Raw genomic sequence first — 57116 nt, 5'->3', positions numbered from 1 at the left:
CTCCGCCGCCGCCCGCGCGGTGCTGACCGACACCCGGATCCTGCTGCCGCCGGCCGCGCTGGCGGACGTCACCGGCGGCGCCGTCCACGACAGCGTGCTGCGGGCGATGCTCACGCTGGCGCGGACGTACACCTTCCAGGTGACCGTGCTGCGCTCCGGGCACCCGCTGGACGTCTTCGGCACCGACCGGCCCAGCGACCATCCGCAGGGGCGCGGTGTGGACGTCTGGCAGATCGACGGGCACACCGTCGCCGACCCGGCGACCGACCACGCCCTGGTCGACGGCTTCATGCGGGCCGCCGCCGCGGCGGGCTCCTACAACGTCGGCGGGCCGCGGCAGCTGAGCGGCGGCGTGACGGTCAACCAGTTCTTCTCCGACGACACCCACCACGACCACGTGCACGCCGGGTTCACCGACTGAGGACGGCGGCCGCCGGCCTGTGAGAGAGTGCGGCGCGAGAAGAAGGATCATCCGACCGCGGAGAACCGGGGGCAGTTCGTGGAGATGCCGGTGGAGCTGGAGGCGGCGCGCACCGCCCTGGTACTGGTCGACCTGATGGACCGGATCGTCGCACTGCCCCTCCGGCCGAGGAGCGGCGACCGGGTGCTGGAGACCTCGCTCGCCCTCGCCGGGCGGTTCCGGGCGGCCGGGGCGGCGGTGGCCGCGATCCGGGTGGAGCGGCCGGGCGTCGCGGAGCAGCCGCCGGGCAGCGGGCTGGCGGCGGGGGTCGCCGAGGCGGCCGACCTGGTGCTGGTCAAGCGGACCGTCGGCGGCTTCCACGGCACCGGCCTGGACGGGTGGCTGCGGGAGCGTGGTGCGGACACCCTGGTGTTCGCGGGCATCGCGACCAACCTGGGAGTGGAGTCGACCGCCCGGGCGGCCGCCGACCACGGCTACGAGCTGGTGTTCGCCGAGGACGCGATGACCGCCCTGACGGAGGAGGAGCACCGCGCGGCGGTGACCCTGAACCTGCCCCGGTTCGGCGCGGTGGTGCCCTCGGACGGCATCCGCCTCGGCTGAACCCCGGGCCCGGCCGGGCTGACCCTGGGCCGGGACCGGGCCGGGCTGAACCCCGGGCCCGGCCGGCCGTCGGGGCGGGACCGCGGGCACACGGTCCGTAAGCTGGGGCGATGCTCGCGCCCGCCGCCCTGCCGACCCCGTTGCACCAGCTGTCCGACCCGGTGCTGGAGCGGGCCGGCCTGGAGCTGCGGCTCAAGCGGGACGACCTGCTGCACCCGGCCGTGCCCGGCAACAAGTGGCGCAAGCTGGTGCCCAACCTGGAGCCGGCGCGGGAGCGGGGGCACACCCGGCTGCTCACCTTCGGCGGGGCCTACTCCACCCATCTGCGGGCGACCGCCGCCGCCGCGGCCGCGCTCGGCCTGTCCAGCGTCGGGCTGGTCCGGGGCGAGGAGCTGGCCGGGGCGCCGCGGAACTGGTCGCTGCGGGCGGCCGAGGCGTCCGGGATGGAGCTCGGGTTCCTCACCCGCGCCGAGTACCGGCGGACGGTGGCCGGGCTGGCGGACCCGGCCGTCGCGGCCGGGCTGGCCGAGCGCTGGGGCCGCTGCCTGGTCCTGCCCGAGGGCGGCTCCAACGGGCCGGCGGTGACCGGCGCGGCGGCGATCCCGGCCGAGATCCCGGATCTCGGCCCGCGCGACCTGCTCTGCTGCCCGGTCGGCACCGGTGCCACCCTGGCGGGCATCGCCGCCGGGCTCCCCCCGGGTGCGCGCGCCCTCGGGGTGGCGGTGCTGCGCGGCGGCGAGGGGTACCTGGAGGGCGAGCTGGCCCGGCTCCACCGGGAGGCGTACGGGCGGGAGTTCGCGAACTGGCGGATCGACCACGCCCACCACGGCGGCGGCTACGGAAAGGTCCCGGCGGAGCTGGAGGCCTTCGCCGCCGATTTCGAGGAGCGGCACGGGATCGCGCTGGAGCGGCGCTACGTCGCCAAGACGCTGCTGGCCGTCCACGAGCTGGCCGCGGCCGGCGCGCTGGCGCCGGGCACCCGGGTGACGGTGGTCGTCACGGGGCTGCCGGACCCGGTGCGGTAGCCCCGGGGGCGACCGCGAGCCCGTCCATGAAGACCGTGAACAGGCGGGCGCCGCGGCCGGCCTCCGAGGGTGCCTGGTCGGCGATCCATCCGAGGGCGTTGACCAGGGTGAACAGGTCGGTGCCGTCGATGTCCGGGCGGATCCGCCCGGCCTCCTGGGCCCGCCCGAGCAGGTCGCCGGCGGCCTGCCGCATGGCCACGCAGGACGCGTGCAGGGGTGAGTCCGGGTCGTTCAGGGTGGCCATCAGCGAGCCGGCCAGGCCGCGGTAGCCGCCGGTGCTGACGATGAAGCCGCTCAGCCACTCGGTCAGTGCCGCGGCGGGTTCCAGGGTGCGCCCGAGGTCGGCCGCGCGGGTGGCGAGCCCGTCGAAGCGTTCGCGCAGCAGCGTCTCCAGCAGGTCCTCGCGGGTCGGGAAGTGCCGGTAGAGGGTGCCCAGTCCGACGTCCGCGCGGCGGGCGACGTCCCGCAGGGAGGCCTGGGTGCCCTGCTCCCCGACCACCGTCCGGGCCGCATCGAGGATGCGTTCGCGGTTTCTCTCGGCGTCGGCGCGCCGGCCGCGGGGGGTGGCGGGGCTCTCTGCGGTCATGCGTTCTCTCCGGTCGGGGGCCGGTCGCCGGGGCGCCCGGGTGTTTCGCGGCGGGGGCCGGTCAGCGGCCCGGCGGGCCACTGCCGTTGACAAGTGGAGCACTGCTCCGGTTATATCCGGAGCATCGCTCCGCATTCTACGGGGCGCTCGTCCGACCAGGGGAGAGTCATGACCAGGGCAACGATGGGTGCGATTCGGGTGCACGAGTTCGGCGGCCCGGAGGTACTGCGGTACGAGCAGGTGCCGGTGCCCGAGCCGGCGCCGGGCGAGGTGCTGGTCGAGGTCCACGCGGCCGGGCTCAACCCGCCGGACTGGTACGCCCGGACCGGCTTCGCCAACATCCCCGCCGAACTGCGGGCCCGGCTGACGCTGCCCTTCGTCCCGGGGACGGACATCTCTGGCGTGGTGGTGGCCCTCGGGCCGGGGGACTCCGGCTGGGCCGTCGGGGACGAGGTGTTCGGGCTGGTGCGGTTCCCCTCCGCCGGTGACGCCGGCCGGGGCCACGCCCAGTACGCGACGGCGCCGGGTACGCACCTGGCGCGCAAGCCGGCCGGGCTGGACCACGTGGGCGCGGCAGGGATCCCGATGGCCGGGCTGACCGCCTACCAGTTCCTCTTCGACCACATCGGCCTGGAGCGCGGCCCGGGCAAGGGGGCGGGCCGGACGGTTCTGGTCAACGGCGCGGCGGGCGGGGTCGGCCACTTCACCGTGCAGCTCGCCAAGGCGATCGACGCCCAGGTGGTCGCGGTGGCCGACGGGCGGCACGAGGAGTTCCTGCGCGGCCTCGGCGCGGACCGCTTCGTCGACTACACGGCCACCCCCGTCGAGGAGGTGGTGCGGGACGTCGACCACCTCGTCGACACCGTCGGCGGCCCGGACGCGCACCGCCTCCTGCGGGTGGTCCGACGCGGCGGCACCCTCAGCCCGGTCTTCCTCGGCGAGTACCACCGCGAGCGGGCGGGGGAGCTTGGCATCACCTTCCCCTCCGGCCAGGTGCACTCGGACGGGGCGCAGCTGGGCGAACTGGCCCGGCTGGTCGAGCAGGGCTTGCTCACGGTGGGGGTGGACAGCGTCTTCCCGCTCGCGCGCGCGGCCGACGCGCACGAGCGGGCGGAGCGCGGACACCTCCAGGGCAAGATCGTCCTGCGGGTGGCGGAGGACGGCTGAGCCGCCGGCCGGGGCCGGCCCGCCACGGGGGTGCGGGCCGGCCGCGGCCGGGTCAGCCGAAGGTGAGGTTGGCGCAGGGGTCGGTGTCGGCCGTCCGCGCGTTGTCGGCGATGCCGGTGGGGATCGTCGACGGGATGGTGCTCGACGGGCTCGGGCCGCCGGAGGGGCTCACGGCGGCCGGCTCGTAGTCCCGGCCGAGGGTGATCACCACACTGTCGGCGCCGCTCTCGGCGACCAGCCGGGCCCCGGGGAAGAGCGCGGCCAGCTGCTCGACTCCGGCCCGCTGGGCCGCCGGGTAGGTGATGTCGGTGGTGAGCCGCCCGCCGCCGGTCGCGTCGAGGGTGACGTCCTGGTAGCCCTTGGCCCGGAGGGTGTCGGCGGCGCGGCCGGCCAGGCCGGCGGTCTTCGTCCCGTTGACGACCACGATCGGCACGGTGACGGTGACGGGGGCGGCCGTGGCAGGGCCGGTCGGGGCGGCGGGGGAGGCGACGGGCGCGGTGGCCGCCGCGGTGCCGTCGGACGGGGCCGTGCCGGTCGCGGCCGGGCCGGTCGGGACGGTGTCGGCCGAGGGGGCGGGCCCGGTCGGGGTGGTGGCCGGATCGCCCTGGCCGGTGGGTCGGCCGTCGAGGGTGCGGTCCTGGCGCAGCAGGGCCCAGAGGGTGTCCACGTCGGGGTGGACCAGGGCGACGCGGTCACCGGCGAAGCGCCAGGGGGTGGTGACGAAGGTGATGTCGGCGAGCTTGATGTTCTGCAGCGACTGCGCGAAGTCGACCAGCTTCATCGCGGTGCCCAGGCCCTCGTCCACGGTGAGCGAGCGGGTGGCGGCGTCGGCGAGCGGGAGCAGGGTCGGCAGCGAGAAGCCCTGGCCCTGGACCTTCTTGATCATCGATGACAGGAAGGCCTGCTGACGCTTCATCCGGCCGATGTCGGAGTTGTCGCCGAACCCGTACCGGGCCCGGAGGAAGTCGACGGCCGGCTGCCCGGATATCTTCTGCGGGCCCTTCTTCAGGTGGATGTCGTGCGAGTTCACATCGTTGGGGACGCATATGTCGACCCCGTTGATGGCCTCGGTCATCGCCGCCACGCCCCGGAAGTCCACCACGATGGTGTGGTCGATCCGAAGGCCCGTCAGCGCCTCGACGGTGTTCTGGGTGCAGGCCGGGTTGCCGTTCGGGAACTCGCCGACGGTGAAGGCCTCGTTGAACATCTGGTTGGTGCGCGGGGTCGTCCACGTCCCGTTCTGCAGTTTGCAGGACGGGATGGTGACCAGGGTGTCGCGGGGGATCGAGACGCCGACGGCGTGCTTGTGGTCCGCGTAGACGTGCAGCAGGATCGCGGTGTCGGAGTGGCCCACGCCGATGTCGCCGCCGCCGAGCGCGTCGTTGCCGCCCTCCCGGGTGTCGGACCCGAGGACCAGCACGTTCACCGGCAGCCTGGCCCCGGGCGTGACGGGAACGGGGGCCGGCGGCCGGCTGGTGGCGACGCCGCCCGGGTCGAAGGTGCTGATGTTGGTGTCGAGCCGGTGGTAGAACCAGGCTCCCGCACCCGCGACCGAGAGCACCAGGACGGCGGTGAGCCCGATGGCCGTACGGGCGAGCCGCCGGCGCCGGGGCGTGCCGCTGCGCCGGCCGTCGGTACGGCCGTTCGTGGGATCGGTCATCGCCCCTGTGCTCTCTCGTCGGCCACCGGCCGGGGCCGGCGGTCTGGTCTCATGGGTAAGACGCTTCGGGAGAACGTTCGGTTACACCCGCGGGCGATCCGGCCCGACGGTGTGACACGTCTCACGCCCGGCGGCCGGTTTCGCCCCGGTTCGCCCCGGGGGCGGCGGGCCGGGCGTGCGCGTACGGCGTGCGGTCCGGTCCGACGGCGGGTCAGGCGGCCGGGCCGGCGGGGTCGGTGGACGCGGCGGGTCCGGCCGGCGCGCCGGGGCCGACGCCGTCGAGCATCCGGCGCAGCAGGTCGCGCAGCGTCGCCCGCTCGTCGTCGCCCAGCGCGGCCAGCGGCTCGCGGGCGAAGTTCAGCGATTCGCGCAGTTCCTCGGAGGCGTCGGAGCCGGCTTCGGTGGCGGCGACCAGTTTGACCCGGCGGTCGTGCTGGTCGGCCTCCCGGGTGACGAAGCCGCGGGACTCCAGGCGGTCGACGATGCCGGTGATGTTGGACGGTTCGCAGCTGAGCGTCTGGGCGATGTGCCGCATCGGCATCGGGCCGCGGCGGAGCAGTGCGAGCACCTTGGCCTGGGCGCCGGTGAGCGAGCGGGCGGCGGCGGCCTCCTCGTACTCGCGGTGGAAGAGCGCGACCAGGTTCGCCATGAGGTCGACGACCTCGCGGGTGATCGCATCGGTCGGCTGCGGGGCGACGACCTCGGTCGGCTGGGTGTCCATACCGACCAGTCTACCTGAACATTTGACAACATGAACCTTTCATGCCCACGATTGCTTTACCGGCTCAACCTTTCAGGTGGGCCGGTAAACCCGGGGGAGGGCCCTCAGAACCGCCCCCGGGCGGACCCGCCGCTAATCGCAAGGAGAGATCGATGGCAGAGCAGGCAGTGCCCACCGTCGCCCGTGAGTGGCACCTCGCCGCCCGCCCCCAGGGCTGGCCGACCCCGGCGGACTTCGCGCTGGTCGAGGCGCCGGTCCGGCAGCCGGGCCCGGGCCAGATCCTGGTCCGCAACGAGTACCTCTCGGTCGACCCCTACATGCGGGGCCGGATGAACGACGTCAAGTCCTACGTGCCGCCGTTCGCGCTCGGCGAGGTGATGGACGGCGGCGCGGTCGGTCGGGTGGTCGCCTCGCAGGCCGAGGGCTTCGCGGTCGGCGACGCCGTGCTGCACGGGCTCGGCTGGCGCGAGTACGCCACCCTGGACGCCGGGCACGCCGTCAAGGTGGACGCCGAGGCGGCGCCGCTCTCCTACTACCTGGGCGTGCTCGGCATGCCCGGCCTCACCGCCTACGCCGGCCTGCTCGCGGTGGCCGGCCTCAAGGAGGGCGACCGGGTCTTCGTCTCCGGCGCGGCCGGCGCGGTCGGCTCGCTGGTCGGCCAGATCGCCCGGCTGAAGGGCGCCTCCCGGGTGGTCGGCTCGGCCGGTTCGGCCGAGAAGGTCGCCACGCTGGTGGACGACTACGGCTTCGACGCCGCCTTCAACTACAAGGACGGACCGGTCCGCGAACAGCTGGAGAAGGCCGCGCCCGAGGGGATCGACGTCTACTTCGACAACGTCGGCGGCGAGCACCTGGAGGCGGCGATCTGGGCGCTGAATGTGCACGGCCGGGCCGTGCTCTGCGGCGCCATCGCCCAGTACAACGACACCTCCGCGCCGGCCGGTCCGCGCAACCTGGCGCTCGCCATCGGCAAGCGGCTGCGGCTGGAGGGCCTGCTGGTGCGCGACCACGCCGAGCTTCAGCCCCGGTTCACCGCCGAGGTGGCGGGCTGGCTGCGCGACGGCAGCCTCCACTACGACGAGACGGTGGTGGACGGCGTGGAGCACGCCGCCGACGCCTTCATCGGCCTGCTGCGCGGTGGCAACACCGGCAAGATGGTCGTCCGGCTCGCCCCCTGAGCCTGTCCGCCCCGTGAGCCTTCCCCTTCCCGCCTCCTGACCCGGCCCGCTCCCGGCTCCGGCCCCCGGCCGGAGCCGGCCTGGTGCCGCGTCAACTGCTCCGCCCGCCGCCCCGCCGCCCCCTCCGGGCCGGCGGGGCGGTTTGCGTACGGGCGCTGGCCGGGGCCGCGCACTACCGCATCCCGGCCGGATCCGAAAGAGCGTCACCCGAGGTGGGGGGCAGCGCGGTACGGTGGTCCCGCCCCGTGATGGGGCCGTTCGGGGGAGAGATCCGAACGAGGGGTGGACCTCCTTGAGGATCCGACTAACATTGAGTGAAAGCCTGTCCGTTTTGCTCAATTTAGTGGCTTAATGTCGCCTAACTTGGGTAACTGTGGATCACTTGCAGGCACGAGGCAGCTGGGGAAGGCGACCCTCGTCCACAGCCTGGAGGTCCCGGTGACGACACGTGGAGTCCTGTACATCCACTCAGCGCCCCGCGCGCTGTGCCCGCACGTCGAGTGGGCGGTGGCGGGCGTGCTCGGTGTGCGGGTGAGCCTCGACTGGATCCGCCAGCCGGCCGCACCCGGCCACTGGCGTGCCGAGTTCTCCTGGCAGGGGGAGCCCGGCACCGCGTCGAAGCTCGCCTCCGCCCTGCGCGGCTGGCAGTTGATGCGGTACGAAGTGACCAGCGAGCCCTGCGCGACCGCCGAGGGCGAGCGCTACAGCAGTACGCCCGGCCTGGGCATCTTCCACGCCGTGACGGGCATCCACGGCGACATCCTGATCCCGGAGGACAGACTGCGCGCCGTCCTGCTGCGGGCCCGCAACGAGGGCAGCGACCTGGAGGCGGACATCTCCCGGCTGCTCGGCAAGCCCTGGGACGACGAGCTGGAGCCGTTCCGCTACGCGGGCGAGGGCGCACCGGTGCGCTGGCTGCACCAGGTGGTCTGAGCCCGGCCGTCCGGCTCGCGGCCGTCCTGCTCAGGGCCCAGCCGCTCACGGCCCTCGGGCGTTCCGGGGCCGGGCCGGGCCGTTTCCGAGCAGCCGAGCCCTGCCGAGCCTGCTGAGCCCTGCCGGGCCGCGCCGTGAGCTGAGCAGTCCAGAGCCGCCCGCGGCATGCGGCCAGGCGCGGGCCTGAGGTCACCGACCGCCCGCCGGACATGACAGTGGGGACGGTGTCCGCCCGGACACCGTCCCCACTGCCATGCCGGCGACGTCAGGACGCCCCCGCGGATCAGACGCTGCGGAAGGCCAGCACCACGTTGTGGCCGCCGAAGCCGAACGAGTTGTTCAGCGCCGCGATCGGGCCCTCGGGCAGCTTGCGCGGCTCGCCGGTCACCACGTCCGCGTCGACCTCGTCGTCCAGGTCGTCGAGGTTGATGGTAGGCGGGGCCAGCCGGTTGTACAGGGCCAGTACGGTCGCGACGGTCTCGATGCCGCCGGCGCCGCCCAGCAGGTGGCCGGTCATCGACTTGGTGGCCGAGACGGCGATGTGGTCCAGGTGCTCGCCGAGCTCCTTGCGCAGGGCCTTCAGCTCCGCGACGTCACCCTGCGGGGTCGAGGTGGCGTGCGCGTTGACGTGCACGATCTCGGCCTTGTCCAGCTGGTTGCGGTCGAACAGGTCGGCCAGCGCGCGGGCCACACCCGCACCGGTCGGCTCCGGCTGCGCGATGTGGTGCGCGTCCGAGGACAGGCCCTGGCCGATCGCCTCGGCGTAGACCCGGGCGCCGCGCGCGGCGGCGTGCTCGGCGGACTCCAGCACGACCACGCCCGCGCCCTCGCCCAGCACGAAGCCGTCACGGCCCTTGTCGTACGGGCGCGAGGCGCGCTGCGGCTCGTCGTTGTTCTTGGACATGGCCATCATGTTGGCGAAGGCCACGATCGGCAGCGGGTGGATCGCCGCCTCGGTGCCGCCGGCCACCACGACGTCGGCGCGGCCGCTGCGGATCATCTCGATCGCGTAGCCGATCGCCTCGGCGCCGGAGGCACAGGCGGAGACAGGGGTGTGCACGCCCGCGCGAGCGCCGACCTCCAGGCCGACGTTGGCCGCCGGGGAGTTGGGCATCAGCATCGGGACGGTGTGCGGGGAGACCTTGCGGACGCCCTTCTCCTTCAGCACGTCGTACTGGTCGAGAAGGGTGGTCACGCCGCCGATGCCGGAGGCGATCACGGCGCCCAGACGCTCGGGGGCGAGCTTGGAGGACACGTCGGTGGCGGGGGTCTCGTAGCCGGCGTCGGCCCAGGCCTCGCGGGCCGCGATCAGCGCGAACTGCGCCGAGCGGTCCAGCTTGCGGGCCAGCGGGCGGGGCAGGATCTCGCCCGGCTCGACGGCGGTGCGGGCGGCAATCCGTACGGGGAGGTCGGCCGCCCACTCCTCGGTCAGGACGTCGACACCGGAGCGGCCGGCGAGCAGGCCCTCCCAGGTGGAGGCCGCGTCGCGGCCCAGCGGCGTGAAGGCGCCGATACCCGTGACGACCACGGTGCGGTTTTCAGCGGTCACTGGTTTTTCTCTCTCACGTGTGGCGGGGGTTCGGCGGCGCCGGGGGTGGGGCCCGGCCGGGGCACTACGCGGGGCGCAGGGCCCCGGCCGGTCTTTCAGGCGGTCGCACCGGGCGATCCGGTCGGGTCGACCGGGCCGGAGGTGGTGACCAGTGCTCAGGCGTTGGCGAGGATGTAGTTCACGGCGTCGCCGACGGTCTTCAGGTTCTTGACCTCGTCGTCCGGGATCTTCACGTCGAACCGCTCCTCGGCGGCCACGACGACCTCGACCATGGACAGCGAGTCGACGTCCAGGTCGTCCGTGAAGGACTTGTCCAGCTCGACGTCCTCGGCCGGGATACCGGCGATCTCGTTGACGATCTCAGCGAGACCTTCCAGGACCTCGTCCTTGGTGGTAGCCATGGTGGCTGCTCCTCTTCGGTGTAGATGCGACGGCCCGGCGGGCGGCCGCAGGTTCAGTGGGTACAGCGGTACAGCGGTGTGCCTAGGGGAGCGTAACGACTGCCGCCGCGTAGACCAGACCCGCCCCGAACCCGATGATCAGGGCAAGGTCGCCGCTCCGGGCTTCACCGCTCTCCAGCATGCGTTCCATCGCCAGGGGGATGGAGGCCGCCGAGGTGTTGCCGGTCTCGGCGATGTCACGGGCCACCGGCACCGACGCAGGCAGCTTGAGCGCCTTGATCATGGCATCGGTGATCCGCATGTTGGCCTGGTGCGGGATGAACGCGCCGAGCTGGTCGGCGGTGATCCCGGCGGCGTCCAGCGCCTGCTGGGCCACCTTGGCCATCTCCCAGACGGCCCACCGGAAGACCGGCTGGCCGTCCATCCGCAGGGCCGGCCACTTCTGCTCCTCGCCGACGCCGTTGACGGCGTCCTGCTTGGCGAAGGCGGTGTCCCAGGCCTGGGTCTGCGAGATGACGTCCCGCTGGGAGCCGTCCGAGCCCCAGATGACCTTGCCGATCCCCGGCGTGTCGGACGGGCCGACGATGACCGCGCCCGCGCCGTCGCCGAAGATGAACGCCGTCGAGCGGTCCGAGGTGTCGGTCAGGTCGCTGAGCCGCTCGACACCGATCACCAGCACGTACTCGGCGCTGCCGCCGCGGATCATGCCGTCCGCCAGGCCCAGGCCGTAGCCGAAGCCGGCGCAGGCCGCGGAGATGTCGAAGGCCGGGGCCGTCCCGCAGCCGAGCCGCTGGGCGATCTCGGTGGCGATGGCCGGGGTCTGCTTGAGGTGCGAGACGGTCGCGACGATCACGCCGCCGATCTGCTCGGCCGTGATCCCGGACTGCGCGATCGCCTTGCCGGCGGCCTGCACCGACATCTCGGCGACGCTCTCCTCCGGGCCGGCCCAGCGGCGCTCGGCGATGCCGCTGCGGCTGCGGATCCACTCGTCCGAGGAGTCGATCCAGTTCAGCACCTCGGAGTTCGGGATCACCCGGACCGGGCGGTACCCGCCGACACCGAGGATGCGCGAGAACGCCGCGCCGGTGGCGGGCCGGATCTGTGGGGTGGTCATGCGTTCTGCTCCTGACCGCCGGACGCGTGGGCACCGTGCTCGGCCACCAGCGCACGAGCCTTGTCGAGATCGGCAGGGGTCTTGAGGGCCAGCGTCGCGACACCCTTGACGTTGCGCTTGACCAGGTTGGTGAGGGTGCCGGCCGGCGAGAGCTCGATCACGGCGGTCGCGCCCAGCTGCTGCAGGGTCTCCATGCAGAGGTCCCAGCGGACCGGGCTGGAGACCTGCGACACCAGTCGCTCCAGCACCTCGGCGCCGGACTGCACGACCTCGCCGTCCCGGTTCGAGACGTACGCCACGGCCGGGTCGGCGACCTTGAGGGTCGGCGCCAGCTCGGCGAGGCGTCGCACGCCCGGGGCCATGTGCTCGGTGTGGAACGCGCCCGCCACCTTCAGCGGGATCACCCGGGTGCCGGCCGGCGGGTCGGCCTTGAGGGCCTCCAACTGCTCCAGCGTGCCGGCCGCGACGATCTGTCCGCCGCCGTTGTTGTTGGCCGCGGTCAGGCCGTGCTCGGCCAGCTTGGCGGCCACGGCCTCCGGGTCCCCGCCGAGCAGGGCGGCCATGCCGGTCGCGGTGACCGCGGCGGCCTCCGCCATCCCGAGGCTCCGCTCGCGGACGAAGGTCAGCGCGTCGTGCGCGCTGAGCACACCGGCGCCGGCCGCGGCGGTGATCTCACCGACGCTGTGGCCGGCCACCGCGCCGACGGTCTCCCGGGCGAGGTTCTCGTCCGGGAACAGCGCGCGGGCGGTCACCAGGCCGGCGGCCACCAGCAGCGGCTGGGCGACGGCGGTGTCCTTGATCTCCTCCTCGGAGGCCTCGGTTCCGTAGCGCACCAGGTCGAGCCCGGCGACGTCGGACCAGCCGCGCAGGCGGTCGGCGACGCCGTCCACCTCCAGCCAGGGGCTGAGGAATCCGGGAGTCTGGGCACCCTGTCCAGGGGCGACGATTACGAGCACGGTTCAAGCCTCTCTTGCCAGGAGCCCGGGGGCGGGTAGGCGACGGTAACGAAGAAAAGCACGCGGGATTGTGGAGTCCCTACAGCGCTGTCAGTTCTGCTCCCCGACCGTGCCGAGCCGGCCCAGTGCGAGTGCGATGCGCAGCGTGAAGGCCGACCGTACGTCGGAGGGAGCATAGCCCGTGACGTCAGTCACACGTCGGAGCCGGTAGCGCACCGTGTTGGGGTGGACGAAGAGCATCCGGGCGGCGCCCTCCAGCGAGGAGGCCTGCTCCAGGTACACACTCAGCGTCTCCAGCAGGGCCGAGCCCGCCTCGTCGAGCGGTGTGTAGATCTCCTCCACCAGCTGGCGACGGGCGGCCTTGTCCCCGGCGAGCGCGCGTTCCGGCAGCAGGTCGTCCGCCAGGACGGGGCGCGGGGCGTCCGGCCAGGCCGCGCAGGCCCGCAGGCCGGCCGCGGCCGCGTGCGCCGACCTGGTCGCCGACAGCAGGTCGCCGACGGTCGGGCCGACCACCACCGGGCCGGGGGCGAACTGGCCGATCAGCGCCCGGGCCGCGTGCACCGGCTCCTTGTCGCCGCCGACCACCACCACCAGGCGCTTGCCCAGCACACCGGTCAGGACGTGCAGCTTGGCGTACCTGGCGGCCCGTCGGATCGCCTCCACCACCAGCTCGCTGTCCCCGTCGGGCGCGCTGCCCATCACCACCCGGACCTGGCTCGGCTGGCCCCAGCCGAGCGCGGCCGCCCGGGAGAGCACACCCTCGTCCGCGTCACCGGAGAGCAGCGAGTTGACGACCAGTGCCTCCAGCCGGGCGTCCCAGGCCCCGCGCGCCTCCGCCGCCTGGGCGTAGACCTGCGCGGTGGCGAAGGCGATCTCGCGGGCGTACACCAGCACCGACTCGCGCATGTCGGCCTCGTCGCCGGGGGCGGCCACCTCCTCGATGGCCTCCTCCATCACCTCGATGGTGGTGCGGATCAGCTCGACGGTCTGGCGCAGGGTGATGGCCCTGGTCAGCTCGCGCGGCGCGGTGCCGAAGACGTCGGTGGAGATGGCCTGCGGCGCGTCCGGGTGCCGGTACCACTCGGTGAAGGCGGCGATGCCCGCCTGCGCGACCAGGCCGATCCAGGAACGGTGCTCCGGCGGCATCCGCCGGTACCAGCCGAGCTGGTCGTCCATCCGGGCGATCGCGGCCGAGGCCAGCTTGCCCGAGGACTTCTCCAGCCGTTTCAGGGTCGCGACCCGCCGCTCGGCGCGGTCGGCCGCCAGTTTGCGCTCCTGCGCGGTCAGCCGGGGCGCGGCCCGGCCGGCGCGCGGCGCGGCGGCGGCCTTGCCGCCCTTCGCGGCCGCGCCGGACCTGGCCGCTGCGGATCTGGTTGCTCCGGCCCTGGCAGCGCCCGGCGCGGCGGGCTGCGCCACGCCGACGGTGTCGTCGGGCGGGTCGGACTGGTCGTTCTTGGCGTTCGCGGAGGCGGCTGGCACAGGACAAGACTGCCTCACCCGGGTGACCGCTCGTGCACAGCCCCTCCGATCCGGCCCGGTGGCAGCGATCACACCGGCTACCGTGGGGCCCGTGACCGACGCAGCCATCCGCCCCCGAACCGACCTGCGCCGCACCGCCGAGCGGTACCTCTCGACCCCGGCGACCGGCATCGAGACCAGGCACGCGTTCTCCTTCTCCGGGCACTACGACCCGAAGAACACCCACTTCGGCGCCCTGCTGGCCTGCAACGAGGAACGGCTCGCGCCCGGCGCGGGCTTCGACGAGCACCGCCACCGCGACACCGAGATCCTCACCGTCGTCCTGGAGGGCGCGCTCGCCCACCGCGACAGCGACGGCCACAGCGGCGTGGTCCGCCCGGGCATGGTGCAGCACCTCGGCGCGGGCTCCGGCGTCACCCACACCGAGCGCAACGTGGGCGGCGCCGAGGTGCCCGTCCGCTTCGTCCAGATGTGGCTCCAGCCGGACGTCTTCGACGCGCCCCCCGCGTACGGGCTCCGACGGGTGGAACCGGCCGCCGACGGGTTGACGCTGCTCGCCTCCGGGCTGCCCCGCGACGCGGACACGCCGGCCCTGCGGCTGCGCCGCTCGGACGCCGCGCTCTGGCTGGTCACGGCCGGCCCTTGGCTGCCGCTGCCCGAGCTGCCCGCCGCCGAGTACCGCTACGCGCACCTGACGGCGGGTTCGCTGGGCTTCCGCACCGTCCGGGGCCCGCAGGGCGGCGGCCGCTCGATGGAGCCCGGCGACAGCGCCCGGATCAGCGGCGACGCCTTCGCCGACCCGACGGCGGGCGAGCACGGCGCCGAGCTGCTGCTCTGGGAGATGCACTCGCCCGTCTCGTACGGCTGACCGCCGGGCCGCCGTGCCGCTCGCCGGGCCGGCGTCCGTCCGGGCCGGGGCTCAGCCGTCCAGCTCGTCCAGCACGGCGTCGGTGAAGGCCGGCCAGGCCTCGGCCGCCCACGGCCCGAAGTCGCGGTCGGTGAGGGCCACGCAGGCGACGCCCGCGGTCGGGTCCACCCACAGGAAGGTGCCGGACTGCCCGAAGTGGCCGAAGGTGGCCGGCGAGCTGGTGGTGCCCGTCCAGTGCGGGGCCTTCTCGCCGCGGATCTCGAAGCCCAGGCCCCAGTCGTTGGGCTTGCGGTGCCCGAAGCCGGGCAGCACGCCGCTCAGCCCGGGGAAGGCGACGAACCGGGTGGCGGCCTCGACGGTCGAACGGTCCAGCAGGCGCGGTGCCTGCAGCTCGGCGGCGAACCGGACCAGGTCGGCCACCGTGGAGACGCCGCCGGCGCCGGCCGGCGAGCGGTGCCCGGTGTCCAGCCGGGAGGCCGTCATGCCCAGCGGCTGGAACACCGCCTCCGCCAGGTACTGCGCGAACGGGATCCCGGACGCCTTCGCCAGGGTCTCGGCGAGCACGTCGAAGCCGGCGTTGGAGTAGAGCCGCCGGGTGCCCGGCGCCGCCATCGTCCGGTGCTCGTCGAAGGCCAGGCCGGAGGTGTGGGCCAGCAGGTGACGCACCGTGGAGCCGTCCGGGCCGGCCGGGTCGTCCAGCTCGAACACGCCCTCCTCGACCGCGACCAGCGCCGCGTACGCGCTGAGCAGCTTGGTCACCGACGCCAGCGGGAACGGGTGCTCCTGCGGCCCGTTCTCGCCCAGCAGCGCGCCGTCCGCGCCGCGCACCACGGCCGTCGCCGCGTTGGTAACCGGCCAGTCCTCGATCATCCGCAAGCTCTGCATGGGCCCGACTCTAGCCAGTTCCCCCGGACGGCCGCGTGCGAGGCTTGCTTTGAGTGCGCTCCAACTCACTAGCGTCGTAGTCACCGCACACCAGGGGGTCCAGCCCATGACCACAGTCACTCCGGCCGCCGACGCACCGGCCGCCCGGCGCGCCGTCGCCGTCTGCCCGCCGGGCCCGGCCGCCGGTCGGTCCGTCGACCCGGCCGACGGCGGCCGGCGCAGCTGCGCCGAGGTGTACGCCGCCCCGGACAGCGCCCCGGACCGGACCCCGCGGCACACCATCAGCGAGGTGGCGGCCGCCACCGGCCTCACCGCCCACACCCTGCGCTGGTACGAGCGGATCGGCCTGCTGGACCCGGTCGACCGCACCTACTCCGGCCAGCGGCGCTACAGCGACGGCGACCTCGCCCGGCTGGGCTTCCTCAGCCGGCTCCGGCTCACCGGCATGTCGGTCGCCGACATGCTCCGGTACGTCGAACTGGCCCGTCTCGGCGAGGACACCTTCGCCGAGCGGCGCGATCTGCTGGTCACCCACCGGGAGGAGGTGCGGCAGCGGCTCGCGGACCTGCACGCGACGCTCGCCGTGCTCGACCACAAGATCGACCTCTACTCCGGCACCCAGGACCCGACCGCGCTGCGCGAGCCCCCGGCCGGGCCGGACCCGGCGAGGGCGCGGCGGCCGGGAGCGCGTGCACAGCACCCGGTCGCGGCCCAGCGGCCCCTCGCGGCGCAGCAGGCCCTCGCGGCGCAGCACCCCGCCGACGCGCAGCACCCCGCCGACCGGCAGCACCCCGTCACAGAGCAGACCCCCGTCACGGCACGGGCCCCCCGCACCCGGACCCCGAGCAAGCAGAGGAAACAGAGCGCATGACCATCCCCACCACCAAGCTCGGCAGCACCGGCCCCGTCGTCGGCGTCCAAGGCCTCGGCTGCATGGGCATGAGCGAGTTCTACGGCCCGACCGACACGCCCGAGGCGCTCGCCACCCTGGACGCCGCGCTCGACCTCGGCGTCACCCTGTTCGACACCGCCGACGCCTACGGCGGCGGGCACAACGAGGAGCTGATCGGCCCGTTCGTCCGGGCCAACCGCGACCGGGTGGTGCTGGCCACCAAGTTCGCCATCGAGCGCCGCGAGGACGACCCGGCCTGGCGCGGCGTGCGCAACGACCCGGCCTACGTCCGCTCCGCCGTCGACGCCTCGCTGCGCCGGCTCGGCGTGGACGTCATCGACCTCTACTACATGCACCGCCGCGACCCGGCCGTCCCGTTCGCCGAGTCGGTCGGCGCGATGGCCGAGCTGGTGCGGGCCGGCAAGGTGCGTCACCTGGGCCTGTCCGAGGTCACCGGCGCCGAGCTGCGGGAGGCGCACGCCGTGCACCCGATCGCGGCCCTGCAGTCCGAGTGGTCGATCTTCTCCCGGGACGTCGAGCGCACCGCGGTGCCCGCGGCCGCCGAGCTCGGGGTCGCCTTCGTGCCCTACTCGCCGCTCGGCCGGGGCTTCCTGACCGGCGCGTTCACCGCCGCCGAGGAGCTCTCGCAGGGTGACTACCGGCGCCGGCACCCGCAGTTCAGCGGCCCGAACGCCGAGGGCAACGCCCTGCTGGTGGAGCCGGTCCTGAAGATCGCCGCCGCCCGCGGGGTCGGCGCGGCGCAGGTCGCCCTGGCCTGGGTGCACCAGCGGGCCGAGGTGCACGGCCTGCCGGTGGTGCCGATCCCGGGCACCCGGCGGCGGAGCAGGCTGGCCGAGAACACGGCCGCGGCCGGCCTGCGGCTGACCGCCGAGGAGCTCGCCGAGCTGGAGCCGATCGCCGGCCGGGTCGCCGGGAGCCGGTACGCCGACATGTCGTTCACCTCGGCCGGGCGCGAGTAGCCCCCCCGGCCGGGGAACGCCCCCCGCGTTCCCCGGCCGGGCCCCGTCCGCCGTCCCCCGTCCCGCTGCGCTCAGGCCTCCCGGCCGAGCCAGCCGGCCAGCCGGGCGTAGGGGGCCGCGTCCGCCGGGACGGGCCGGACCTCGCCGAACGGCACGAACCCGCGGATGTCGGCGGGCAGTACGGCCTCGGCGATCCCCAGCGCGGCCACGGCCAGCGCGTCGTCCAGCGGGAGGGTGCTGTCCAGCGCCCGCGCGATGTCCCAGGAGTGCGTGACCGCCTCCATCACGTAGCCGCCCAGCGCGCCCCGGCCCGGCACCTCGCCCCAGGGGGCCACGCTCGGCCGGTCCAGCTTGGCGTCCTCGGCCCAGGCCGCCGTCACCCGGGCCCGGGCCCGCTCGAACACGGCGGGCCACTCGTCGTCCTCGATCTCGCCGCAGGCGGCCGCCACGTCCTGGGCCCGGCCGCCCTCCCCGATGTAGGCGAGCCGGTGCACGCCGCCGACGGTGTGGCTCAGCAGCGCCCGCAGGTCGTACTCGGTGCACGGGGTGGCGTTGCCCAGCGCCCCGGGCGTCACCTCGGCGATCAGCTTCTCCAACTGGCCGAGCGCGAGCAGGTACAGCGGGCGGGGGTCCTGGGTCATGTCCATGCGATCTCCATGCGATGAGCGGGTTGCTGCTTCGGGACCCACCTTCGCGGGAAAACCTGACACCTGCCGTCATGTTTTCCTGGCATTCTCGACGCCATGAAAGCCGACCGGCTGCTGTCGATCCTGCTGCTGCTCCAGACCCGCGGACGGGTGACCGCCGGCGAGCTGGCCGAGCGGCTGGAGGTGTCCGTCCGCACCGTCTACCGCGACGTCGAGGCGCTCTCCGCGGCCGGCGTGCCGGTCTGGAGCGAGCGCGGGCGGCACGGCGGTGTCAGCCTGCTGCCCGGCTACCGGACCGACGTCACCGGCCTGACCGGCGACGAGGCCCGGGCGCTGTTCGTGCTGGCCGCCGAGGGGGCGCACCGGGCCCTCGGCCTGGACGGCGCGCTCGGCTCCGCCCTGCGCAAGGTGATGGCCGCGCTGCCCGCCCCGCACCGCCCGGCCGCCGAGCGGACCAGTGAACGCGTCCTGGTCGACCCCGCGCGCTGGATGCGGACCGGCCCGGAGACCACCACCGACTTGGGCGAACTGCAGCGGGCCGTGTTCGCCGACCGCCGGCTGCGGCTCGCCTACCGGCACAGCGGCGCCGCCGGCCCGGCCGAGTACACCGTCGACCCGTACGGCCTGGTGAGCAAGGCCGGCGTCTGGTACCTGGTGGCCGACCTGGCCGGCGCGCCGCGGCTCTTCCGGGCCGACCGGGCGTCGGCGGCCGAGACCCTGGAGGAGCCGGTGCGCCGCCGGCCGGGGGTCACCCTGGGCGAGGCCTGGGCCGGGCTGCGCGAGCGGGTGGAGCGGCTGCCGGTGGAGGTGACGGTGCGGCTGCGGGTGCGCAGGGAGCGGCTGGACATGTTCGTCCGGATCCACGGCGCCCTGCTGGTGGCGCCGCCGCCGACCGCCCCGCCGCAGGAGTGGACCGAGCTGGTGATGGGCTTCCGGGCGGTGCAGGCCGCCCGCGCGCTGCTGGCCTTCGGGGCGGACGTCGAGGTGATCTCCCCGCCCGAGGCCCGCCGGGAGCTGGCCCTGGCGGCCGCCGAGGCGGTGCGGCTCTACGGGCGGGACGCCCCGGCGCCGGGCCCCGAGGGGGCGGCGGCGGACGGCCCGGACGCCGGGCGGTGACCGGCGGCGCGGGCGGGGAGGAGGCCCCCGTCGCTCAGCTCTGCGCCGGCAGGGTGTGGCTGACCGCCCGGTAGTGGCCGAGCGCGATCGAGGCGAAGTTCCGCAGGCTGTGGGTGCCGGTTGCCAGGTAGCCGTTGTGGCCGGCCGCCCCGGCGGAGGAGATCTCCTCCGCCCCGAAGCCGCCGCCGGTCGGGTCGGCGCCGTGGCCGAGCCCGCCGAACTCCAGGTACGGCACGTTGCCGATCCAGTCGGTGGGATTGCGGGTCGCCCAGACCTGGACGCCGCCGCCCAGCTCGGCCGCGCTCTCCACGCCCATGCCCGGGCTGCCGAACACCACCACGTCGGTGATCCCGGCCGGTTCGCCGTCCGCGCCGGTGGCGGGCGGGATGTCCGGGGCGGCGATCCCGCAGACCACCGAGCCGTACGAGTGGCAGAACAGGGCCGGCGGGGCGGTCGGGGCGGTGGTCTCCTTGAGGCCGCCGAGCAGCCGCTCCAGGCGGGGGGCGGCGACGTCGGCGAGCCGCGAGGTGACGGCGTCCGGGCCGAGGCCGGAGGGGGTGACGTAGCCCGTCCAGGCCACCACCGCGCTCACCGTGCCGGGGGCCTGGCGCTGCTCCTCGGCGAGCAGCGCGCGGGCCATCCCGGCGGGGGAGCGCAGCGGCTCGGAGGCCTGGTCGTGGTGGCCGAGGTCGGCGTCGGAGCCGGGGACCAGCACGGAGACCCGCTGGGCGCGGGCGAGGTCGCCGAAGACCTCGCTGACCAGCCCGCGGCCGCGCGGGTCGAAGGCCAGGATCTGCCGGCCGGCCTGCAGCAGGTGGTCGCAGTCGTTGGCGCGGGAGGCGGCCAGCGCGCGCTCGGCGGAGTCCAGCGAGTGGTCGGCGGCCCGGGCCCGGGCGCGTTCGCGCTCGGCGGCGACGGCCAGCCGGTTGGCGCGGTAGCGGACGTCGAGCGGCGCGCCGTCGAAGTTGCCGACCACCAGCGGGTACTCGGTGAGCAGCCGGTCCAGCTCGGCGGGCTTCAGCGAGGCGAAGAAGGCGGCGACGGTGCCGGCCGAGGTGGTGGCCGGGTCGGGGAGGGCGCGCCCGAGGGAGTGGTCCTGCACCCAGGCGGCACTGCCGGCCGGGGGCGTCGCGATGGCGACCTGTTCGGTGGAGGCGGCGGCCTGGGCCGCGGCCGCTCCGGCGTCCACGAGGACCGCGCAGCCCGCGAAGGCGCCGATCAGTACACGCTTCCAACGCCTTCGGCGCATGGCGTCAACTCCCTCGGGGACCCGTGACCGTCACTGCGGGCGGGGCCCGGAGGTGGTACGACTGCCTACTGCTCCGGCAAGCGTAGGTGGTCGGGAGGAGCGATGGGCGAGCCCTAAACTGTGGGATGGGTCACATGCCGCCCCGTCCGGCCCGTATCGCCGGGCTGAACCGGGAGTTTCGCCGGGGTGCCGCGCCGGTGGTCCGGTGATCGGCCCGCGCGCGTCGCCGGCCGGGCGCCCGTCGCCCGCAGTGCCCGCCCGGCGCGTGCGCCGGACGCGCCGGCGCAGGTCAGCGTCCTGCTCGCGGATTTCGGCGGGCCGCCGAGCCGGCCCGCCGCCGCGCGGACGTCCGGGTGGCCGGCCCGGCCGGGGTGCCCGCGGCCCCGGCGCGCCCGGCCGGCCCCGGGTCAGGCCAGCGAGGTCCAGCCGCCGGAGCCGCGGTCGGCCTGTTCGAGCCGGTCGGGGTGCCCGCTGCCGTCGGCGACCGAGATCCGGCGGTACCTGTCCTGGTGGAAGACCCAGAACTCGCTCCTGCCGCCGACGCGCTGACGGTCCGGCACGGCGAGGAAGCTGTCGACCCGGGTGACGCCTTCGAGCGAGACCCAGGCGGTCAGCTCACGGTCCGAGCGTTCCAGGGCGTCCATGTGCAGGCCGCTGTCGTTGACCGAGATCAGCCGGTAGACCTGCCGGCCGCCGGTGCTGTGGAACACCCAGTACCAGCTCTTCCCGCCGACGCCCTGGAGGTCCGGCACCGGGAGGAAGGCGTCGACCTGGGCGACGCCCGCCAGCGAGCCCCACCGGCCCAGGCCGCGGTCGGCGTGGTCCAGGGTGTCGGTGTGTGCGACGCCGTCGGCGATCGACACACCCCGGTAGACCTGCTTGCCGCCGACGGTGTGGAAGAACCAGTACCGGCTCCGGCCCCCGACCCGCTGCCTGCCGGGGATCGGCAGCACGGCGTCGACCCGGGCCACGCCCTGCAGCGCGTCCCAGCCGGTGAGGGCGCCGTCGGGCTTCAGCAGGGCGTCGTCGTGGGTGCCGCCGGCGACCGAGATCCTGCGGTACCGGCCCTGCCGGAAGACCCAGAACTCGCCGACCCCGCCCGGGGTCTGCGCGTCCGGCACCGCGAGGAACTCGTCCACCACCTGCGCGGGCGGCCGCGCGGGCTGCTGCCCGCCGTCGGGCAGGCCGGCCCCGGTCTGCGGGGTGCCGGTGCCCTGCTGCGGGGCGCCGCCGCCGGGCTGCTGCCCCGCGGCCGGCGCCTGCGGGGCGAGGGTGCCGTCGCCCAGCCCGCGCAGCAGGCTGAGGGAGGGCGCGAAGGCGTAGACCGAGCCCTCGGTGCGGACGAACTGCTTGAAGCTCAGCGGGGTGACCTGGCGGCTGCCGTCCGCCGCCCGGCTCTCGTAGCTGACCGGGCAGTCCAGGCCGACCATGGGGTCGCCGCCGGGCTCGTGCGGCGCGCGCCCGGGCGGGAAGTTCGTCTCGTCGATCCAGGCGGTCTGGATGAACTCGAACTGGGTGGTGATGTCGGCCTGGTAGCAGACGAAGAGCAGGCCGCGCGGGTCGTCCGGGCCGCCGGGGCCCTCGGAGGCCGGGTCGAAGGGCTGCCCGTACGGCGCGCCGCGGCGCATGATGCGCCGCCCGTCGAGGAGCCGGGCCTCCAGCGGGGGCTCGCCGGGCCGCTCGCGCAGGCCGTCGCGCGGGCTGGTCTTGCGCAGGTGCGAGAAGAGCGGCGTGACCAGGCCGTCCGGGTCGTCCCGGAAGCCGAAGTCGTTGTCGTTGGACGCGGACGGGTCGAACGGCACGTCGGCGCCGGGGTGCTTGCAGACGGGCGCGCCCGAGCGCCAGCGGCCGACCAGCCGGGCCGCCAGCCACTCGGTGGTGGCCTCCGGCGGGACGGCCTTGGCCTGCTTGAGGATCTTGAGCTGGACGCCGACCTGGGCCCACCAGCCGGGCACGTCCTGGGCGAGCCGGCGGACCACCTGGAAGGAGCCGTTCCGCGCCCAGTCGGGGAGGCCGGTGCCGCTGCCGGGGGCGGGCTCCTCGCCGACGACGAACTCGCCGGCCGGGACGATCCGGGTGCCGGGGTGGCCCTCCACCTCGTCCGGGTCGGTCGCCGAGGGCCGGTCGAAGCCGCGGACGCCCGGCTCGCTGACGCCGTCCTTGAAGCCGAAGTGCTCCTTGCCCCGGCGGGTGCCGAGCAGGGTCGCCGCGTTCTGCTGGAAGACGATCACGATCCGGGCCTGGGCGGCGGCGTCCCGCTGCTCGCTGACCGCGGCCTGGAGGTCCTGCGCGGTGTCGGCGGCGACGGTCAGCACCGCGTGCACCGGCTGGGTCCGGCCGTTGCCGAAGAGCCAGTTGTCGGGGGAGTTGTCGCCGGTGTCGCCGAGCGCGCCGGCCCGCTTGGCGGAGCCGTCCTTGAACGCCTCCAGGGTGCCGCCGACGGGCGCGTCCTCGTAGGGCTCCCGGCCGGACAGCTCGGCCAGGCCGGCGTAGGTGAAGCTGATGCCCGTCCAGACGGCCTTCAGCGAGCCGGGGTCGTCGCCGCCGGAGGCCCGGCGGGCGGCGCTGAAGGCCGCGTTGAAGGTGGCCACCTGACGGGTGGTGGCGATCCTGGGGGTGAGGGCCTTGAGCCAGGCCCGGGCCTTGGGGGCGTCCTCGAACTTCAGGAACAGCAGGGTGACGTGGTCCTTCTTGAATCCGGCGAGGATGTCGCCCTGGATCTCGTCGCTCTCGCGCAGTCTCAGATCGGTCATGCGTGCCCTCCTGGGGCGGGTTGTTCACTGGAACACGTACGGTAGGTGGGTTCATCGTGGACGAACCAAAATGTCACCCGGACGGGGCCGCGCGGAATCCGTCGCGCGCGCCCCCGTCCGGGGTGCGGGGCGGGGGCGCCGCCCGGTGAACGCCCGTCAGGACGGCGTGCCCAGCTGGACCCACTGCGCGGTGCTCGGGACGCCCTTGTCGTCGAGGAGGAAGAGCATGTAGTACCCGGGCGGGGCCGCGGCCGCCGACGGCGGCGCCTGGAGCTCCAGCTTGGTGCCGGCCCGGCTGGTGATCCGCAGTTCGACGTGGCGCTGGCTGGTGTTCACCGAGTGGGTCGCGGTGGTCGGCGAGAGCAGCACGGCGCGGGAGGCCAGCGTCGGCGTCGAGGTGGTGGCCAGGAACCTGCTGCCGTAGCCGATCATGCTCTGCGGCACCCGGTCGAGCGCCGGGCGGTTGCCCTTGGCCAGGTAGGCGGGCTCGTAGATCTCGATGCTGCCGTTCATGTCGTCCGTGATGTCCGGGTCGTTGGCGAGCTGCTGCAGCTCGTCGCCGGTCACCATCACCCGGCCGTCCGGGAGCACCACCGCGTTGGAGTGGTAGCCGCGCGGCAGGCGCTGGACGGGCCCGAGCCGCCAGTTGCCCTGCGCGTCGCGCAGCTCGGTCTGGCGGTACTTCAGGTCGGCGTTGGGGTTGTAGGGCCCGTTGCCGTAGTCGCGGATGTCGTAGGCGCCGTTGACGGTCATCAGGGTGCCGTCCGGCAGCAGCAGGGTGTCGTCCTGGGTGCGGCCGAAGGCCCGGGACTTCTCCGCCGTCCAGGTGCCGTTGGAGAACTTGAGGGTGTTCGGGTTGTCCCGGTCGCCGCCGAGCAGCAGGGTGGCGTCCGGGCCCTCGGGGCCGCCGGGCAGCGGCACCGCCGAGCCGTAGTTGCGCTTCTTGCCGTCCGGCCTGGCCGGCAGGTCGGAGCGGGTCTCGTTGTTCGGGTCGAACAGCCACTGCTCGCCGGGGTGCCGGCCGAAGCCGTAGACGTTGCCGTCACGCATCGAGAACAGGTGCGGGTAGTCCAGGGTGAACGGGGCGCTCGCCCTGAACGTGTCCACCGGCGTGTTGCGCGGCACGTCCGACTTGGTCTGCGGCACCGGGTAGGCCTTCGCCGGGAACCGCTCGACCACCGGGGTCGGGGTGCCCCAGCCCAGTTCGGACTGGCCGGACATGATCAGCTGCCGGCCGTCGGGGCCGGTGACCACCGACGGGTACCAGCGGCCGACCGACATGTCCGGGTTGCGGGTCCAGGTCTCCGTCCACGGGTCGAAGACCAGCGACAGCTTGGCGCCGCTGCCGCCGTTGCCGCCCAGGTTGCCGCCGAAGACCCCGAGCATGCCGTTCGGCAGGAACGAGTGCCCGGCGCAGAAGAACGGCGCCGGGCGGGGCTCGCCGAGCCCGTCCGGCATGTCGATCACGGGCGGGGTGACCTTGGTGAACGCGTCGGGGCCGGTGCCCTTGGCCGGGTCCCAGAGGAAAGCGCGGCCGGCGTTCTCCTTGCCGGTGGTCTGGGTCGGCGCGGGCTCCTTCTCCGGGTTGGTCTCGATCCGCTCGAAGGAGAAGAGCAGCACCTTGCCGGTCGGCAGCATGGCGATGTGGGCGGCGAACTCGGGCGAGGGGAAGTACTGCTTGAAGGCACCGGAGGTGGTCGGGTCGAAGCCGGCGTTGATCTTCGCCTGGCTGTCCGTCAGCGCGTTCAGCCGGTTGGTCCTGGTGGGCTGCGGGTAGTCGCCGATGCCGCGGATCGCCGCCCTGGCACCGGCGTGCGCCTCGGCGTGCTCCTGGCCCAGCGAGGCGACCTCGTCGGGGCGCATCTCGGCCATCACCCGGGGCGAGGTGATGTGCGGGGCGGCCTCCTCGCCCGCCGGGTGGCCGTCGTGGCCGTGCACCTGGGCGGCGCGGGCCAGGGCCGGGGCCGCGGTGGTCAACAGGCTCGCGCCGGTCAGGGCGGAGACGACGGCGCACGCCGAGAGGGCGGCGGAGAGTTTCCTGCGGGACATGGGGCTCCTCGGGGCAGGGGCGTGGGGCGGGAAGGTGGCGCGTGCAGGGGTGCGGGGGCCGGCGGGGGAGTACGCGCGGGAGTCCGTGGGCGGGGCCGCGCGGAGCCGGGGCCGACGCCGCCACATCATCACGCCCCGTGGTGGTTCGCATGCGACTCGACCGGCGAGGGCGCCAGGATGAGCCGTTCGGACTCACCCGGTGATTCCGCAGGGTGACGGACCGTCGGCCGCCGTACCGTCACACCACGCCGAGCGCGTAGACCGCGAAGGCGGCCGCCCCGGCGCCCGCCACCGCCTTCCAGGCGCGCGGGAACGACGTCCAGGGGCCGTCGAAGCGGCGGGCGAACCGGCCGATCCCGACCAGCGCCGCGGCGAACAGCGGCAGCAGCACCAGCCGGCCCGCCACCCAGGCCGGCGAGTCCGGGGCGGTGGTCAGCCCCGGCACCGCGCCGAACGCCGCCGCGCCCGGCACCGCCACCGCCAGCATCGCGCTCTGGTGCCAGCAGAACACCGTCATCGCCGACAGGTTGACCAGCACCACCGGCAGCCAGAGCAGCGGCCGGCGCAGCAGCCGCCCGATCCGCTCCCGCAGCAGGACGGCCGCCCCGCACTGCACCGCCGCCAGCGCGAGCACCAGCAGCGACGGCGGGTGCGAGTTGGTGCGCGCCGCGCCCGGCACGCCCACCATGCTGGCCGGGTAGTGGAAGAACAGCAGCAGCGCGGCGAACAGCGCGCCGCCGCCCAGCAGCAGGAGCCGCGCGGCGCGGCGCCCCAGCCGGCCCTGCGCCCAGAGCACGCCCAGCTGGTAGGCGAACATCCAGCCCGGGAGGATGTTGACCAGGGCGAGCCAGGACGGCACCGCGTCGGCCCACGGCCCGTACCGCAGGGCGTCCACCAGGGCGACCACGGCCAGCATCGCGGCCGCCGACCGGCCGCCGAACCGCCGGCCCAGCGCCACGCACCACGGGGTGAGCGCCGTCAGCCCGAGGTACACCGCGATGTACCAGAGCGGCTGGACGACCAGCACCGAGCCGGTCCGGACGGTGCCGTCGGGCACGCCGAGCCGGTGCAGCACGGGGATCAGCAGCGCCCAGACGGCGGCGACGCCGAGCACCGGCCGCAGCAGCCGCACCGCCCGGCCGCGCAGCCAGGCCGGGGTGCCCGCGCCGCGCTCCCGGGCGCGCTCCAGCGAGCGGACCGAGGAGTGGCCGCCGACCAGGAAGAACACGCCGAGCATCTGCAGCAGCCAGCTGGCCGGCGCGAAGAAGCCCAGCGAGGTGAGCGGGCTGGCGTTGTGCAGCGCGCCGTCGGGGGAGAGGGTGAGGCCGCCGAGCATCCAGTGCCCGGCCGGTACGGCGAGCAGGGCGAGCGCGCGGAGCCCGTCGAGGGCGCGGTCGCGGCTGGCGGGGGTCTGCGCGTCGGCCTTGGCGGCGGCCCGGCGCAGGGCGGCGAGAGGTCCGGCCATGGTGCGGCTCCTTCGGTGCGGATCGCGGTGGATCGCGGCGGATCGGTGCGGTGCGGTGCGGTGCGGTCGGTGCCGGGCCGTGGTGTGCCGTCGGCCCGGAGCGGCGGGCGGCGGGGCCGGCCCCGGGCCGGTTCAGCCGGCCGGGCGGCCGAGGGTGAGGTCGGCGAAGCGGGCCAGCGAGACGGTGCCGGGCGCGAAGTAGCCGGTGTGGCCGTGCGATCCGGTCGAGGGCAGGTGCCGGGCACCGAAGCCGTCGCCGGTCGGGTCGGCGCCGTGGCCGAGGCCCAGCAGCGAGACGTGGGGGACGTCGCCGATCCAGTCCGAGCCGTTGCGGTCGGTGGCCCAGAGCGGCACCCGGGGGTCCAGGGCGGCGGCGTCCGGCACGCCCATGCCGGGGGAGCCCAGCACCACCACGCCGGACGCCTGGGCGGGGCCGGGGGCGGCCAGTCCGCAGACCACCGAGCCGTAGCTGTGGCAGAGGACGGTCGCGGGTGCCTGCGGCGAGGTGGTCCGCGCCAGGCCGGTGAGGAACCGTCCGAGCCGCTGCGCGCCGGCCTCGGCGAGGTCCTCGGCGGCGGCGTCCAGGCCGACCCCGACGGGGGTCGTGTAGCCCGCCCAGGCGATGACGGCGGCCGTCCGGCCGGTGGCCTCGTACAGGGCGCGGGCCATGCCGGCGGGCGTGCCGTAGGGATCCCGGGCGCGGTCGAAGCTCATCAGGTCGATGTCGGAACCGGGCACCACGACCGCGGTGTGCCGGGCGCCGGCCAGGTCCCCGTAGACCTCGGCGACCGTGCCCCGGCCGCGCGGGTCGAAGGCGAGGATCTGCCGCCCGTCGGCCAGCAGGCCCTGGTAGCGCTCGGCGCGGGCCCGGGCCGCCTCGTGGTCCCGGCCGGTCAGCGCCGGGTCGCCGGCCCGGGCCCGCTCCTTGCCGAGCTCCTCGCCGAGGGCCAGCGCGTTGGCCCGGTAGCGCAGCGGGACGGGCGCGCCGTCCAGGTTGCCCACCACCTGGGGGTGGCGGACGGCGAGGGCCTCCCGCTGCGCCGCCGGCAGGGCGGCGAAGAAGTCCGCCACCTCGGCGGGCGCCGCGCCGGCCGGGTCGGGCAGCCGGACGCCGAGCGTGGTGTCGGCGACCCAGGCGGCGCTGCCCGGCGGCGGCCCGGTGACCGGCGTCTGCGAGTCGGCGGCGGCCCAGCCGCCCGCGCCGAGCAGGGTGACGGCGGTGATCGCGGCGGCGGCCAGCGTCCGCCTGAAGCGCAGCAGCATCGTTCTGTTTCTCCCTCGTGCGTCCGGTGCGACGAGGGAGAAGGTAGGAAGGCGAAGGCCCCGCGGGCGTCACACCGCGGGGCCAACCACCGGGTACCACCCGGGTATCAGGCGGGTGCCAGGAGGGGCGTCACTGACCCGGCGTCACCAGCCCGGACTCGTAGGCCAGCACCACCGCCTGGGCGCGGTCGCGCAGGTCGAGCTTGGCGAGGATGCGGCCGATGTGGGTCTTCACGGTCTGCTCGGCGAGCACCAGCCCGGCCGCGATCTCCTGGTTGGACAGGCCCCGGGCGATCAGCTCCAGCACCTCGGTCTCACGCGGTGTCAGGCCGTTGAGCCGCAGCTTCGGGTCCCGGCGCGGGGCGGGCCGGGTCCGGGCGAAGTCCTCGATCAGCCGGCGGGTGACGGAGGGCGCGAGCAGGGCCTCGCCGGCCGCGACCACCCGGACGGCGGCGATCAGGTCGGCCGGCGGGGCGTCCTTGAGCAGGAAGCCGCTGGCCCCGGCGCGCAGCGCCTCGTACACGTAGTCGTCCACGTCGAAGGTGGTCAGCATCAGCACCCGGGGGCGGTGCCCGCCGTCGGTGCGGCCGAGCAGCTGCCGGGTGGCCTCCAGGCCGTCCATGACGGGCATCCGGACGTCCATCAGGACGACGTCGGGGTGGGTGCGGCCGCTGACCTCCAGGGCCTGCGCGCCGTCCGCCGCGTCGCCGACCACGTCGATGTCCGCCTGCGCGTTCAGCAGGGCGGCGAAGCCGGCCCGCACCATGGCCTGGTCGTCGGCGATGATCACTCGGATGGTCACTCGGCGCTCTCCTCGGGGCTGTCGATCGGCAGTGCGGCGGCGACCCTGAAGCCGCCGTCCGGCAGCGGGCCGGTGTCCAGACTGCCATCCAGCAGCCGGACGCGTTCACGCATGCCGACCAGGCCGTGGCCGGTGCCCTCCGCCGGGTGCTCCAGTGGCTCGACCCGGGCCGGCGGGGCCGCGTTGGCCACCGTCACCAGCAGCCGGCCGTCCTCGACCGTCAGCGAGACCAGGGCCTCGGCGCCCGGCGCGTGCCGCACCACGTTGGCCAGCGCCTCCTGGACGATCCGGTACGCCGAGAGGTCCACCGCGGGCGGCAGCGGCCCGGCGGCCTCCGCGCTGACGGTCAGCCCGGCGTCCACCCCGGCCCGGCCCACCGTCCCGACCAGCCGGGCGAGGTCGCCGACGCCGGGCTGCGGGGCCTTCTCCGGGCCGGAGTCCTCGCTGCGCAGCACGCCCAGCAGCCGGCGCATCTCGGCCAGCGAGGCGCGTGCGGTGCCGGCGATGGCGGTGAACTCCTCGGCGGCGTCGGCCGGTACGCCGGTCAGCCGGTAGGGCGCGCTGGCGGCCTGCACCGCGATCACCGACATGTGGTGGGCGACCACGTCGTGCAGCTCGCGGGCGATCCGGGCGCGCTCCTCCAGCAGGGTGCGGCGCCCGCGTTCGGCCTCGCTGATGTGCTCCTGCTCGACCAGCAGCCGGCGGGCCTCGGCCCGCTCGCGCAGCGCGCCGCCGAGCACCAGCACCGCGCCCGGCAGGGTGATCCCCAGCAGGCTGTTGTCACCGCCGAACCGCCCGTCGGGGGCGAGCAGGGCCAGCGTCAGGGTGGCGGCGGCGGTGGCCAGCCAGACGGCGAGGAGGGTCCGGCGGGGCTCCCGCAGGGCGAGCGGGACCATCAGCAGGCAGTAGCCGACGACGGAGGTGGCCGGCCAGGGCCAGACCGAGCCGGTCGGCTCCCCGCCGGCGAGCAGCAGCAGGGCGGTCAGCAGGTGGGCCGAGCCGATGATCCACCAGGCCGGCAGCGGGCGGCTCACGGCGAGCAGCAGGGGGACGCTCTGGGCCACCGCCAGCCCGGCGGCGAGGCCGGCGTTCAGGCCGTAGTCGTCGGCCAGCACGTTGATGGAGCTGGGCAGCAGCGCCGTCACGGCGCCGAGGGCGAGGACGTACGGCAGGTACCGCAGCCAGCGGGGGGAGGCGTGGGCGAACAGCGGGGTGTGGTCGGGGGACGGCCGGGCCAGGGCGGTCGCCAGCGCGGCCAGGGGGGAGGGGCCGGTACGTCCGGTGGGCGGGGAGTCCATGCCGCCCAAGCCTAGGAGCCGGGCGGGCGGCGGGCGTCCGACCGGGGGCCTGTCCCGCGGGTGATACCGGGGTATGACACCCGGCCGGCCGGGAGCAGGCGCGACCGCGGGTCAGGACCGCCAGTCGCCCGCCAGGGCCGGCCCGAGCTGGTCGAAGTGGCGTTCGATCAGCTCGATCATGCCGTCCGGCCCGCTGTCCTCGGGCTGGGCGGACCACGCCAGGTGCGCCGAGCGCAGGACCCCGCCGAAGACCGCCGCCATCACCTTGGGGCGCAGGTCGACGGCCGGGTCCAGGCCCTCGCGGGCGGCGAGCAGGCCGGCCACCACCTGCTCCTGCTCGGTGATCCGGCGCAGGTGGGCGGCGAGCAGCGTGGGGGTGTCCTCGATCATCTGCATGAGTTCCAGTGCGGCGGTCACCCCGCTCGGCCCGTCGTGCCGGCTGCTGGCCAGGTCGCGCCAGCACTGGACGATCGAGGCGCGCAGCGCCTGGAGCGGGCTCTCGCCGGCTGGGCGGCCGCGCAGGCACTCGATGAAGTAGTCCTCGGCGTCGGCCATCACGGCGAGGGCGACCTCGTCCTTGTTGGCGAAGTAGCGGAAGAAGGTGCGCTGCGAGACGTCCACGGCGGCGGCGATCTCGTCGACCGTGGTGTGCCCGAAGCCCTGCTGGAGGAAGAGCCGGTGGGCGGCCTCGACCAGGGCGTCCCTGGTGCGCTGCTTCTTGCGTTCGCGCAGGCCGACGACCCGGGCGGCCGGGTCGGTGGCGGGGGTCGTGAGCTGCGCGGCCATGGCGGGGGCCTTCCGACTGCGGGCGGCGGGGGTCAGGGCCAACGATAGCGCTCTGACAAATGTCAGCCATAGGCAGAAGACAGGGTTTGCCGAATGTCAGGAGCTGACATAATCTCCCGGGGGTGGCGTCCGCCGGGCCGCAGTACTCGTGGGGACGGGTGGGCCCGCGGCGCCACGCCAACGTTCCGTGTCGTCAACGCCCCCCGGAGGGCCGTCAGATGAGCCAGTCCGTCGTCAAGAACGCGAAGGCGGACGCCCCGCCGCCGGGCAGGTCCGCCCCGGCGGGGAGGCGCCTGCAGGGCCACCCCTGGCTGACCCTGCTCACCGTCGCCGTCGGCGTCATGATGGTCGCCCTGGACGGCACCATCGTGGCGATCGCCAACCCGGCGATCCAGAACGACCTCAAGGCCTCGCCGGCCGACATCCAGTGGGTGACCAGCGGCTACCTGCTGGCCCTCGCGGTCTTCCTGATCACCGCCGGCAAGATCGGCGACCGGTTCGGCCACAAGTCGACCTTCCTGGTCGGCGCGGTCGGCTTCGCCGCCTCCTCGGCCGCGATCGGCTTCGCCGGCAACATCCAGACGGTGATCGCCTTCCGCGTCCTCCAGGGCCTGTTCGGCGCGCTGCTGCAGCCCGCCGCGCTCGGCCTGCTGCGGGGGGCCTTCCCGGTCGAGAAGCTCAACATGGCGATCGGCATCTGGGCCGGCGTGATCGGCGCCTCCACCGCCGCCGGACCGATCGTCGGCGGCCTGCTGGTCGAGCACGTCTCCTGGCAGTCGGTGTTCTTCATCAACATCCCGGTCGGCCTGCTGGCGCTGCTGCTCGGCATCTGGGTGCTCAAGGACGTCCGGGCCGAGAACGCCGCCAAGTCCTTCGACATCCCCGGCATCCTGCTGCTCTCGGCCGCGATGTTCATGCTGGTCTGGGGCATCATCAAGGCCCCGAGCTGGGGCTGGGGCGACACCAGCACGCTGCTCTTCCTCGGCGGCGCGGTGCTCGCGCTGGTGGCCTTCGCGCTCTGGCAGCGGGTCGCCCGCGAGCCGCTGATCCCGCTCAGCCTGTTCCGCTCGGTGCCGCTGTCGGCGGGCACCCTGCTGATGATCCTTATGGCGTTCTCGTTCTTCGGCGCGATCTTCTTCGTGACCTTCTACCTGCAGAACGTGCACGGGATGTCGCCGGTCGACGCCGGTGTCCACCTGCTCCCGATGACCGGCATGATGATCGTCGGCGCCCCCGCCGCGGGCGCCGCGATCGGCCGGGTCGGCCCGCGGATCCCGATCGTGGTCGGCATGGTGCTCACCTCCGTCGCGATGTACGGCATGTCCACCCTGGACGCCGGCTCCGGCAGCGGCGTGATGTCGCTCTGGTTCGTGCTGATGGGCCTGGGCATCAGCCCCGTCCTGGTCGGCGCCACCGAGGTGATCGTCGGCAACGCCCCGCTGGAGCTGTCCGGCGTGGCGGGCGGCCTCCAGCAGGCCGCGATGCAGGTCGGCGGCAGCCTCGGCACCGCCGTGCTGGGCGCGCTGATGGCCGCCAAGGTCACCGACGTGCTGCCGGGCAACTGGGCCGCGGCCGGGCTGCCGCCGGTCGAGGGCGCCCAGGCCCAGGGCCTGGAGCAGGCCGCCCAGCTGGGCATCGCGCCGCCGCCCGCCCCGGGCACCCCGCAGCAGGTGGTGGACGCGATGGCGACGGCCGTCCACGACTCCTTCGTCAGCGGGATGTCGCTGGCCTTCGCGGTCGCCGCCGTGGTGGCCTTCGTGGCGGCCCTGCTCGGCCTGCTGACCCGGCGCGGCACCACCGACACCGGCCCGGCCGTGCACATCTGAGTCCGGCCCGGCCGGTCCCGCTGATCCCGCGGGCCTCGATCCGTGGCCCCGGCACCCGGCCCCTGACGTCCTCCCGGCGGCAGGGGCCTCGCCGTCGGCCGGCCCGGCCGGGGGGACGGACCCGCGCCGGTGCCGCCGGCCCGCCCCGGTGCGGGCGGGCCGGCGGAATCACCCGGCCGCCGAGGGTGTGGCGCCTTGCCCGCCGCCCGGGTGCGCGGTGGGCTGTCCGCATGACCAGCCAGCACGCCGTCGTCGTGGACCCGCCGCCCGCTCCCGCCCCGCCGGCGCCGGGCCGCGCGGCCCGGCTCCTCGGGCGGCCCGGGGTGTTCGCCGTCGCAGCCGGAGCCGCCGCGACGGCGCTGATGGCCGCGCGGATCTTCCTGCCCGGTCCGATCGGCCTGGCCGACAACGGCGACGGCCCGCGGCGGATGTGCGCGCTGGACAGCGTCGTGCAGGTCGACCCGGGCTCCGCCCCCTGGTGGGCGTACGTCAACTTCGGCTACGTCCGGGCGCAGCCGGGCGAGTGCGAGCCGGCGGGCGGCTACCGCAGCAGCGCGGCGGTGCTGCTGCGGCTGGCGCGGCCGCTCGGGCACTGGCTCGGGCTGCCCGGCGAGGTCGACCTCCGGGCGCTGGCGGTGCTCTTCTGCCTGCTGGCCGGCCTGGCCGTCGGGGTGTTCGCGGCCGCGCTCCGCGGCGGCCTGCCCACGCGCTCGCTGATCTGCCTGGCCCTGTTCCTGGTGGTCGGGGACAGCATCTTCGCGGGCTACGCCGCCTCGCCCTACAGCGAGACCGCCGGACTGCTCGGCATCCTGCTGGCGGCCGCGGGGGCGACCCACCTGGGCGGCTCCCCGCGGGCGCGGCGGGCCGGCCTGCTGGTCCTCACGGCGGGCGCGGTGCTGGCGGTCGCCTCGAAGACCCAGGCGGTGACGATGGCGTTGCCGTTCGCGGCCCTGCTGCTGTTCGCGCACGTCCCCCCGGCGCGGGCGGCCAGGGCCTGGGCGGGGCGGGTGCTGCCGTGCTGCGCGGCCGCCCTGATCGTGGCGACCGGGGCGGCCGCCGCCCAGTGGCAGCCGGAGCCGTTCAAGGTGATCAACCCGACCGAGGTGGTCTTCGTCGGCCTGCTCGGCGCGGCCGACGACCCGGCGGCCGCCGCCGTCGAGCTGGGACTGCCCGCCGACTTCGCGCAGTACGCCGGTCGCAGCTGGTGGTCGGCGGACCCGCCGCAGAACGACCCGCGCTGGCCCGGGGTGCGCGGCCGGATGACCTACCCCACCGTCGCCCGGTTCCTGCTGCACCACCCGGACGTCGCCGCCGGCATCGCGCTCGGGGCGGTGGAGGACTTCGGCGCCGCCCGGCCCGGCTACCTGGGCTCGTACCCGGTGGGCGCGGGGGAGCCGGCCGGCTCCCAGGAGTCCCGGCTGGCGGTCTTCGGCACCCTGCTGCGCCTGCTGGGCGGCGGCCCCCTGCTGCTGCTGGTGCTCGGCCTCGGCGCGGGGGCGGCCGGCCGGCTCCGCGCCCTGCGGCACCACCCGGCCCGGCGGGCGTTCGCGTCGGCGGTGCTCTGCCTGGCCGGCGTCACGGCCGTCCAGTTCCTCACCGCCGCGTACGGCGAGGCGGTCGAGGGCGTCAAGCACCAGGTGTTCGCGATCTGTGCGGCCGGGCTGGTCCTGGTGCTGGCCGCGGCCGGGCTCTGCTGCGCGCCCCGCCCGGGGGCGGCCGGCGGGGGTGCGCTGCCGCCACCGCGGCAGGAGCCGGCCGGGGCGCAGGAGCACGAGCAGGAGCAGGCCCGGCGCCAGCCGGGCCGGGCCTAGCCGTACGGTCTCCGGAGACCGCCCCGCCGTACGGGCCCCGGAGACCACCGCCGGCCGGGCCCGGCCCCGGCCCGCGCTACCGGCCGCGGCCCTGCTGGAACCGGCCGGTGTCGAGCCCGACCAGCGGCGCCGGGTAGTCCGGCCGTTCGGCGAGCAGCCAGGGCTGGTGCACCGCGGCCCCGGGGACGTGCGCCAGCTCCGGGACCCAGCGGCGGACGTACGCCCCGTCCGGGTCGAAGCGCTTGGCCTGGGTGAGCGGGTTGAGCACCCGGTTGGGGCGGGTGTCGGTGCCGGTGCCCGCCACCCACTGCCAGTTCAGCTGGTTGTTGGCCACGTCGCCGTCGACCAGCAGGGAGAGGAAGTGCGCCGCGCCCGCCCGCCAGTCCAGGTAGAGGGTCTTGGCGAGGAAGCAGGCGGTGAGCAGCCGGGCCCGGTTGTGCATCCAGCCCTCGTGGGCGAGCTGGCGCATCCCGGCGTCGACGATCGGGTAGCCGGTCCGGCCGGCCTTCCAGGCGGCCAGCTCCGCCTCGTCCCGGTGCCAGCGGTCGTCGTGCGGCCGGTAGTCGGCGTGCGCGGCGTCCGGGCGGGCGGCGAGCACCTGGTGGTGGAAGTCGCGCCAGACCAGCTGCCGGACGAAGGCCTCCGCACCCGGGCCGCCGCGCCGCTCGGCCAGCGCGACCAGTTCGGCGGCCGAGAGGCAGCCGAAGTGCAGGTAGGGGGAGAGCCGGGAGGTGCCGTCGCCCTCCAGGTCGTCGTGCACCTCCTCGTACCGGTCGACCTGCCAGGCCGACCAGCGGGCGCGGCCGGCGCTCTCGCCGCCGGCGGGCAGCCCGGGTGAGTCCGGGCGGACGTCCGGCAGCGCGCCGCCGGGTACGCCGTCCGGCACGTCCGCCGGCACCCGTACGGCGCGCGGCGCGGCCACCGGGTGCCGCCGCTGGGCGGCCCGCCAGGCCCGCAGGTACGGGGTGAAGACGGCGTAGTGATCCTTGCCGGCGGGGGTGACGGCGCCGGGGGCCAGGGCGGTCAGCACCGCGTCGTGCACCCGCAGCCGGCCGCCGAGGGCCTCGCGCAGGGCGCTCTCCCGGCGTTGGGCGAAGCCGCTCACGCCGGCGGCGACGTGCACCGACACCGCGCCGGTGGCGGCCGCCAGCCGGGCGGTCTCGGCGGCCACCGCGCCGCGCCGCAGCACCAGCCGCCCGCCCCGGGAGCGCAGGCCGGCGTCGAGGTCGGCCAGGCAGCCGGCGAGGAAGGCGGACCGGTTGGGGACGGCGAAGCCGGTGGCGGCCACGCCGTCGTCCAGGACGAACAGCGGCACCACCTCGTCGGCGTCGGCGAGGGCGGCCCGGAGCACGGGGTTGTCGTGCAGCCGGAGGTCCTGGGTGAAGAGCGCGATGGAGACGGACATGCCTCATGGCTACCGCCGCGGCGCCGGCCGCCCGGGCCGACACGCCCGGCCGTCGCCCGGCGAACACCAGTGCGGGCGGGTGCATGCCGAAGGGCCGGACCCCCCCGAAGGGAGTCCGGCCCTCGTACGGCCTGTTGGAGCTACCGGATCAGGCGTCGCCGCCGGCGGCGCCCGGGTCGGCGGAGGCGACGTCGAGCAGCTGGTAGCGGTCGATCGCCTCCTTCAGCGCACTGCGGTCGACCTTGCCCTGCTTGGCGAGCTCGGTGAGCACGCTCAGGACCACCGACTGGGCGTCGATGTGGAAGAAGCGGCGCGCGGCACCACGGGTGTCGGCGAAGCCGAAGCCGTCCGCACCCAGCGACTGCCACTGGCCCGGGACCCAGCGCGAGATCTGGTCCGGCACGGCGCGCATCCAGTCGGACACGGCGACGAACGGGCCCTCGGCACCGGTGAGCTTGCGCGTCACGTACGGGACGCGCTGCGGCTCCTCCGGGTGCAGCAGGTTGAACTCCTCGGTCTCCACCGCGTCGCGGCGCAGCTCGTTCCAGGAGGTCGCCGACCAGACGTCGGCCTTGACGTTCCACTCCTCGGCGAGGATGCGCTGGGCCTCCAGGGCCCACGGCACCGCCACGCCGGAGGCGAGGATCTGGGCCGGGATCTGGCCGGCGGTCGCCGGGGCGTACCGGTGCAGACCCTTGAGGATGCCCTCGACGTCGACGTTCTCCGGCTCGGCCGGCATCTTGATCGGCTCGTTGTACACCGTGATGTAGTAGAAGACGTCCTCGCCGTGCGGGTGCTCGGCGCTGGAGCCGTACATCCGGCGGATGCCGTCCTGCATGATGTGCGCGATCTCGAAGCCGTACGCGGGGTCGTACGCGACGACGCCCGGGTTGGTCGAGGCGAGCAGCTGCGAGTGGCCGTCGGCGTGCTGCAGGCCCTCACCGGTGAGGGTGGTGCGGCCGGCGGTGGCGCCGATCACGAAGCCGCGGGCCAGCTGGTCCGCCATCTGCCAGAACTGGTCGCCGGTGCGCTGGAACCCGAACATCGAGTAGAAGACGTACACCGGGATCAGCGGCTCGCCGTGCGTCGCGTACGACGAACCGGCGGCGATCAGCGAGGCGGTGCAACCCGCCTCGGAGATGCCGTCGTGCAGCATCTGGCCCTTCGGGGACTCCTTGTAGGCGAGCAGCAGATCACGGTCGACCGACTCGTAGGTCTGGCCGAGCGGGTTGTAGATCTTCGCCGACGGGAAGAGCGAGTCCATGCCGAAGGTGCGGTACTCGTCGGGCGCGATCGGCACGAACCGGTTGCCGATGCCCTTGTCCCGCATGAGGTCCTTCAGCACCCGGACGAACGCCATGGTGGTGGCGATGGTCTGGTTGCCGGACCCCTTCTTGACCGCCTTGTAGGCCTCGTCGCCCGGGAGCTCCAGCTTGCGCGGCCGCACCTTGCGGGTCGGCATGTAGCCGCCCAGCTCCTTGCGGCGGTCGTGCATGTACTGGATCTCTTCGGAGTCCTTGCCCGGGTGGTAGTAGGGCGGGTAGCCCTCGTCGAGCTGCTTGTCCGTGATCGGCAGGTGCAGCCGGTCGCGGAAGCGCTTGAGGTCCTCGGTCGTCAGCTTCTTCATCTGGTGGGTCGCGTTGCGGCCCTCGAAGTTCGGACCGAGCGTCCAGCCCTTGACGGTCTGGGCGAGGATGACCGTCGGCTGGCCGGTGTGCTCGCGGGCCGCCTTGAACGCCGCGTAGACCTTGGCGTGGTCGTGGCCGCCGCGACCCAGGTGCTGGATCTGCTGGTCGGTCATGTCCTCGACCATCTTGCGCAGCCGCAGGTCACCGCCGAAGAAGTGGTCGCGGATGTAGCCGCCGGTCTCGGTGGCGTAGGTCTGGAACTGGCCGTCCACCGTGGTGTTCAGCTTGTTGACCAGGACGCCGTCGCGGTCCTGGGCGAGCAGCGGGTCCCAGCTGCGGTCCCAGATGAGCTTGATCACGTTCCAGCCGGCGCCGCGGAACTGCGACTCCAGCTCCTGGATGATCTTGCCGTTGCCGCGGACCGGGCCGTCGAGGCGCTGCAGGTTGCAGTTGACGACGAAGGTCAGGTTGTCCAGGCCCTCGCGCGCCGCCAGCGACAGCTGGCCGAGCGACTCCGGCTCGTCCATCTCGCCGTCGCCGAGGAAGGCGTACACGTGCGAGTCGGAGGTGTCCTTGATGCCGCGGTGCTCCAGGTAGCGGTTCATCCGCGCCTGGTAGATCGCACCGAGCGGGCCGAGGCCCATCGAGACGGTCGGGAACTCCCAGAAGTCCGGCATCAGCCGCGGGTGCGGGTAGCTGGACAGGCCGTACGGCGCCTTCGACTTCTCCTGGCGGAAGGCGTCGAGCTGCTGCTCGGTGAGCCGGTCCAGGAGGAAGGCGCGGGCGTAGATGCCGGGGGAGGCGTGGCCCTGGAAGAAGATCTGGTCGCCGGACTCGCCGTCCGCGTCCTTGCCCCGGAAGAAGTAGTTGAAGCCCACGTCGTACAGCGACGCGGACGAGGCGAAGGTGGCGATGTGGCCACCGACGCCGATACCCGGGCGCTGGGCCCGGGAGACCATCACGGCCGCGTTCCAGCGGGTCGCGTTGAGGACCTTGCGCTCGATCTCCTCGTTGCCGGGGAAGAAGGGCTCGTCCTTGGTCGCGATGGTGTTGACGTAGTCCGTGCTGCGCATCTCGGGCACGGCGACACGCTTCTCGCGGGCGCGCTCGATCAGGCGGAGCATCAAGTAACGGGCACGCTCGCGCCCCCGCTCGTCGATGGCCGCGTCAAGCGACTCCAGCCATTCCGCGGTCTCCTCGGGATCGAAGTCCGGGACCTGACTCGGAAGGCCGCCAATGATGATCGGGTTGCGATCGGATCCGGAAGCCACGCTGTTCCTTCACTGTCGGTCGAAACTGAGGTGTGTCGCGCCGCCTCCATCGTGTACCGAAACTCGGAGAGCCGTCATCTCTACCGATGGGTAACCGTTCCGCCTGGTGGGCGGGCCGGTCATGAGGTGTGCGGCAGGCTCCGTTGCCTGGCTCGCGCACCCCCGGGAGTTACGAAGAGGTGGTCCGACCTTTACCTGCTGTGCCTGCTGTGCCTGCACTCCCGATTCGGGGGTACAGGCTCTCCAGGCCTCCAGGCACCCTTCCGTCCGATGGGCGGGCGGTCGGGCTGAGGGCCAACAGGAGACTCTACGCCCGCAGGTACACCGGTTCCGAATGCCGTTCGTATCTCGGGCAGGCGTGCGCCCCGTGTACGCCGGTCGGGTGCCTGCGACCGCCACCCCCGCGAGGGTCCCGGGCGGCCCGGCCGACCGGTGCAGACATGGGCAAATGGGTGTGATTACCGACACGTCCAGCGGCGTGTCTTGCCACAAGTCGTCAACCTTTGGGTGGGATCGGGGGCCGGGTACTTGCGCGAACCGCCGCGCCCGTGTGGACTACGGCCAAGCCTCGGCATGGATGCCGAGCCGAATACTGGAGGTTATTCCCGTGAGCGCGACCGCGGACCCCGCGGACAAGTCCAACCCGGCGCACCGTCTGGGCTTCGAAGAAGGCCAGATCGTCCAGGAGCTCGGGTACGACGATGACACTGACCAGGATCTCCGCGAAGGCATTGAGGAGATCACCGGTACGGATCTCGTCGACGAGGACTACGACGACGTCGCCGACGCCGTTCTGCTGTGGCACCGCGAGGAGGACGGGGATCTCACCGATGCCCTCGTCGACGCCCAGGAATACCTGGCCGACGGCGGCCTGGTGTGGCTGCTGACCCCCAAGACGGGCCGTGACGGGCACGTCGAGGCCCATGAGATCGCGGACGCCGCCAAGACCGCCGGTCTCTCCCAGACGAGCTCGGTGGCGGTCGCCAAGGACTGGGCCGGCACCCGTCTGGCGACCCCGAAGGCGGCGAAGTCGGGCAAGCGCTGAGCGCCGGAGAAGCCTGGAGCGGGCCCCGCTGGAGTTTTCTCCAGCGGGGCCCGCTCGTTCCCGGCGCGGGCCTGTAGGTGTCGCCGGGCGAGTTGTTCGCCGAGGGCGAAAGCGGTGGGCCGGGGCCCGAGCTCGCTCACCCGTTCGGCCTAATTGCCCCGGACGGATGCAAGGATGTGGCTCGGCCGCGCCCGCAGAGCGGCCACGTCGCGTTCAGAAAGGTCCGCATCATGGCCATCGAGGTCGGCACCCAGGCTCCGGATTTCGAGCTCAAGAACCAGCACGGCGAGCTGGTCAGGCTCTCCGACTTCCAGGGCGAGAAGAACGTCGTCCTGGTCTTCTACCCGTTCGCCTTCACCGGCGTGTGCACCGGCGAGGTGTGCGCGATCCAGAAGGAGCTGCCGCGCCTGCAGAACGACGACGTGCAGGTCCTGGCCGTCTCCTGCGACTCGCCGTTCACCCTGCGCGTCTTCGGCGACCAGGAGGGCCTGGAGTACCCGCTGCTCTCGGACTTCTGGCCGCACGGCGCGGTCTCCCGCGCCTACGGCGTCTTCGAGGAGGAGAAGGGCTGCGCCGTGCGCGGCACCTTCGTGATCGACAAGGCCGGTGCGGTGCGCTGGTCGGTCGTGAACGGCCTGCCGGACGCCCGCGACGAGCAGGAGTACCTGAAGGTCCTCGGCGCCCTCTAGGCCGCGGCGGCCGGCGGGGGCCAGCCGGCCCCCGCAGCGGTGCGTCACCGGGGCGATCCGGAGGGCGATCCGGAAGGAGTTGGGCCCGGTCACTGCGCAGGACGGGAACCCGGCACTACGATCGGGCCGTTGGCAGGTCAGAGGCGCACCGGCCGAGGCCGGCCGCTTCGGACCGCACCGCGGGGGCACCACGACGTGCCTCCCGAATCTTGGAGGACCAGTGGGTGTCAGCCTGAGCAAGGGCGGCAATGTCTCCCTCACCAAGGAGGCCCCCGGCCTGACCGCCGTGATCGTCGGCCTTGGCTGGGACGTCCGCACCACCACCGGCACGGACTTCGACCTGGACGCCAGCGCGCTGCTCTGCAACGAGGGCGGCCGGGTCGACGGGGACGGCAACTTCGTCTTCTTCAACAACCTGAAGAGCCCGGACGGCTCCGTCGAGCACACCGGTGACAACCTCACCGGTGAGGGCGAGGGCGACGACGAGCAGATCAAGGTCAGCCTGGCCACCGTGCCGGCCAACGTCGCCAAGATCGTCTTCCCGGTGTCGATCTACGACGCCGAGAACCGGACCCAGAACTTCGGCCAGGTCCGCAACGCGTTCATCCGCGTCGTGAACCAGGCCGACAACAAGGAGCTGGCCCGCTACGACCTCTCCGAGGACGCCTCGACCGAGACCGCGATGGTCTTCGGCGAGCTGTACCGCAACGGGGCCGAGTGGAAGTTCCGCGCCATCGGCCAGGGCTACGCCTCGGGCCTGCGCGGCATCGCGCAGGACTTCGGTGTGAACGTCTGACCCGCCCGCCCTCCCGCCGCGGCCCCGCGTTCCCCGGAACGCGGGGCCGCGGTGTCTTGTCCCGGCGCCGGCCCGGATCGTCCCGTGCCCGCCCGGAGCGTGCCGCGCCGTCCCGCGCCGTCCGGGGGCGGCCCGCTCCGGGCGGGCGCCGGGCCGGGCGCTGATAGGTTCTGCTAGTTCAGGAAGTTCAGTGGGCGGCCGGTGGTCGTTCGGGGGTCCGAGGGCATAGATCTGGGATGCGCCTCGTCGTGCCGCCGTCCGGCCGGAGCCGCCAGGGAGTGGGAGGAAGAACAGTCATGAGTGTCACGCTCGCCAAGGGCGGGAACGTCTCGCTGACGAAGGCCGCGCCGAATCTGACGCAGGTGCAGATCGGGCTCGGCTGGGACGCGCGCTCCACCACGGGTGCGCCGTTCGACCTCGACGCCAGCGCACTGCTCTGCCAGGCCGGGCGGGTGCTCGGCGACGAGTACTTCGTGTTCTACAACAACCTGAAGAGCCCCGAGGGTTCGGTGGAGCACCAGGGCGACAACCTCACCGGTGACGGCGAGGGCGACGACGAGGTCGTCGTGGTCAACCTGGAGCTGGTGCCGGCCCACGTGGACAAGGTGGTCTTCGCGGTGTCGATCTACGACGCCGAGGCCCGGATGGAGAACTTCGGCCAGGTCCGCAACGCGTACATCCGCGTGGTGAACGTGCTGGACGGGCAGGAGATCGCCCGTTACGACCTGACCGAGGACGCGTCCAACGAGACCGCCATGATTTTCGGTGAGCTGTACCGCTACCAGGGGGAGTGGAAGTTCCGCGCGGTGGGCCAGGGTTATGCCTCCGGCCTGCGCGGCATTGCTCTGGATTTTGGCGTAAACGTACAGTAAAGGCCTCATCATCACTCGGAACGAGCAACAAGGGGCACCGCGGGGGTGACCTGACCGGGATCCGGTCCCGGTCAGGGCGTCTCAGGACGACGCCGCACCCGTGGCATGCGCCCTGAAACCCGAAAGGTAACCAAATCCCGTGTTCCTCCGCACATTCGGCTGGTCGTTCGCGATCACTGCCGTCGGCCTGATCGCTGCCGGCCTGCTCTGGGGCGCCGAGGGCTTCGGCATCGTGCTGATCCTCTCCATCCTGGAGATCTCCCTGTCGTTCGACAACGCGGTGGTCAACGCCACGGTGCTGAAGCGGATGAACCCGTACTGGCAGAAGATCTTCCTCACCGTCGGCGTGCTGATCGCCGTCTTCGGCATGCGCCTGATCTTCCCGCTGCTGGTGGTCGGTCTCACCGCGCACCTCAACCCGGCGACCGTGATCGACCTCGCGCTGCACTCCGACCAGACCTACAACGGGTCGACCTACGCCCAGTACCTGGAGGCCGCCAACCCGGCCATCGCGGCCTTCGGCGGCATCTTCCTGCTGATGATCTTCCTCGACTTCATCTTCGAGGAGAAGGACTTCAACTGGCTGAGCTGGATCGAGAAGCCGCTGGAGAAGGTCGGCAAGCTGGAGGCCTTCTCCTCGGTCATCGCCCTGGTCACGCTGGCCCTGGCGGCCAACTTCTTCGCCGCCGAGAACGCCGAGACGGTGCTGCTCGCGGGCATCATGGGCCTGGTCACCTACCTGGCGGTCAACGGCCTGTCGAGCGTCTTCGAGGCCGGCCTGGAGGAGGAAGAGGAGGCCGAGGCCGAGGCCGAGAAGACCGGCAAGTCCATCGTGCAGGTGGGCGGCAAGGCCGCGTTCTTCCTCTTCATGTACCTGGAGGTGCTGGACGCCTCGTTCTCCTTCGACGGCGTGGTCGGCGCGTTCGCCATCACCCAGGACATCTTCATGATCACCTTGGGCCTCGGCATCGGCGCGATGTACATCCGCTCGCTGACCGTCTTCCTGGTCCGCAAGGGCACGCTGGACGACTACGTCTACCTGGAGCACGGCGCGCACTACGCGATCGGCGCGCTGGCGGTCATCCTGCTGGTCGGCATCGAGTACCACATCCCGGAGATCGTCACCGGCCTGATCGGCGTCGCCTTCATCGGGCTGGCCCTCGGGTCGTCGATCCTGCGCAACCGCCGGGCGGCGGCGGCCGGCGGCAGCGGGGACTCCGAACTGGTGGGCAGCAACTCCCACTAGGGCCGGTCCCGGCCGGTCGAGTCGTTCCCCCGGCCCGCGTCCGGCAGTGAAAGGTCCGCGGCACCACCGCGGACCGGCCGCAGCAGCACAGCGAAACGGCCGCTCCCCGCACGTGCGGGGAGCGGCCGTTTCGCCGTGCTGCGCCGGTCGTCAGCCGAGCTGCTGCTCGATGGCGCGCAGCTTGCGCTCCAGCGAGTCGAGCTTGGGCATCGACAGGGTGTCGTCGTCCGCCGTCAGGTCCACCGAGGGGGACGAGTACGAGGAGGAGTAGGGCGACGACGAGGAGGAGGAAGAGGCGTAGGGCGACGAGGAGGAGTACGAGGACGAGTACGAGGACTCGACCGCCGCACGCGGACGCCGGCCCGGCTCCAGCGCGCTCCTGGGGGTGGGTTCCAGGGCCGTGGAGGCGCTGCCGGTGCGGGCGTCCGGTTCACCGGCTAGCGCAGGCTCCGAAGCGCTCTGGCCGTCCCCGGCAGCGGTCAGGGCAGGTACCTGGCGGCCGCCGCGGGCCCGGCCGAGCATCCCGCCCTGGCGGGAGATGGCCTTCAGCTCGGCCCGTTCGCGCCGGTCGGCACTGCGGGCGCGCACCTTGGCGTCCATCTTCGACTGGCGCTCCTCGCGGACCTCGTCCACGGCCTCGTCCAGGCTGCGGACGTTCTCCAGCAGCATGAGCGACCAGGCCGCGTAGGTCTCGCGGGGGGCGCGGATCCAGCGGACGATCCGGATCTGCGGCAGCGGGCGGGGCACCAGGCCCTGCTCGCGCAGGGCGGCCTTGCGGGTCTGCTTCAGCGCGCGGTCGAAGAGGATCGCGGCCGAGATCGACATGCCGGAGAAGAACTGCGGGGCGCCGTCGTGGGCACCGCCGCGCGGGGCGTGCACCCAGTTGAACCAGGCGGACGCCACGGCGAACACCCAGACCAGCAGGCGGGAGCCGAGCGCGGCGTCGCCGTGGCTGGCCTCACGGACGGCGAGCACGGAGCAGAACATCGCCGCGCCGTCCAGGCCGAACGGGACGAGGTACTCCCAGCCGCCGGAGAGGCCCAGGTTCTCCGTGCCGAAGCCGACCAGGCCGTGGAACGACAGCGCGGCGGCGACACCGGCACAGCAGAACAGCAGGACGTAGGAGGCGATCCCGTAGATCATCTCCTTGCGGCGACGGCGTTCCTCGGTGCGCTCCCAGGAGTCGCCGGAGTCCTCGCTCTTGTTGTTCCTGAAGCGGAGGGTCGCCACCAGGACGGCGGTGAACACCAGTGCTGCGCCGCCGACGACGGCCCACACCAGTTGTATGGACGAGAGGTTCATTGCGGGTCGGGCCTCGGCTTTCCGCAGGAATGGTCTGTGTGCGGCACGGAGATCAGGTACCGCGGTGAACGGTGGGCCTGACGGTGCGTCGTTGCCGGCCGCGGGCGCACCTGGGGTGCCCCCGTGATGCGGACGGGACACCTGTGCGGCTAGACGATATCGCGTCCCAGGGGGCGGCATCGTACGGGAGCCGTCTTCTGCTCGCCATCCGGCACGCGGGGGGCGCTTGACGGTGCCTCGGGCGCCGACTTGGGTAGGGGTGTCGGTACGCACGGTGGCCGCCCGGTCGACGGATGCCGGATCATGAACCGTCAGATCGACTGGCGGACCTGGGGGAGGACTGGATGGCCTCGGTTTGGGAGTACCTGAGGGGCGAGCGCAACACCCTCGACCCCGGTGGACAGCACAAGGTGACCCTCACCAAGGCGAAGCCGCAGCACGCCCTCACCGGCGCCGCGGCCACCACCGGCAACCTGTACGTCAACCTGCACTGGAGGACCCGGGCGTCGGCTCCCGGAGCCTCGGCGGGCGAGACCTTACGGCGCTGGTTCAGCCCGCGGATCCTCAGCCCGATGGAGCCCGACTCGTACCAGCGGCCGGACGTCAACGTCGACCTCGACCTGGCCTGCATGTACGAACTGAGCGACGGCAAGCGGGGTGTGGTGCAGCCGCTGGGCAAGCTCTTCGGGGACCTGCAGAAGCCGCCGTACGTCAAGCTCAGCGGTGACGACGTGTACGGAGCGCCCTCCGGCGAGACGATGTACATCAACCTGGAGAAGAAGGACCAGTTCAAGCGGCTGCTGATCTTCGTGTACATCTACGACGGCACCCCGGCCTTCGGCCAGACCGACGCGGTGGTGACCATCGTGCCGCAGACCGGCCCGCGGATCGAGATCAAGCTTGAGGAGCGGGCGCCCGCCGCGCGCTCCTGCGCGGTGGTGCTGATCGAGAACACCGGGGACGGGCAGCTGACGGTGCGCCGCGAGGTCCGGTACGTGAACGGGTTCCAGTCGGACATCGACCGGCTGTACGGCTTCGGCATGCAGTGGCAGCGCGGCTACAAGACGCCCTCGGGGACGGCGGAGTGACCGCCGGGCCCGCCGCCGGGCCCGGACGGCGGCCGCCCGGCGCGGCCCCGCCGTCCGGCTCCGGCGGCCGGGCCGGTCAGCGCGGCTGGAACTGCGGGCCCTGCGGGGGCAGCGCGAAGGCCTCCTGCGGCGCGGGCTGCTGCGGGACCGGCGGCGGGGGAGCCGCCGGGGCCTGCGGGTAGCCGTAGCCGGACTGCTGGGCCGGCTGCTGGGCGCCCGGGTGCGGGTAGCCGTAGCCGGGTTGCGGGTAGGGCTGCTGCGGGGCCGGCGGGTACCCGCCGGCCTCCGGCCGCGGCGCGCCCCAGCCCGGCTGGGGCTGCGGCTGGTGCGACCCCCAGGCGGGCTGCGGGTGCTGCTGCGGGGCCGGCGGCGCCACCGGCGGTGCGGTGGGCGGTGCGACCGGCGGCGGGGGCACCGCCGGGGGCGTGGCGGGCGCCAGGGTGTACGTACCGGGCTCGGAGCGGGGCTCCGAGCGGGGATCCGGGCGCGGCGTGTTGCGCGGGTCCCGGGCGGGGTCGCCGGCGGGCTGCCGCGGGGCCGGCGCGGTGGTCTCCGGCTCGTCCTCGACGGTGATGCCGAAGTCGGTGGCCAGCCCGATCAGGCCGGAGGCGTAGCCCTGCCCGACCGCGCGGAACTTCCAGCCGCCGTCCCGCCGGTAGATCTCGGCGGCCAGCAGGGCGGTCACCTCCTCGGCGTCCGTCACCGCGAACTCGGCCAGCGCCGGGGGCGCCCTCGCCCGCCGCGGCGTCGAACAGCAGCACCCGCAGCCGGACCACCGCGCGGAACGAGCCGCCCTCGGCGGAGCCGGCCAGCACCACCCGGTCGACGTCCGCCGGCAGCTTGCCGAGCTCGACCTCGATGGTGTCGGCGACCTCGCCGTCCTGGCCCGTCCGGTGCTTGGGCAGGTGGCGCACCAGGCCGGAGGGGTGCCGGGGCTGGTTGTAGAAGACGAAGTCCGCGTCCGACCGGACCCGGCCGTCGGCGCCGAGCAGCAGCGCCGAGGCGTCCACGTCCGGCGATCCGGGTACGGCGTTCCAGCGCAGCACGGCGCGGACCGCGGCCACCGGCAGCGCGACGTTGGCGCCCTTTGCCATCACGTGCGTCATAGCGGACCATCCTGCCCCTTCGCCACCCATTCGGACAACGTGGCCGAAGGTGGCCGAAGCGTGCAGGCCTTTGCCGACTGCTTGCGCTTTGTGAAGTGGACGGTAACCTTCCGAGAATTCGATGTTTCGACGGAGCATTGGGACGCAACGGTCCGTACGATGGGCGGCCTGGGGCCCCGGGGGGTTTCAGCAGCTCAGCAAGGCCGCCGGCCCCTCGTACGCGCAACGGCGCGCGGCACGCGGGCGCCCTCCCGTACCGTCCGCCCGCCGGACGTGACCCCGAACCGGGAACCACGGCACCCGGCCGACCGGTTGTCGACGTGTCGGCGCACCACCGCCGAGCAGGACCCACCCCAGTGCCACCACCGCCGTGACCATGCCCGATCCACCCCCAGCCCCGCCGCCCGGCGAGCCGCACCCCCCTGAGGAGAGCACCTTGCGCCACTTCGGCCACCTCGCCGACGACGTACGCGAACGCCTCTTCCTCGAACAGCCCGGGGGCTTCGACCGGGACAGCGAGGCGGGCGTGCTCTCCACCGCGCTGGGTGCCACCCTGTACTGTCCGGCGACCCGGGAGACCCTGGGGGCGGACGTCCGCAAGCAGGCCGCGCGGGGTGTCGTCTCCATGGTGCTCTGCCTGGAGGACGCGATAGCGGACCACGAGGTGCCGGCCGCCGAGGCCAATCTGGTCGCCCGGCTCAGCGAATTGCACACGTCTCGCACACAGGACCTTCCCCTTCTCTTCATCAGGGTGCGCGCCGCCGGTCAGATCACCGATCTCGCCCGCCGGCTCGGCCCCGCCGTCGGCCTGCTCTCCGGCTTCGTCCTGCCCAAGTTCACCGAGGAGAGCGGCAACGACTTCCTGGAGGCCCTCGCGGCCGCCGAGGAGAGCAGCGGCCACCGGCTGTTCGCCATGCCGGTGCTCGAATCCCCCGAACTCGCCCACCTGGAGACCCGCCGCGAGCAGCTGTTCGGCATCTCCCGGCTGCTCTCCAAGCACCGCGACCGGATCCTCGCCGTCCGTCTCGGCGTCACCGACCTCTGCTCCGCGTACGGCCTGCGCCGCTCGCCCGACCTGACCGCCTACGACGTCGCCCTGGTCGCCGCCGTCATCGGCGACGTGGTCAACGTGCTCGGCCGCGCGGACGGCAGCGGCTTCACCGTCACCGGGCCGGTCTGGGAGTACTTCCCCGTCCAGGAGCGGATGTTCAAGCCCCAGCTGCGCCGCACCCCGTTCGCCGCCACCGACCCTCCCGGCGAGGCCGTCCGCCAGCGGATCATCGAGCACGACCTGGACGGGCTGATCCGCGAGATCGAACTCGACCGCGCCAACGGACTGCTCGGCAAGACCTGCATCCACCCCAGCCACGTCCCGGCCGTGCACGCCCTCTCGGTGGTGACCCACGAGGAGTTCTCGGACGCCCGCGACATCCTCGACCAGGAGCGCGGCGGCGGCGGGGTGCTGCGCTCGGCGTACACCAACAAGATGAACGAGGCGAAGCCGCACCGGGCCTGGGCGGAGCGCGTGCTGCTGCGCGCCGAGGTGTTCGGCGTGGCCCGGGAGGACGTCAGCTTCGCCGAACTGCTGGCCGCCTGTCTCTGACCCGCGCACCCGGGGGCGCTCGGCGCACCGGACGGCGCTCCGGGCGGCCCCGGCGCGGGCCTGGCAGTCCGTCCGCGGGCCGGGCGGCCGCAGCCCCGGCCGCCCGCACCCCCGTACGCTGGGCTTTCGGCCCCGGCCCGGCCGTCGGGCCGGGTACCGGGACCGGCCGGGCCGGTGCCCCGGGGCAGCGACGGCAGGCGCGCGCCCGGCGTGCACGCCAGGCGCGCGTACACCGCCGTACGCATGCCTGACACCTCCGCCTGATATGCACGCCTGAGACGCACCACGCCCGACGAGCCGCACGCCCGCGACGCACCACCCGACCAGCAGCACCCCGACCAGCGGTACGCCCGTCGAGCCGCCCGCCCGACAAGCACCCGGACCGGCCCGCGGGGAGCCGGACCCGCACGTACGCCCCGAACGCATGTGAACGAGCACGAAAGCAGGAGCAGTGACAGCACAGGACGCCCCCACCGGCCCCACCACCGCCGCGACGGCGCCGTGGACGGGCCGCTGGGTCACCGACCGGCTCGGCATCGGCCTGACCGGATCGGAGCGGCTGCCCGAGTTCGTCGGACTCGCCCTGCGTGAGAACAAGAAGCGCGCCCACCTGCTGGTCTCCAACGTGCTCGGCAAGCACGTCCCGCAGCGCCCCGGCGTCGTCCACGGCGCCGGGCTCGACCTCGGCCGCCGGGTCCGCGAGCTCCTCGGCGAGGACGCCTCCCGGCAGGCCGTCGTGCTCGGCTACGCCGAGACCGCCACCGGCCTCGGCCACAGCGTCGCCGACGCCCTCGGCGCGCCCTACCTGCACTCCACCCGGCGGCCGGTCGAGGGCGTCACCCCGGTCGGCGGCTTCGAGGAGGAGCACTCGCACGCCACCTCGCACCTGCTGCTCCCCGCCGACCCCGCCCTGCTGACCGGCGACGGGCCGCTGGTGCTGGTCGACGACGAGTTCTCCACCGGCAACACCGTCCTCAACACCATCCGCGCCCTGCACGCCGGCCACCCGCGCGCCCACTACGTGGTGGTCTCCCTGGTCGACCTGCGCGGCGAGGCGGACCGCTCCCGGCTCGCCGAGGCCGCCGCCGACCTCGGCGCCCGCCTCGACCTGGTCGCCACCGTCAGCGGCGGCGTCCGGCTGCCCGCGGACGTCATGCCGCGCGCCCAGGCGCTGATCGACCGCGCCGAGCCCCCCGCCCCGCTGCCCGACGGCCCGCCCGCCCCCGTCACCCGGGTCGACCTCGGCTGGCCCGCCGGTCTGCCCGACGGCGGCCGGCACGGATTCACCCCCGAGCACCGGGCCGCCCTCGACAGCGCGCTGCCCGAGCTGACCAAGCAGCTGCTCCGCGGCCTGGTCGCCGGGCCCGCCACCCCGGACCCCGGCCTCGCCGCCGCCCCGCGCGTGCTCGTCCTCGGCTTCGAGGAGCTGATGTACGCCCCGCTGCGCCTGGCCGGCGGACTCGCCGGCGTGCTCGGCGAGGAGAGCGTCCGGTTCTCCACCACCACCCGCTCCCCGGTCCTCGCCGTCGACGACCCCGGCTACGCGATCCGCACCAGGCTGGCCTTCCCCGCCCACGACGACCCGGCCGACGAGGGCTCCGACGAGCGCTACGCCTACAACGTGGCCCCCGGCAGCGACCCCCGCCGCCGCTTCGAGGCGATCGTCCTGGTCGTCGACGACCACGGCGACACCCCCGCCCTGCATCAGGGGGAGCGCGCGCTGCTGCGCCAGCTGCGGCAGGTCACCGACCACGTCGTGCTCGCCGTCCTGCCGTCCTACCGGCCGGGCGCCGCCGCCCCCGCCCGCCGTCCGTCCGACGGACCGGGCACCGCCGCCCCGTCCGTCCCCGTACCTCCCCCGGCCGCCTGATGGACCGGGACCCCCGTACGCACGCGTCCGACCATCAGCCCGAGCCCGACCATCAGCCGCGCACCAGACCGAAGGCGAACATGACCACGCTGCCCCCCAGCACCGCGACCACACCGCGCCCGCTGTACGGCCCGGAGTTCTCCTCCTACGCCGCCGCCGATGTCACCTGGCTGCTCACCGACCTCTCCGACGTCCCGCTGGAGGCCCCCACCGAGGAGCGCGAGGAGGCCGTGCAGAGCGGCGGCGCGCACTACGCGGAGTCCCTGCCCGTCGAGTACCAGCCCAGCCCCGAGTACCAGGAGCTGTTCCACCAGGCCCTGCGCACCTCCGCCCGGCGGATCGCACTGGCCGTCGGCACCGTCGCCGAGACCCTGCTGCGCGAGCGCGGCCGCGGCCTGGTGCTCGCCTCGCTCGCCCGGGCCGGCACCCCGGTCGGCATCCTGATCCGCCGCTGGCTGGCCTTCGCGCACGAGATCGACACCCCGCACTACGCGGTCTCGATCGTCCGCGGCCGCGGCATCGACCAGGTCGCCCTGCGCTACCTGGCCGCCCACCACAACGCCGCCGACGTGGTCTTCGTGGACGGCTGGACCGGCAAGGGCGCGATCACCCGCGAACTCGCCGAGGCCCTCGTGGGCACCGACTTCAACCCCGAGCTCGCCGTCCTCGCCGACCCGGGCGGCTGCGTGCGCACCTACGGCACCCGGGACGACTTCCTGATCCCGTCCGCCTGCCTCAACTCCACGGTCTCCGGCCTGATCTCACGCACCGTGCTGCGCGCCGACCTGATCGGCCCGGACGACTTCCACGGTGCCAAGCACTACGCCGACCTGGCCGGCGCCGACGTCTCCAACTCCTTCCTGGAGACCGTCGCCGACCACTTCGAGGCCGTCCGCGAGGAGGCCCTCGCGGCCGCCGCGCGGCTGGCGGAGGAGGACCGCACCCCCGGCTGGGAGGGCTGGGCCGCCGTCGAGCGGATCAGTGCCGAGTACGGCATCGACAACGTCAACCTGGTCAAGCCCGGTGTCGGCGAGACCACCCGGGTGATGCTCCGCCGGGTGCCCTGGCGGGTGCTCGCCCGGCGCGGCGCCGGCGCAGACCTCGACCACGTACGACTGCTGGCGGCCCAGCGCGGGGTACCCGTGGAGGAGGTCGACGACCTGCCCTACTCCTGCGTCGGCCTGATCCACCCCCGCTACAGCCGGGGCGCCGTCGGCGAAGCCGGCACCGCCGTGCTGACGAAGGAGGCCTGACGCCTGATGAGTACCGACCGGCAGTTCCTGGTGGCGAGCGACCTCGACCGCACCCTGATCTACTCCAACCGCGCCCTCGCCCTGGACGTCCCCGACCGGCTGGCGCCCCGCCTGCTCTCCGTCGAGGTGCACGACGGCAAGGCGCTCTCCTTCATGACCGAGCAGGCCGCCGAGCTGCTGGTCGAGCTCGTCGGCGAGGCCGTCTTCGTGCCCGCCACGACGCGCACCCGCACCCAGTACGAGCGGGTCAACCTGCCCGGCCCGACGCCCGGCTGGGTCCCGCAGTACGCGATCTGCACCAACGGCGGCCAGATCCTGGTCAACGGCGTGCCGGACCAGGACTGGCAGGCCGAGGTCCGCACCCGGCTGGAGGCCGCCTCCGCCCCGCTGCGGGAGGTGGTCGAGCACCTGGCCCTGGCGGCCGACCCGGAGTGGACCCACAAGCGGCGGGTCGCCGAGGACCTCTTCGCCTACCTGGTGGTCGAGCGCGCCGAGCTGCCGGCCGGCTGGCTCGACGAACTCACCGCCTGGTGCACCGAGCGCGGCTGGACGGTCTCCCTCCAGGGCCGCAAGGTCTACGCCGTGCCCGCCCCGCTCAGCAAGAGCGAGGCCCTGGCCGAGGTCGAACGCCGGCTCGGCGGGGCCACCGTCCTCTCGGCCGGCGACTCCCTGCTCGACGCCGAGCTGCTGCTGGCCGCCGACGCGGGCTGGCGCCCCGGCCACGGCGAACTCGCCGACTCCGACTGGACGGCGCCGGGCGTCACCGCCCTCACCCAGGTCGGTGTCGCGGCGGGCGAGGAGATCGTCCGCCAGATCCTGGACCGGGTCCGGGCCGGCGCCCGCCCGGGGGCCGCGCGGACCGCGCCGGCCAGGTAGGGGCGGGCGTCGCCGGTCCGGGAGGGCGGGCGTCGCCGGCTCCTGGTGGGCGCCTGCTCCTGATGGGCGGGCGCCGTCCGTCGGTGCTTCGCTCCGCGGCGACTCCCGGGTCAGCCGCAGCAGCCGCCACCGCAGCAGCCGCCGCCTCCGCCGGAGGGGGCCTGCTGCGGGGCGGCCGAGGCACCGCCGCCCACACCGGTCACGGCGACGGTGGAGAGCAGCTTGACGGTGTCGGGGTGTCCCTGCGGGCACACGGCCGGGTCGTTGGCCTGGGCCATCGCGCGGCGGAGCTCGAAGGTGGCGCCGCAGGAACGGCAGCGGAAGTCATAACGAGGCATGTCCGCAGGGTACCCAGCGGATCAGCCGGTAGGCACGCCCTGGTCGCGCTTCTGCCGGACGTACACCTGCTTGCGCACCCGTGCGACGACCGAGCCGTCCGCCGCCAGCACCTCGGTGTCGAACCAGACCAGCGCCTTCTTGCCGTCCTGGGTCAGCTCGCGGATCTCGGCGAGCCGGTCGTCGGTCAGCGTGAACTCGGCGAAGATGTCGCCGCGCCCCGGCGACACGAAGCTGATCTCGGCGGCGGCGTCCCAGACCAGGTAGTCGCGGCCGAGGTTCTGCATGACCAGCAGCATCCAGAACGGATCGGTCATCGCGAAGATGGACCCGCCGAAGTGCGTGCCGACGTAGTTGCGGTTCAGCCGTCCGAGCCGGAGCCGGACCTTCGCGGAGCGGAAGTCGTCCGAGACCGCCAGCACCCGGATGCCGGCGAAGAGGAAGGGCGGCCAGAGGTTGATCCCACGCCGGAAGGTCGCGGCGGTCATGGTGCGCTTACGTGCCATGGGAGGACTCTAGCCGATTAAGTTACTGGCGAGTAATGCCACTGTCGGGTCCGGTGGTGGGGCCGGTCGTGGGTCCGGCATCGACACCGGTACCGGGTCCGGTTGCTGCCCGCCGTCCCCGGGCCGCGGTCAGTGGTGGCCGGCCGCGCCCAGGTCACCGCGGATCAGCTCCACCACCTTGGCTGCCGTCTCCCGGACCTCGGCCAGTTCGCCCAGGAAGTGCCAGTAGTCGGGGTGCCGCCCGGCCGCCTCCAGCTCCGCGACCGCCCGGTCGAGCCGCGCCACCGCAGCGTCCAGCGGGCCCGCGTGCCGGGGGTCCGGCGCCTGCCGTCCGGCCATCGCCAGCCGCTGGGCGTCCCGCAGGGCGAACCGGGTCCGCTCGATCTCGCGGTGCGGGTCGTGCTCCACCTCGTTCAGCCGCCTGAGCCGTTCGTTGACCGCGGCCACCGAGTCGTCCGCCGTGGTCAGCAGCGCCCGGACGGTACCGATCGCGCCCGTGGCGTCCGGCCAGCGCTGCTCGTCCCGGGCCCGCGCGGCCTCGGCCAGCTTCTCCCGCGCGGCCCGCACCGCCTCGGCCACCTGCACCGGCACCCGCTGCAGGTCCTGCCAGCAGGCACTGCTGAACCGGCGGCGCAGCTCGCTCAACGCCGGCTCGACCGTCCCCGCCTTCGTCTCCAGCGCCTGGATCCGGGTCCGCAGACTCGCCACCCGGCGGTCGATCTCCTGGGCCCGCTCCGGCAGCCGCTGCGCGTGCTCCGCGACCGCCTCCGCCCGGCGCGCCACGTCGTCGGCCCGCTTCAGCGTCGGCGCGACCCCGTGCTTCGAGGCCCCCTCGTTCAGCCGGGTCAGCTCCGGTGCCAGCTCGGCCAGCTGCGCCGCGAGGTCGTCCGCCTTCAGCCCGGCCCCGCGGACCGCCTCCAGCGCGGTGGTCGCCGCCAGCAGCGAACGCTTCGCCTTCTCGACGGCCGGCGTCACCCGCATCAGCTGCGACTCCGCCTGCTGCAGCAGCGGCTGCAGCCGCTGCAGGAACCCGTCCAGCTCCGCCTGCGCCGACCCGAGCTGCCCCTTCACGTCCTCCAGCCGGCGCCGCGCCTGCGTGGCCGCGCCCGATTCGAGCTCCTCGGCGTCCAGGTCGTACGCGTCGAGCGCCGCCAGGTAGTTCACACTGACCTGGTCCACCCGCCCCGAGACCTGCTGGAAGTCGGCCAGCACCTGGCGCGCCGCCGCACTGTCCTCGGCCGCCCGCACCGTCTCCACCGCCAGCTGCACGTCCCGCTGGGCCGAGTCCAACTCGTAGAACGCCTGCTGCGCGGCGTCCCGGGCCGCCCGGGCATCGGCCCGCAACGTGTCGTTGCGCCGCCACCAGCCGCCCCGGCCACCCCCCGCACCACCGAAGGCCGCCGCCCCGGCAGCCCCCACCATCCCCGCCACCACCAGCGGCAACACCAGCGCCTCGACCGCCGCGCCCCCGAGCCGCCCCCGCCCGCTCCCGCCGGCCACTCCCACGTCCGAGCTCCCTGCCTAGCCGTCCCGTCCTGCCCGTCCGCCCGAAGGCCGTCCCGGCAGCTGATCCACCACCCATTCTTCCCGATCACCCCCGCCGACCGGCACCCCTCCCACCACAGCCACGCACCCGTCCCGCCCGGCCCCGCCGCACCTGCTGCCGCCCTGGCTGCCGCTTCCCCTTCCCTTCCTGTTGCACCCCTGTCCCACTCCTCGGCCATGTGCACCGGAGGGTCCCCCGGACCAGGTACTCTTGCCTTTCGTCGTGCCCCACGGGCCGCGACGGGGGGCGCGTAGCTCAGTGGTAGAGCGCTGCTCTTACAAAGCAGATGTCGGCGGTTCGAAACCGTCCGCGCCCACCAGCCAAAATGCCCCGCAGCGATCACGCTACGGGGCATTTGACTGCACTGACTGACGGCAACGGCTGAATGTCAGCCGGTCTTGCGGCGCCTCTTCAGCAGCCGGTCCATGTGCCCCAGAGCCTCCCGCCGGGTGTCCTCCGAGACGTGCGTGTAGACGTTCATGGTGACCGCGATCTGCGAGTGCCCCAGGATCTCCATCACCACCCGCGGGGCGACGCCGGCGGCGAACAGGATCGTGGCGCAGCCGTGCCGGGTGTCGTGCAGGCGGATGCGCGGCAGACCGGCGTCGGCGCCGAGCCGCTCGAAGGAACGGCTGAGGTTCCGGGGCTCGACCGGCCGACCGCTCCGCGTGGTGAACACGTACCCAGTCTCCTCCCACTCCTTCCCGGCCGCGTTGCGCTGCTCGGCCTGCTGGAGCCGGCGCCAGCGAAGCGGCGCGATGCACATGGTTGGCAGCGGGATCACACGGGTGCGGCGGTTCTTCGTGCTGTCGGCATAGAGCTCCTTCTGCACCCGCTGGAGCTGGTTGCGAACCGTCAGGGCACGGCGGTCCAGGTCGATGTCGCTCCAGCGCAGTCCTAGGATCTCGCCGCGCCGCAGTCCCAGCGTGATGGCGAGCACGAACGCGGTGTACAGCGGGTCCGGCCGGGCGGCCTCCAGGAAGGCGGCCGTCTGGTCGAGCGTCCACGTCTTCATCTCGCGCACCTCCACGCGGGGAGCCGGGACCAGGGCGGCCACGTTCCGGCTGATCAGTTCCTCGCGGCAGGCGGCCGCCAGGGCCGTGCGCAGCACCCGGTGGGACTCCTTCGCCGTGGCGGCGGACGCCTGGCGCGTCACGGCACCGACCAGCCGGCGAACGTCGGCGACGCTCAGGGACTCCAGGCGCTTGGTCCCGATGGCCGGGATCAGGTAGCGCCTAACGTGGGTCTCGTACTTGGCGTAGGTCGTCTTCTTGCGCTGCGGCCGGATGAAGTCCTCCAGCCAGTAGGGGAGCCACTCGGAGAGCTTCTGCGAGCGCGTCGGGGTCGGGATGCCCGTCCGGTCGCGCTTCACCAATTCCTGCCGCTTGGTGTCGCACTCCTCCCAGGTGTCGCCGTAGACGGTCTTGCGCTTGCGGGTGCCGTCTGGCTGCGGGACGTACACCCGCCCCTCGTACCGGCCGTCCTTGCGCTGCCAGATACTCCCGGCGCCGTTCGGGTTCTTACGGGCCATCAGTGGCAGTTCTCCTCGGTCTTGTTGCGGATGTAGTCGGCCAGGCTGTCGACGGCGATGCGCCGGGAGCGGCCCTCGGTGAAGCTGGCGAGGCTCTTGGAGCGGATGAGGTCGTAGACCTTGCTGCGGCTCATGCGAAGGGCGGCCATGACCTCGGGGACGGTCAGGGCCTCGGGAATGGCGGTGGCCATTCGGTCTCCTCGGGTTGAGGTGGACTGCCGGTGGGTGTGTCCCAGGGCTGTCCCAGGAATCGGGGCTGGTCCGGGTGGGTGCTGGGACAGTGGGACAGCTGGGACACGTCAGGGGTGGTCGGGCTGTCCTAGCGGCGCGGTGTAGCTGCCGTGGTTTGCGTTGAGCTGTCCGTCGGCGGCCATTCGGGAGCAGGTGCGGCGAGTGTTCTCGCGGTCCAGGCCGGTGGCGTCGGAGATGTCCAGCGGCTTGCTGCCGGGGTGCGTGCGCACATAGGCGAGGATGGTGGCGCGGGTGTCGCCGATGGTGTGGTCGCTGGCGGGGCCGTTCAGGAGGAGCCAGCTGCCGGTGTCGGGCTGGAAGGCGAGGGCGTGTTCGGCTTCGTCGACGTCGCGGCCGGTGATGTGCAGGACGCCGTCGGCCTTGCCGCGTGCGCGTTTGAGGACGAGGGTGGCGTCGGCGGCGCCGGCGAGGCCGT

General features: G+C 74.0%; 45 protein-coding genes, 1 tRNA gene and 4 pseudogenes (1 of these 50 running past the window's edge). 22 read left to right on the top strand and 28 right to left on the bottom strand.

Going from position 1 to position 57116, the window contains the following annotated elements:
- The 3 genes from IE329_RS06900 to IE329_RS06890 form a co-directional block, all read left to right on the top strand.
- Positions 1–421 carry the 3' end of a hypothetical protein gene (locus tag IE329_RS06900; protein ID WP_229927232.1) on the top strand. 680 nt of this gene lie to the left of the window's left edge, so only the last 421 of its 1101 coding nucleotides appear in the window; its start codon lies off the left edge, out of view; its stop codon occupies positions 419–421.
- Positions 422–505: 84 nt separating this feature from the next.
- Positions 506–1021, top strand: coding sequence for an isochorismatase family protein (locus IE329_RS06895; RefSeq protein WP_190210089.1), 516 nt, complete (start codon positions 506–508; stop codon positions 1019–1021).
- A 110-nt stretch (positions 1022–1131) separates the two neighbouring features.
- The gene (locus IE329_RS06890; RefSeq protein WP_190209927.1) at positions 1132–2046 is read left to right on the top strand and encodes a 1-aminocyclopropane-1-carboxylate deaminase/D-cysteine desulfhydrase; all 915 of its coding nucleotides are present in this window, start codon (positions 1132–1134) and stop codon (positions 2044–2046) included.
- Here the strand turns inward: IE329_RS06890 and IE329_RS06885 are convergent.
- Positions 2018–2632 carry a TetR/AcrR family transcriptional regulator gene (locus tag IE329_RS06885; protein ID WP_190209926.1) on the bottom strand — a complete coding sequence of 205 codons (615 nt, stop codon included), beginning with the start codon at positions 2630–2632 and terminating at the stop codon, positions 2018–2020. The genes IE329_RS06890 and IE329_RS06885 overlap by 29 nt on opposite strands.
- A gap of 168 nt (positions 2633–2800) precedes the next feature.
- Here IE329_RS06885 and IE329_RS06880 point away from each other — a divergent pair, with 168 nt between their 5' ends.
- A complete protein-coding gene (locus IE329_RS06880; protein ID WP_190209925.1) occupies positions 2801–3799 on the top strand; it encodes an NADP-dependent oxidoreductase in 999 nt (332 codons plus the stop codon).
- Between the two features lie 52 nt (positions 3800–3851).
- Here the strand turns inward: IE329_RS06880 and IE329_RS06875 are convergent, their stop codons facing one another.
- Positions 3852–5459, bottom strand: a complete 1608-nt coding sequence (locus IE329_RS06875; protein WP_190209924.1) for an LCP family protein — start codon at positions 5457–5459, stop codon at positions 3852–3854.
- Between the two features lie 211 nt (positions 5460–5670).
- The gene (locus tag IE329_RS06870; RefSeq protein WP_190209923.1) at positions 5671–6180 is read right to left on the bottom strand and encodes a MarR family winged helix-turn-helix transcriptional regulator; all 510 of its coding nucleotides are present in this window, start codon (positions 6178–6180) and stop codon (positions 5671–5673) included.
- A 152-nt stretch (positions 6181–6332) separates the two neighbouring features.
- Between IE329_RS06870 and IE329_RS06865 the strand changes: the two genes are divergently transcribed.
- Both IE329_RS06865 and IE329_RS06860 read left to right on the top strand, forming a co-directional pair.
- Positions 6333–7358, top strand: coding sequence for an NADP-dependent oxidoreductase (locus tag IE329_RS06865; RefSeq protein ID WP_190209922.1), 1026 nt, complete (start codon positions 6333–6335; stop codon positions 7356–7358).
- A gap of 438 nt (positions 7359–7796) precedes the next feature.
- Complete coding sequence (locus tag IE329_RS06860) at positions 7797–8291, top strand: DUF3145 domain-containing protein (RefSeq protein WP_190209921.1); 495 nt, start codon at positions 7797–7799, stop codon at positions 8289–8291.
- Between the two features lie 283 nt (positions 8292–8574).
- Here the strand turns inward: IE329_RS06860 and fabF are convergent, their stop codons facing one another.
- From fabF to IE329_RS06835, 5 genes are all read right to left on the bottom strand, one after another.
- Positions 8575–9840, bottom strand: coding sequence for a beta-ketoacyl-ACP synthase II (fabF, locus tag IE329_RS06855; protein WP_190209920.1), 1266 nt, complete (start codon positions 9838–9840; stop codon positions 8575–8577).
- Between the two features lie 155 nt (positions 9841–9995).
- The gene (locus IE329_RS06850; protein ID WP_190209919.1) at positions 9996–10241 is read right to left on the bottom strand and encodes an acyl carrier protein; all 246 of its coding nucleotides are present in this window, start codon (positions 10239–10241) and stop codon (positions 9996–9998) included.
- An 82-nt stretch (positions 10242–10323) separates the two neighbouring features.
- The gene (locus tag IE329_RS06845) at positions 10324–11355 is read right to left on the bottom strand and encodes a beta-ketoacyl-ACP synthase III (RefSeq protein ID WP_190209918.1); all 1032 of its coding nucleotides are present in this window, start codon (positions 11353–11355) and stop codon (positions 10324–10326) included.
- Positions 11352–12311: an ACP S-malonyltransferase gene (locus IE329_RS06840; RefSeq protein ID WP_190209917.1), complete on the bottom strand. Its 960-nt coding sequence runs from the start codon at positions 12309–12311 to the stop codon at positions 11352–11354. Before IE329_RS06840 ends, IE329_RS06845 begins: the two co-directional genes overlap by 4 nt.
- A 90-nt stretch (positions 12312–12401) precedes the next feature.
- Positions 12402–13577 (bottom strand): PucR family transcriptional regulator, encoded by a 1176-nt coding sequence (locus IE329_RS06835; RefSeq protein ID WP_286158462.1) that lies wholly within the window; start codon positions 13575–13577, stop codon positions 12402–12404.
- Between the two features lie 304 nt (positions 13578–13881).
- Here IE329_RS06835 and IE329_RS06830 point away from each other — a divergent pair, with 304 nt between their 5' ends.
- Positions 13882–14658, top strand: a complete 777-nt coding sequence (locus tag IE329_RS06830) for a pirin family protein (RefSeq protein WP_229927231.1) — start codon at positions 13882–13884, stop codon at positions 14656–14658.
- A gap of 51 nt (positions 14659–14709) precedes the next feature.
- On the opposite strand, the gene IE329_RS06825 is transcribed toward IE329_RS06830, so the two are convergent.
- Positions 14710–15543 (bottom strand): serine hydrolase domain-containing protein, encoded by an 834-nt coding sequence (locus IE329_RS06825; protein WP_190209916.1) that lies wholly within the window; start codon positions 15541–15543, stop codon positions 14710–14712.
- A 106-nt stretch (positions 15544–15649) separates the two neighbouring features.
- On the opposite strand from IE329_RS06825, the pseudogene IE329_RS06820 reads away from it, so the two are divergent.
- Both IE329_RS06820 and IE329_RS06815 read left to right on the top strand, forming a co-directional pair.
- Positions 15650–16156 (top strand): annotated as a pseudogene (locus tag IE329_RS06820) (MerR family transcriptional regulator); the annotation flags it as partial.
- 254 nt (positions 16157–16410) lie between these two features.
- On the top strand, positions 16411–17415 hold the full coding sequence (locus IE329_RS06815) for an aldo/keto reductase (RefSeq protein WP_190209914.1): 1005 nt from the start codon (positions 16411–16413) through the stop codon (positions 17413–17415).
- A gap of 71 nt (positions 17416–17486) precedes the next feature.
- Here the strand turns inward: IE329_RS06815 and IE329_RS06810 are convergent, their stop codons facing one another.
- Positions 17487–18062: a TIGR03086 family metal-binding protein gene (locus IE329_RS06810; RefSeq protein ID WP_190209913.1), complete on the bottom strand. Its 576-nt coding sequence runs from the start codon at positions 18060–18062 to the stop codon at positions 17487–17489.
- 96 nt (positions 18063–18158) lie between these two features.
- On the opposite strand from IE329_RS06810, the gene IE329_RS06805 reads away from it, so the two are divergent.
- Entirely contained in the window at positions 18159–19178 is a 1020-nt protein-coding gene (locus tag IE329_RS06805) for a helix-turn-helix transcriptional regulator (protein WP_190209912.1), read from the top strand.
- Between the two features lie 34 nt (positions 19179–19212).
- Here IE329_RS06805 and IE329_RS06800 read toward each other — a convergent pair whose 3' ends face one another.
- The 8 genes from IE329_RS06800 to IE329_RS06765 form a co-directional block, all read right to left on the bottom strand.
- A complete protein-coding gene (locus IE329_RS06800) occupies positions 19213–20427 on the bottom strand; it encodes an alpha/beta hydrolase (protein ID WP_190209911.1) in 1215 nt (404 codons plus the stop codon).
- A 407-nt stretch (positions 20428–20834) separates the two neighbouring features.
- Positions 20835–23180 carry a Dyp-type peroxidase gene (locus IE329_RS06795; RefSeq protein WP_229927230.1) on the bottom strand — a complete coding sequence of 782 codons (2346 nt, stop codon included), beginning with the start codon at positions 23178–23180 and terminating at the stop codon, positions 20835–20837.
- A gap of 156 nt (positions 23181–23336) precedes the next feature.
- A complete protein-coding gene (locus tag IE329_RS06790; protein WP_190209910.1) occupies positions 23337–25229 on the bottom strand; it encodes a galactose oxidase early set domain-containing protein in 1893 nt (630 codons plus the stop codon).
- 238 nt (positions 25230–25467) lie between these two features.
- A complete protein-coding gene (locus IE329_RS06785) occupies positions 25468–26694 on the bottom strand; it encodes an acyltransferase family protein (protein WP_190209909.1) in 1227 nt (408 codons plus the stop codon).
- Positions 26695–26826: 132 nt separating this feature from the next.
- Complete coding sequence (locus tag IE329_RS06780) at positions 26827–27957, bottom strand: alpha/beta hydrolase (RefSeq protein ID WP_190209908.1); 1131 nt, start codon at positions 27955–27957, stop codon at positions 26827–26829.
- Between the two features lie 130 nt (positions 27958–28087).
- Positions 28088–28759, bottom strand: a complete 672-nt coding sequence (locus IE329_RS06775; protein WP_190209907.1) for a response regulator — start codon at positions 28757–28759, stop codon at positions 28088–28090.
- Positions 28756–30057, bottom strand: a complete 1302-nt coding sequence (locus tag IE329_RS06770) for a sensor histidine kinase (RefSeq protein WP_190209906.1) — start codon at positions 30055–30057, stop codon at positions 28756–28758. Before IE329_RS06770 ends, IE329_RS06775 begins: the two co-directional genes overlap by 4 nt.
- A gap of 111 nt (positions 30058–30168) precedes the next feature.
- Complete coding sequence (locus IE329_RS06765; protein ID WP_190209905.1) at positions 30169–30843, bottom strand: TetR family transcriptional regulator; 675 nt, start codon at positions 30841–30843, stop codon at positions 30169–30171.
- 218 nt (positions 30844–31061) lie between these two features.
- Here IE329_RS06765 and IE329_RS06760 point away from each other — a divergent pair, with 218 nt between their 5' ends.
- Both IE329_RS06760 and wsfD read left to right on the top strand, forming a co-directional pair.
- Positions 31062–32669, top strand: a complete 1608-nt coding sequence (locus IE329_RS06760) for an MFS transporter (protein ID WP_190209904.1) — start codon at positions 31062–31064, stop codon at positions 32667–32669.
- A gap of 230 nt (positions 32670–32899) precedes the next feature.
- A complete protein-coding gene (gene wsfD / locus IE329_RS06755) occupies positions 32900–34480 on the top strand; it encodes a glycan biosynthesis hexose transferase WsfD (RefSeq protein WP_190209903.1) in 1581 nt (526 codons plus the stop codon).
- 76 nt (positions 34481–34556) lie between these two features.
- On the opposite strand, the gene IE329_RS06750 is transcribed toward wsfD, so the two are convergent.
- Together IE329_RS06750 and aceE are read right to left on the bottom strand one after the other, a co-directional pair.
- Positions 34557–35885 (bottom strand): cryptochrome/photolyase family protein, encoded by a 1329-nt coding sequence (locus IE329_RS06750; protein WP_190209902.1) that lies wholly within the window; start codon positions 35883–35885, stop codon positions 34557–34559.
- A gap of 148 nt (positions 35886–36033) precedes the next feature.
- Positions 36034–38784 carry a pyruvate dehydrogenase (acetyl-transferring), homodimeric type gene (aceE, locus tag IE329_RS06745; RefSeq protein ID WP_190209901.1) on the bottom strand — a complete coding sequence of 917 codons (2751 nt, stop codon included), beginning with the start codon at positions 38782–38784 and terminating at the stop codon, positions 36034–36036.
- Between the two features lie 607 nt (positions 38785–39391).
- Between aceE and IE329_RS06740 the strand changes: the two genes are divergently transcribed.
- From IE329_RS06740 to IE329_RS06720, 5 genes are all read left to right on the top strand, one after another.
- Positions 39392–39829: a DUF3052 domain-containing protein gene (locus tag IE329_RS06740; RefSeq protein WP_073927554.1), complete on the top strand. Its 438-nt coding sequence runs from the start codon at positions 39392–39394 to the stop codon at positions 39827–39829.
- 230 nt (positions 39830–40059) lie between these two features.
- Positions 40060–40518, top strand: coding sequence for a peroxiredoxin (locus tag IE329_RS06735; RefSeq protein ID WP_190209900.1), 459 nt, complete (start codon positions 40060–40062; stop codon positions 40516–40518).
- A gap of 220 nt (positions 40519–40738) precedes the next feature.
- Entirely contained in the window at positions 40739–41314 is a 576-nt protein-coding gene (locus IE329_RS06730) for a TerD family protein (RefSeq protein WP_073927552.1), read from the top strand.
- Between the two features lie 296 nt (positions 41315–41610).
- Entirely contained in the window at positions 41611–42186 is a 576-nt protein-coding gene (locus tag IE329_RS06725; RefSeq protein ID WP_190209899.1) for a TerD family protein, read from the top strand.
- Positions 42187–42325: 139 nt separating this feature from the next.
- Positions 42326–43432, top strand: coding sequence for a DUF475 domain-containing protein (locus IE329_RS06720; protein WP_190209898.1), 1107 nt, complete (start codon positions 42326–42328; stop codon positions 43430–43432).
- A gap of 150 nt (positions 43433–43582) precedes the next feature.
- Here the strand turns inward: IE329_RS06720 and IE329_RS06715 are convergent, their stop codons facing one another.
- On the bottom strand, positions 43583–44734 hold the full coding sequence (locus IE329_RS06715) for a DUF2637 domain-containing protein (protein ID WP_190209897.1): 1152 nt from the start codon (positions 44732–44734) through the stop codon (positions 43583–43585).
- 344 nt (positions 44735–45078) lie between these two features.
- On the opposite strand from IE329_RS06715, the gene IE329_RS06710 reads away from it, so the two are divergent.
- Entirely contained in the window at positions 45079–45822 is a 744-nt protein-coding gene (locus tag IE329_RS06710) for a TerD family protein (RefSeq protein ID WP_190209896.1), read from the top strand.
- Between the two features lie 76 nt (positions 45823–45898).
- On the opposite strand, the pseudogene IE329_RS42000 reads toward IE329_RS06710, so the two are convergent.
- Positions 45899–46928 (bottom strand): annotated as a pseudogene (locus IE329_RS42000) (TerD family protein).
- 436 nt (positions 46929–47364) lie between these two features.
- Between IE329_RS42000 and IE329_RS06700 the strand changes: the two are divergent.
- The 3 genes and pseudogenes from IE329_RS06700 to IE329_RS06690 all read left to right on the top strand — a co-directional run bounded on the left by IE329_RS06700 (position 47365) and on the right by IE329_RS06690 (position 52530).
- Entirely contained in the window at positions 47365–48531 is a 1167-nt protein-coding gene (locus IE329_RS06700; RefSeq protein WP_190209895.1) for an HpcH/HpaI aldolase/citrate lyase family protein, read from the top strand.
- A 451-nt stretch (positions 48532–48982) separates the two neighbouring features.
- A pseudogene (locus IE329_RS06695) lies at positions 48983–51654 on the top strand (phosphoribosyltransferase).
- A 6-nt stretch (positions 51655–51660) separates the two neighbouring features.
- On the top strand, positions 51661–52530 hold the full coding sequence (locus IE329_RS06690) for an HAD family hydrolase (RefSeq protein WP_190209894.1): 870 nt from the start codon (positions 51661–51663) through the stop codon (positions 52528–52530).
- A 110-nt stretch (positions 52531–52640) separates the two neighbouring features.
- Here IE329_RS06690 and IE329_RS06685 read toward each other — a convergent pair whose 3' ends face one another.
- The 3 genes from IE329_RS06685 to IE329_RS06675 form a co-directional block, all read right to left on the bottom strand.
- Positions 52641–52868 carry an FmdB family zinc ribbon protein gene (locus IE329_RS06685; protein WP_073927543.1) on the bottom strand — a complete coding sequence of 76 codons (228 nt, stop codon included), beginning with the start codon at positions 52866–52868 and terminating at the stop codon, positions 52641–52643.
- Between the two features lie 21 nt (positions 52869–52889).
- The gene (locus IE329_RS06680) at positions 52890–53372 is read right to left on the bottom strand and encodes a DUF4442 domain-containing protein (RefSeq protein ID WP_229927229.1); all 483 of its coding nucleotides are present in this window, start codon (positions 53370–53372) and stop codon (positions 52890–52892) included.
- A 129-nt stretch (positions 53373–53501) separates the two neighbouring features.
- Positions 53502–54878 carry a coiled-coil domain-containing protein gene (locus IE329_RS06675; RefSeq protein ID WP_190209893.1) on the bottom strand — a complete coding sequence of 459 codons (1377 nt, stop codon included), beginning with the start codon at positions 54876–54878 and terminating at the stop codon, positions 53502–53504.
- Positions 54879–55162: 284 nt separating this feature from the next.
- On the opposite strand from IE329_RS06675, the gene IE329_RS06670 reads away from it, so the two are divergent.
- Positions 55163–55237, top strand: a tRNA-Val gene (locus tag IE329_RS06670).
- 69 nt (positions 55238–55306) lie between these two features.
- Here IE329_RS06670 and IE329_RS06665 read toward each other — a convergent pair.
- From IE329_RS06665 to IE329_RS06655, 3 genes and pseudogenes are all read right to left on the bottom strand, one after another.
- Positions 55307–56449, bottom strand: a complete 1143-nt coding sequence (locus IE329_RS06665) for a tyrosine-type recombinase/integrase (RefSeq protein ID WP_190209892.1) — start codon at positions 56447–56449, stop codon at positions 55307–55309.
- On the bottom strand, positions 56449–56640 hold the full coding sequence (locus IE329_RS06660; RefSeq protein ID WP_190209891.1) for a helix-turn-helix domain-containing protein: 192 nt from the start codon (positions 56638–56640) through the stop codon (positions 56449–56451). Before IE329_RS06660 ends, IE329_RS06665 begins: the two co-directional genes overlap by 1 nt.
- A 108-nt stretch (positions 56641–56748) precedes the next feature.
- A pseudogene (locus IE329_RS06655) lies at positions 56749–57116 on the bottom strand (DNA repair protein RadA); the annotation flags it as partial.

This window comes from Kitasatospora indigofera (assembly GCF_014655955.1).
GTDB classification, from domain to species: domain Bacteria; phylum Actinomycetota; class Actinomycetes; order Streptomycetales; family Streptomycetaceae; genus Kitasatospora; species Kitasatospora indigofera.
This window is presented reverse-complemented; position numbering and strand designations above follow the sequence as displayed.

Excerpts from the sequence above, each read along its gene's own strand:
- IE329_RS06785 (WP_190209909.1), bottom strand. The coding sequence starts at position 26,694 with ATGGCCGGACCTCTCGCCGCCCTGCGCCGGGCCGCCGCCAAGGCCGAC.
- IE329_RS06845 (WP_190209918.1), bottom strand. The coding sequence starts at position 11,355 with ATGACCACCCCACAGATCCGGCCCGCCACCGGCGCGGCGTTCTCGCGC.
- IE329_RS06760 (WP_190209904.1), top strand. The coding sequence starts at position 31,062 with ATGAGCCAGTCCGTCGTCAAGAACGCGAAGGCGGACGCCCCGCCGCCG.
- IE329_RS06805 (WP_190209912.1), top strand. The coding sequence starts at position 18,159 with ATGAAAGCCGACCGGCTGCTGTCGATCCTGCTGCTGCTCCAGACCCGC.
- IE329_RS06800 (WP_190209911.1), bottom strand. The coding sequence starts at position 20,427 with ATGCGCCGAAGGCGTTGGAAGCGTGTACTGATCGGCGCCTTCGCGGGC.
- IE329_RS06890 (WP_190209927.1), top strand. The coding sequence starts at position 1,132 with ATGCTCGCGCCCGCCGCCCTGCCGACCCCGTTGCACCAGCTGTCCGAC.
- IE329_RS06885 (WP_190209926.1), bottom strand. The coding sequence starts at position 2,632 with ATGACCGCAGAGAGCCCCGCCACCCCCCGCGGCCGGCGCGCCGACGCC.
- IE329_RS06735 (WP_190209900.1), top strand. The coding sequence starts at position 40,060 with ATGGCCATCGAGGTCGGCACCCAGGCTCCGGATTTCGAGCTCAAGAAC.
- IE329_RS06795 (WP_229927230.1), bottom strand. The coding sequence starts at position 23,180 with ATGACCGATCTGAGACTGCGCGAGAGCGACGAGATCCAGGGCGACATC.
- IE329_RS06865 (WP_190209922.1), top strand. The coding sequence starts at position 6,333 with ATGGCAGAGCAGGCAGTGCCCACCGTCGCCCGTGAGTGGCACCTCGCC.
- IE329_RS06810 (WP_190209913.1), bottom strand. The coding sequence starts at position 18,062 with ATGGACATGACCCAGGACCCCCGCCCGCTGTACCTGCTCGCGCTCGGC.
- IE329_RS06665 (WP_190209892.1), bottom strand. The coding sequence starts at position 56,449 with ATGGCCCGTAAGAACCCGAACGGCGCCGGGAGTATCTGGCAGCGCAAG.
- IE329_RS06660 (WP_190209891.1), bottom strand. The coding sequence starts at position 56,640 with ATGGCCACCGCCATTCCCGAGGCCCTGACCGTCCCCGAGGTCATGGCC.
- IE329_RS06780 (WP_190209908.1), bottom strand. The coding sequence starts at position 27,957 with ATGCTGCTGCGCTTCAGGCGGACGCTGGCCGCCGCCGCGATCACCGCC.
- IE329_RS06875 (WP_190209924.1), bottom strand. The coding sequence starts at position 5,459 with ATGACCGATCCCACGAACGGCCGTACCGACGGCCGGCGCAGCGGCACG.
- IE329_RS06690 (WP_190209894.1), top strand. The coding sequence starts at position 51,661 with ATGAGTACCGACCGGCAGTTCCTGGTGGCGAGCGACCTCGACCGCACC.
- IE329_RS06825 (WP_190209916.1), bottom strand. The coding sequence starts at position 15,543 with ATGCAGAGCTTGCGGATGATCGAGGACTGGCCGGTTACCAACGCGGCG.
- IE329_RS06715 (WP_190209897.1), bottom strand. The coding sequence starts at position 44,734 with ATGAACCTCTCGTCCATACAACTGGTGTGGGCCGTCGTCGGCGGCGCA.
- IE329_RS06710 (WP_190209896.1), top strand. The coding sequence starts at position 45,079 with ATGGCCTCGGTTTGGGAGTACCTGAGGGGCGAGCGCAACACCCTCGAC.
- IE329_RS06770 (WP_190209906.1), bottom strand. The coding sequence starts at position 30,057 with ATGGACTCCCCGCCCACCGGACGTACCGGCCCCTCCCCCCTGGCCGCG.
- IE329_RS06725 (WP_190209899.1), top strand. The coding sequence starts at position 41,611 with ATGAGTGTCACGCTCGCCAAGGGCGGGAACGTCTCGCTGACGAAGGCC.
- IE329_RS06765 (WP_190209905.1), bottom strand. The coding sequence starts at position 30,843 with ATGGCCGCGCAGCTCACGACCCCCGCCACCGACCCGGCCGCCCGGGTC.
- IE329_RS06790 (WP_190209910.1), bottom strand. The coding sequence starts at position 25,229 with ATGTCCCGCAGGAAACTCTCCGCCGCCCTCTCGGCGTGCGCCGTCGTC.
- IE329_RS06895 (WP_190210089.1), top strand. The coding sequence starts at position 506 with ATGCCGGTGGAGCTGGAGGCGGCGCGCACCGCCCTGGTACTGGTCGAC.
- wsfD (WP_190209903.1), top strand. The coding sequence starts at position 32,900 with ATGACCAGCCAGCACGCCGTCGTCGTGGACCCGCCGCCCGCTCCCGCC.
- IE329_RS06685 (WP_073927543.1), bottom strand. The coding sequence starts at position 52,868 with ATGCCTCGTTATGACTTCCGCTGCCGTTCCTGCGGCGCCACCTTCGAG.
- IE329_RS06680 (WP_229927229.1), bottom strand. The coding sequence starts at position 53,372 with ATGGCACGTAAGCGCACCATGACCGCCGCGACCTTCCGGCGTGGGATC.
- IE329_RS06850 (WP_190209919.1), bottom strand. The coding sequence starts at position 10,241 with ATGGCTACCACCAAGGACGAGGTCCTGGAAGGTCTCGCTGAGATCGTC.
- IE329_RS06815 (WP_190209914.1), top strand. The coding sequence starts at position 16,411 with ATGACCATCCCCACCACCAAGCTCGGCAGCACCGGCCCCGTCGTCGGC.
- IE329_RS06750 (WP_190209902.1), bottom strand. The coding sequence starts at position 35,885 with ATGTCCGTCTCCATCGCGCTCTTCACCCAGGACCTCCGGCTGCACGAC.
- IE329_RS06870 (WP_190209923.1), bottom strand. The coding sequence starts at position 6,180 with ATGGACACCCAGCCGACCGAGGTCGTCGCCCCGCAGCCGACCGATGCG.
- IE329_RS06880 (WP_190209925.1), top strand. The coding sequence starts at position 2,801 with ATGACCAGGGCAACGATGGGTGCGATTCGGGTGCACGAGTTCGGCGGC.